The following is a 57,671-nucleotide window of genomic DNA, read 5'->3' on the forward strand; positions in this document are numbered from 1 at the left end:
AACGCGGCTTTCGCTCAGCGTTGCGAGGTGGCGTATATTACGCTTTCCTCTTTCAGAGTCAACCCTTAATTTCAGGATTCTTTTCTCTTCAACCGAACCGGCCATCTGGTGTGAAGTGATTCACATCCGCCGTGTCGATGGAGGCGCATTATAGGGAGCCCGCCGGGAATGACAAGCGGAAAAATACAATTTTATTTCAACCGCTCATCTTTTATACGCAACGCTTATTTTTGCTGCTTTTTGATGGCTGCCGGCAGGTCTGCCAGGCTATTAAGCACCCAGTCAGCGGCATTTTCCGCATCCGCCGTGACCGGCTTGCCGGTACGCACCAGCACTTTCGTGCCAATATCCGCCGCCAGAGCTGCCTGCATATCTTCAACTTTGTCGCCTACCATATAAGAAGCGGCCATATCTATATTAAGGTAGTCACGCGCGGAGATGAGCATCCCCGGATGCGGCTTACGGCAATCACAGGTCTGACGGTATTCTTCAACGGTGCCCTGCGGGTGATGCGGACAATAGTAGATACCGTCCAGATCGACGCCGCGGTCGGCCAGCGACCAGTCCATCCATTCGGTCAGCGTTTCAAACTGCGCTTCGCTAAACTTACCGCGAGCGATACCGGACTGGTTGGTGACCACCACCAGCGCGAAGCCCATCTCCTTTAATTGACGCATCGCGTCAATTACGCCATCGATAAACTCAAAATTATCGATTTCGTGGACATAGCCGTGATCGACATTAATAGTGCCATCACGGTCGAGAAAAATTGCGGGTACTGACTTTGCCACCGGTTTACTCCTGATAAAGGCTAGTCTGATTAGTATCGCATGTTTCCTGATGCAAGAAAGTGCTCATTATACAGAGTCAGATTGATTTAGACGTCTGGATGCCTTAACATCCATTTCATTGACAGGCATCGCCTGGACACGGCAGAAGAAAATGCCACGGCAAACGGCTAAACGATAATAAATAACTGATGATTAAACTTTCGAATATCACCAAAGTGTTCCAGCAGGGGAACCACACCATACAGGCGCTGAACGACGTCAGCCTGCATGTTCCTGCCGGGCAGATTTATGGCGTTATCGGCGCATCCGGCGCCGGTAAGAGTACGCTGATTCGTTGCGTAAACCTGCTTGAGCGCCCCTCTCAGGGCAGCGTACAGGTTGGAGGGCAGGAGCTTACCGCACTTTCTGAAAAGGAACTGACCCGCGCGCGCCGCCAGATTGGCATGATTTTCCAGCACTTTAACCTGCTGTCTTCGCGTACCGTTTTCGGCAACGTGGCGCTCCCTCTCGAGCTCGACAATACCCCGCAGGCGGAAATTAAACGCCGCGTGACCGAGCTGCTGGATCTTGTCGGCCTGGCCGATAAGCATGATAGCTACCCGGCTAACCTCTCGGGCGGACAGAAGCAGCGCGTGGCGATTGCCCGCGCTCTGGCCAGTAACCCGAAGGTTCTGCTGTGTGACGAAGCCACCAGCGCCCTTGATCCGGCGACCACCCGCTCCATTCTGGAGCTGCTGAAGGATATCAACCGCCGCCTCGGCCTGACGATTCTGCTGATCACTCACGAAATGGACGTCGTCAAACGCATCTGTGATTGCGTCGCGGTCATCAGCAACGGGCAGCTAATCGAGCAGGATACGGTGAGCGAAGTCTTCTCTCATCCGAAAACCCCACTGGCACAGCAGTTTATTCAATCAACGCTGCATCTGGATATTCCGGATGACTATCAGGCGCGCCTCAAGCCAACCGCACTCCCGGATAGCGTACCAATGCTACGCATGGAGTTTACCGGCCACTCCGTCGATGCTCCGCTGCTCTCTGAAACCGCCCGTCGCTTTAATGTGAATAACAACATTATCAGCGCGCAGATGGATTACGCCGGCGGCGTGAAGTTCGGCATTATGCTGACCGAGATGCACGGCACGCAGGAAGATACCCAGGCGGCAATCGCCTGGCTGCAGGAAAACCATGTAAAAATAGAGGTACTGGGATATGTCTGAGGCAATGATCTGGCTGCTGTTGCGCGGCGTGTGGGAAACGCTGGCAATGACCTTTGTCTCCGGCTTTTTCGGTTTTGTCCTCGGTCTGCCGGTGGGCGTGCTGCTGTACGTCACCCGCCCAGGACAGATTGCCGCGAACGCGAAGCTCTACCGGACCCTGTCGGCGCTGGTTAATATCTTCCGCTCGATACCTTTTATTATCCTGCTGGTGTGGATGATTCCATTTACCCGCGTGATTGTCGGTACGTCCATCGGCCTGCAGGCAGCCATTGTGCCGCTGACGGTTGGCGCCGCTCCGTTTATCGCCCGCATGGTGGAGAACGCGCTGCTTGAGATCCCAACGGGTCTGATTGAAGCGTCCCGCGCGATGGGGGCCACGCCGATGCAGATCGTACGTAAGGTCCTGCTGCCTGAAGCGCTGCCGGGTCTGGTAAACGCCGCGACGATTACGCTCATTACCCTGGTCGGCTATTCCGCCATGGGCGGCGCGGTCGGCGCCGGTGGTCTGGGGCAGATTGGCTATCAGTACGGCTACATCGGCTACAACGCCACGGTAATGAATACCGTGCTGGTATTACTGGTTATTCTGGTTTATTTAATTCAATTCTCTGGCGACCGTATCGTCCGGGCTGTGACTCACAAATAACATTATCGACACAACATCGTTCAGGGCGCTTCAGCGCAGCCTGAACGACGCGTGTACACACAGACTCTTACAGGAAGGAAATAGCATGGCCTTTAATTTTAAAACCTTTGCGGCAGTAGGTGCGTTGATCGGCTCTCTGGCTCTGGTGGGCTGCGGCCAGGATGAAAAAGATCCGAACCATATTAAAGTCGGCGTCATTGTGGGTGCTGAACAGCAGGTTGCTGAAGTCGCGCAGAAAGTCGCTAAAGAGAAATATGGTCTCGACGTTGAGCTGGTGACTTTCAACGATTACGTTCTGCCGAACGAAGCGCTGAGCAAAGGCGATATCGACGTTAACGCCTTCCAGCACAAACCTTACCTCGATCAGCAAATTAAGGACCGTGGCTACAAGCTGGTTGCCGTCGGTAACTCCTTTGTTTATCCGATTGCCGGCTACTCCAAGAAAATTAAAACCCTCGACGAACTGCAGCCGGGTTCCCAGATTGCCATTCCTAACGACCCGACTAACCTCGGTCGCTCCCTGCTGCTGCTGCAGCAAGCGGGCCTGATCAAGCTGAAAGAAGGCGTTGGCCTGCTGCCGACCGCTCTGGATATTATTGATAACCCGAAAAACCTGAAGATTGTTGAGCTGGAAGCACCGCAGCTGCCGCGCTCCCTCGACGATGCGCAGATTGCCCTGGCGGTTATCAATACCACCTATGCGAGCCAGATTGGCCTGACCCCGGCAAAAGACGGTATTTTTGTCGAAGATAAAGATTCTCCGTACGTAAACCTGATTGTTGCTCGCGAAGACAACAAAGACGCGGAAAATGTTAAGAAATTTGTTCAGGCTTACCAGAGCGATGAAGTTTACGAAGCCGCGAATAAAATCTTTAACGGCGGTGCAGTGAAAGGCTGGTAATCTTTTTTCACCGTAATATCATTCAGGACGGGCTTTATGCCCGTCTTGTCATTTATGCAGGCACCTGATTCAATAGCGCCCTGTTTTATTATTCATTGAGGAAATACTATGCGTGCTTTACCGGTCTGTTTGTTAGCACTCATGTTAAGCGGTTGCTCTATGCTAAGCAGATCTCCCGTCGAACCTGTACAAAGCACGGCAACGGCACCTGTCAAATCGGAACCGGCAAAACCCAAAGCCGTGCGCCCGGCACCGGTAAGAATCTATACCGATGCGTCAGCGCTGGTCGGCAAGCCTTTCCGCGATCTGGGTGAAGTCACCGGTGAGTCATGCCAGGCCTCAAATCAGGATTCGCCGCCGAACATCCCTACCGCGCGTAAGCGTCTGCAAATTAATGCCGCGAAAATGAAAGCTAACGCGGTCCTGCTGCACAGCTGCGAAGTCACCAGCGGCACGCCAGGATGCTATCGCCAGGCCGTTTGCCTTGGCTCTGCGCTTAACGTTTCGGCGCAATGAGTTCTTTTCAGTTTGCGCAGATAGGTGTTATTCGCTCGCCGTATAAAGAAAAATTTGCCGTACCTCGCCAGCCGGGTCTGGTCAAAAACGGCGGCGGCGAACTGCATCTGCTGCCCCCCTATAACCAGGCCGACGCCGTGCGCGGCCTGGAAAACTTCAGCCATCTGTGGGTATTGTTTGTTTTTCATCAAACCATGGCCGGCGGCTGGCGGCCTACCGTGCGCCCTCCCCGCCTTGGCGGCAATGCGCGAATGGGCGTTTTCGCCACGCGCTCAACCTTCCGGCCAAACCCAATCGGCATGTCGCTGGTCGAGCTCAAGGGCGTTAGCTGCCAGAAAGATCGGGTGATACTCCAGCTCGGCAGCCTCGACCTGGTGGACGGTACGCCGGTCGTTGATATCAAACCCTATCTCCCGTTTGCCGAAGCGCTCCCGGATGCCAGCGCCAGCTACGCCCAGCAGGCACCGCTGGCTGAAATGACGGTTAGCTTTACGCCTGAGATAGACGCGCAGCTTGCGCTGCTGGAAAAACGCTATCCGCAGCTTAAAGCGTTTATTCGCGAAGTTCTGGCGCAGGACCCGCGCCCGGCCTATCGTAAAGAGGAAGAAGCAGGAAAAACTTATGCCGTCTGGCTGCTCGATTTTAATGTGCGCTGGCGCGTGATTGCGTCTGGTTTTGAAGTCTTTTCTCTGGAACCACGCTAATTTTATTTTCCTCTCTTTTGGCATCTTTGCCACACTGGTAAACTAAACCACTTTTTTTGTTTCAGGCTGGCCCTCCAGCCTGTTCCGATCGTCCAAATGGAACCGTAACAACATGCGTACTAGCCAATATCTGCTCTCCACACAAAAGGAGACACCTGCCGACGCCGAAGTCATCAGCCATCAGCTGATGCTGCGCGCCGGGATGATCCGCAAGCTGGCCTCCGGATTATACATCTGGCTGCCAACCGGCCTGCGCGTTCTGAAAAAAGTCGAAAACATCGTGCGTGAAGAGATGAACAACGCCGGTGCTATCGAGGTGTCTATGCCGGTCGTTCAGCCGGCAGACCTGTGGCAGGAGAGCGGACGCTGGGAGCAATACGGTCCGGAGCTGCTGCGCTTCGTCGATCGCGGCGATCGTCCGTTCGTCCTCGGCCCAACGCATGAAGAGGTGATCACCGACCTGATCCGCAACGAGCTGAACTCTTATAAACAGCTGCCGCTTAACTTCTTCCAGATTCAGACCAAATTCCGCGATGAAGTTCGCCCGCGCTTCGGCGTGATGCGTTCGCGCGAGTTCCTGATGAAAGACGCCTACTCTTTCCATACGACTCAGGAATCGCTGCAGGAAACCTACGATGCGATGTATGCCGCCTACAGCAAAATCTTCTCCCGCATGGGTCTCGATTTCCGCGCGGTACAGGCTGACACCGGCTCAATCGGCGGTAGCGCATCGCACGAGTTCCAGGTTCTGGCGCAGAGCGGCGAAGATGACGTGATCTTCTCCGACAGCTCTGACTTTGCCGCCAATATCGAATTTGCCGAAGCCATTGCGCCGAAAGAGCCGCGCGCTGCCGCCGCTCAGGAAATGACGCTGGTCGATACGCCAAACGCAAAAACCATCGCCGAGCTGGTTGAACAGTTCAATCTGCCGGTTGAGAAGACCGTGAAAACGCTGTTGGTTAAAGCGGCGGAAGGCAGCGCTTATCCGCTGGTTGCCCTGCTGGTTCGCGGCGACCACGAGCTGAACGAAGTCAAAGCTGAGAAACTGCCGCAGGTTGCCAGCCCGCTGACTTTCGCCAGCGAAGAAGAGATCCGCGCGATCGTCAAAGCGGGCCCCGGCTCCCTGGGTCCGGTCAACATGCCGGTTCCGGTCGTTATCGACCGTACCGTTGCGGTCATGAGCGATTTCGCCGCTGGCGCTAACGTTGACGGCAAACACTACTTCGGCATCAACTGGGATCGCGATGTCGCCACCCCGGAAGTTGCCGACATCCGTAACGTTGTCGCCGGTGACCCGAGCCCGGATGGTCAGGGTACGCTGCTGATCAAACGCGGCATTGAAGTCGGCCACATCTTCCAGCTGGGCACCAAGTACTCGCAGGCGCTGAACGCGTCGGTGCAGGGTGAAGATGGCCGCAACCAGGTGCTGACGATGGGCTGTTACGGCATCGGGGTAACCCGCGTGGTTGCCGCGGCTATCGAGCAGAACTTTGACGATCGCGGCATCATCTGGCCGGAAGCTATCGCGCCTTTCCAGGTGGCGATTCTGCCGATGAACATGCACAAATCCTACCGCGTGCAGGAGCTGGCTGAGAAGCTGTATAGCGAACTGCGCGCCCAGGGTATTGAAGTCCTGATGGACGACCGTAAAGAGCGTCCGGGCGTGATGTTTGCCGATATGGAGCTGATCGGTATTCCGCACACCATCGTGCTGGGCGACCGCAACCTCGATAACGACGATATCGAATATAAGCATCGTCGCGTCGGTGAAAAACAGCTGATTAAAACTGGCGATATCGTCAATTACCTGGTTAACGCCATTAAAGGTTAATTCCGCGCCTGAATGCAAAAAGGCCTCGCATCTGCGAGGCCTTTTTTTATCGGAGCGATTCTTTTACTGGCTGCAATCTTTGCCGGGAATAAATTTCACGTCCTTATCCGCCATCAGCGTTTTCACCATTTCACCGCTGTCAGGATTAGGCTCGAGGGTAAAGTGCCCTTCCACCACCAGCAGCACCGGACGCGTATCCGTTCCGCGCGCGGCGGCATAATCACGCTCAAGCTGGGCGTTATTGGCAACCGCAATGCGTTTGCCGGTGGCGCAATCGGTAAAGGTCGCCGCATCCGCCATATAGAAATACATCCCGCGCATCGCCATCGGCGTGGTCGGCAGGCTGGCTTTCACCGACTCGAGGGTATAGTTCAGCGTTGACTCAATCGGATTGCCTTCGCGATCGAGCATCTCCAGCTTGTCCCCTTTCGCCCGATAGTAGGATTTCTCCCCTTTGCTATCGGTCAATACCAGCTTATCTGCGGTTCGGGCCCAGGTACCGTACGACGCGAACGATGACGGCTCGCGGGTCACGCCCTGATAGCGTTCATTCATCACCCAGCTGCCGTCTTTTTCGAGAAACAGCGAGGTTTCGATACCTTCGCAATCGGCACACGGCAATATCCCGCGCCAGCTCTGCTGCATCGGCTTCAGCTCCGTCATCGCCGCCGGCTGCAGCGTCTCAACTTCTGCCCGATGATTGCAGCCAAACAGCGCAAAGAGCGAACAGGCCGCCGCCACTGAGAATATGATTTTCTTCACTGTAAATTCCTTATAATCCATGCCACCCGTTCGTCGCATCGCCTACTGACGAACTTTCCCACGCAGCGCTTTGACCGATGACTTTTGCGACTTAGAAGCAAGCCGACGCTCTTTTGATGCTCGGGTCGGTCGCGTTTCCCGGCGACTTTTTTGCGCTACGGTTAATTCTTTTATAAGCGCAATCAGGCGAGCAATCGCGGCTTCGCGATTCATCTCCTGGCTACGGTATTCCTGAGCCTTAATGATAACCACACCGTCGGCAGAAATTAAGTGGTGGCTGGCACTGAGCAAACGCTCCTTGTAGTACTCAGGCAGGCTTGAAGCCTTAATATCAAAACGCAGGTGGATCGCGGTTGACGCTTTATTCACGTGCTGACCGCCCGCGCCCTGCGCGCGGATCCCCGTGAGGGAGATTTCATCATCCGCAATAGAGACGCTGCGGCTAAGGGTAATCATGCCGACGGCTGCCAGGCCGTTAAATGAATTTCCAGATTATTCTTAGCGTCGGATAACCAGATGCTGCCGTCCTGAATTGTCGCCTGCAATATCATCGTGCGATCGGCAAATGCGCTAAGCTGCGCGAGCTGCGCATCGTCCAGATACCAGACCGTCAGTTTGCTGAACTGCGCCATTTTACTCTTATTCTGCTGCCACCAAACCTCGGCCGCCCGGCTATTGTAGGCAAATAACGCCACTTCCTGCGAACGCGAGCAGGCTTTTTTAATCCGCTTGTCGTCCGGTAATCCGAGCTCAATCCACAGATCGACGCCCAGATGATCGTTGAGCAGCCACAGCTCTGCCTCGTCATCCGAGGAGAGACCGCGGGTAAACTGCAGCCGCTCATCGGCATATTTAATCCATGCCAGCAGGCGCAGCATCATGCGCTCCTGGGTTTCAGACGGATGCTGCGCCAGCGTCAGGCTGGCATCAATAAACCGGTTGCGATCCAAATCGGCTACATTTACCGTCGCTTTATAAATCGTCGCTTTCAGCGCCATGAAAAAACTCCTGAAAAAAATGGCGTACATTGTAGCGAAACTGGCGACAAAAGGCTGTCGACAATCGAGGGGTCCCTTTTCATCCTGCTGATATTGCTTAAATGACTATGGTATAGTCACCTTGCTAAACAGAGTTTATCTTCGTAGGCTTAAACTTGCATCCCACGGTTGAGTCAGAATACTGACAGGAGGGCATGTGGACCAATATTGTGAGTTAATACGCAAGCGGTATGCGGAAATAGCCAGCGGAGACCTGGGGTATATCCCGAATGCGCTGGGTTGCGTGTTGAAAGTATTGAATGAAATTGCGGCGGATGAGGCCCTTTCGGAGTCAGTCAGGGAAAAGGCCGCCTATGCGGCAGCAAACTTACTGGTGAGCGATTATGTCAATGAATGATACTTATCAACCCATCAACTGCGATGATTATGACAATCTCGAACTTGCCTGCCAGCATCATCTGGTGCTGGCGCTGGCGCTCAAAGATGGTGAGCAGCTGCAGGCGAAGGCAAACGATCTTATCTCGCGCAAAAATATCGAGTATCTGGTGGTGGAACTTGGCGAAAATAGTCGCGAGCTACGCCTGGATACCATCGCCAGCTTCAGCCATCCGGAAATTGGTACCGTGGTGGTGAGCGAGTCCTGAATAAAAACGGGTGGCTTAGCCGCCCGTTTTCCTCCATGCCAGCCGTACGCCCTCGCTATCCTGCGCTTCTCCATCACGGGTTATAAACAGCAAATCCGCGGCGGCAATTAGCTTTTCGCCGTAAAACAGCAGCGGCGTGGTATCCCGGCGCCAGGGCGCAACCCCCAGCTCTTGCCAGATTTTCTTCAGCTTGCGCCCGCCGTGGCGCCCGACGATATGCAGATTCCCGCTGGCGCGAAAGCGCACCGTCACCGCTTCGCCGGCGAGGGGAGCGCGCAGCGGCCCTCCGGCAAGCAGCGCCAGCTCCCCCATCCCCTCCGGCAGCCGCAGCGGCTGCCGGCTATCGGGCCATGACAGCACCGCCTCCGCCTGGCCGGGAAGATATTTCACCCACCACAGCCGCTGCCGGTAGCGCCGCACGGTAAAATCGCCGAGACGCAGGCAGGGAAACGCATCCTCCCGCGCCTGAGCAACCTCACGCCAGATCCGTTCCGGCATCTCGCGCGATGGCATCGGCGCGTTGTGCCAAGCCAGCCAGCGGCGCAGCAGAGCGGCGCGGCGCCCGGCGCTCACTTCAGCCAGGGGGTCAATCGCTAAGGTACCCTCATCCGCCATCAGCGACGCCAGCTCTTCTGCCAGCATCTCATCCAGCAGGCTCTCCTGCTCAGCGCAGAGGTCCGCGCTGCGGGCTACCGCCTCGGCGAAGTGGGGCCAGCGGGCGCTAAGTCGAGGAATAATCTGCAAGCGCAAAAAGTTGCGATCGTAGGCATCGTCCTGGTTGCTCTCATCTTCAATCCAGCTGAGCTGATGACGAAGCGCCCACTGGCGTAACGCTTCCCGGCGGGTATTGAGCAGCGGGCGCAGCAGCAGGGTATCAGCAAAGGCGGAACAGGCGGCCATCGCCGACAGCCCGGTCGGGCCGCTGCCGCGCTTGAGCGCCAGCAGGAAGGTTTCACACTGATCGTCGAGATGCTGGGCCGTCACCAGCACCTCCCCCGGCTCAAGCGCCGTTCGGAAGGCCTGGTAGCGCGCCTGCCTGGCGTGCGCTTCGACCCCCAGGCCGGCATCCGCCAGCACCACGCGCTCGACCACCAGCGGAACCTGCCACTGCTGGCACAGCTGCTGGCAGTGCGCCACCCAATCGTCGGCATTCGCGCTCAGGCCATGATGAATATGGATAGCACGCAGCCTTAACGTCGGCTCCCGCTCGCGCCAGCAGACCAGCTGGTGTAGCAGAACCGTTGAATCGAGGCCACCGCTGAAGGCCACTAAAAACTGGCGGTGCGGCTGAAGGTTTTGCGCAATATCTGGGGTCATCTTCATGATAATGCTGGCTGAGGAGAGATAGCCCGGCACGTTACCGGCCAGGGCCATCTCTGGCAAGGGTTACTGCTGATAAATTTCCAGCGGCAGGCCGTCCGGGTCGTTAAAGAAGGTAAAACGCTTATCGGTGAAGGGATCGATACGTATCGCTTCACACTTCACGCCGTGGGCCTCAAGGTGGGCCACCGACGCGTCAATATCATCCACGCTGAAGGCCAGGTGACGAAGGCCGCAGGCCTCGGGCCGCGACGGGCGGGACGGAGGAAAAGGGAAGGAGAACAGTTCAATGACGTACTCCCCGTTCAGCGCCAGATCGCCCTTCCACGAGTCGCGCTCTTCGCGGTAGAACTCGCTCTGCAGCGTAAACCCGAGAATATCGCAGTAGAAGGCTTTGCTCTGCGCGTAGCTGCTCGCAATAATCGCAATATGGTGAACCCGTTTTAGACCCAGCATAGTAAACATCCTCGTATTGATATCAGCCAGGTTACCCGCACCGCCCGCCGCAGCGCAAGCACCTAATCATTTTTTAAGACCCGTACCCGATATACGCCATCCTCGTCACGTTTCGCTCCGTGAATGTCGGTTTCAAAGCCCGGATAATGGCGCCCGATGGAGCACAGCATCAGCAGGAAATCGAGCACCGCGCGGCTCTCCTCGGTAATCATCTCCCCGGGCATCAGCAGCGGCACGCCCGGCGGATACGGCAGGATCATGTTAGCGGATATGCGTCCGACCAGATTTTCCAGCTCAATGGTTTCCACCTCACCTTTGATTTGCCGCTGCCAGGCCTGGTGCGGCGTCATCTTCATTTCCGGCAGGACATCGAAGGCGCTCAGCATCAGCTGCGAAAGCTGGTGCTGACGAATCAGGCGATGGATCCCCTGAGCCAGATCCTGAATCCGCATATTGCGGTAGAAATCCGGGTCTTCGGCATAGAGATCCGGGAGCATGTTTTTCACCCGCAGATTAAGATCGTAGGCGCGCTTGAACTCCGTCAGGCCGCGCAGCAGGCCCATCGCCCGGGTCTTGTCGATGCCGATGCTGAAAAGAAACAGCAGGTTGTAGGGCCCGGTTTTTTCCACCACCACGCCGCGCTCATCGAGGAATTTCGCCACCAGCGCGGCCGGGATGCCTTCGTCATCCATATTGCCCTGCTCATCCATACCCGGCGTCAGGATCGTCACCTTAACCGGATCGAGGAACATATGGTCGTCATCGGCATCCTGAAAACCGTGCCAATCCTCGCCGGCGGCGACCGGCCAGCATCGGGTCTCGGCGATATCTTCCGGCTGCCAGATATCAAAGAACCAGCCGTCCGCCTCTTCGCGCAGGCGCTGTACCTCTTTGCGGAAATCCAGCGCCCGCTCTACCGATCGCTGGATCAGACGCTTGCCTGAGTTCCCGCGCAGCATTGCCGCGGCGGTTTCAATCGAGGCGACGATGGGATAGCTCGGCGAGGTAGAGGTATGCATCATAAAGGCTTCATTAAAGGTCTCTTCGTCATAGCTGCCTTTAATATGAATCAGCGAAGCCTGCGACAGCGCCGCCAGCATCTTGTGCGTTGACTGGGTCTCAAAGATAACCTTGCCCGGGACGCGATCGCCGCTCATTCCGCTCTTCCCCTGATAGATCGGGTGGAAATGGGTATAGGGCACCCACGCGGAGTCAAAGTGGATAGAGGGCACGTCGAGCGTCTCTTTTATCCAGGTGGTGTTGTACAGCAGCCCGTCGTAGGTGGAGTTGGTGATCACCGCATGTACCGGCCACTGCGCCCCGCCCGTCGTGCTCACCTTCTGCTGAATGCTGTCGCGGGTAAATTCACGCTTCGGGATGCCGCCGAGGATCCCCAGCGCATTACGCGTCGGCTTCAGCCACAGAGGGACGACGTCGCTCATCATCAGCAGATGCGCCAGCGACTTATGGCAGTTGCGATCGATAAGCAGCGTGCTCCCCGCCGGGGCGGAGTACATGCCGACAATTTTGTTCGACGTTGAGGTGCCGTTAGTCACCATGTAGCTCTGTTCCGCCCCAAAGGCGCGGGCGATATACTCTTCGGCCTCCAGGTGCGGGCCGGAGTGATCGAGCAGCGAGCCCAGCTCCGTCACGGAAATGGAGACGTCGGCCTTGAGCGTATTGCCGCCAAAGAAATCATAAAACAGGCAGCCGACCGGGCTTTTCTGGTATGCGCTCCCGCCCATATGCCCCGGCGTGCAGAAGGTATATTTTCCCTCCTGCACATAGTTGAACAGCGCTTTGGTAAACGGCGGCGTGATGTTGTCCAGATACTCGCGGGTGTACTGGCCGATGCGGGTGGCAATCTCCTGCGCCAGGCCGAGAGCATACTCGAAGAACCACAGCGTCATGCGCAGATCCTGGCTGCTGACGTCCATCGTCGAATGCGCGTTGATAAATGCGTACAGCGGCAGATATTCGTTGAGCTGATTAATATCGCTACACAGATCGACGTTATACTCATCCCAGTCAAAAATGACGCCGCAGATGCGCGGGTTGTGTTCGATAAACTGCAGCAGGTCGGCGCTATTTTGCGGCCAGATGGTCTGAAAGCCTTGCTGTTGCAGAGCGACTTCCAGTTCTTTGATCGGTTCGTCTTTGTGATAGACGCCGTGGGGACCCATGATGGCAATGATATTCACGCTTTCCTCCTGGAATTAACCTAAGGCAGGCATCATAGCAATCGCGCCAGCGTATCGCACATAAAAAAGGGCCGGAAAATCCGGCCCTTTTTACGGCATAACGTAAGGAATAATCAGGCGTAGCCGTAGTTCATCAGACGCTGATAACGACGGTTCAACAGCTCTTCTTTGCTCAGGATATCGAGGTCCGCCAGATCGGCCAGCAGCTGCGCTTTCAGGCTTGCGGCGATGGCTTCCGGATTGCGATGCGCGCCGCCCAGCGGCTCCGGAATAATGGAGTCGATAAGCTTCAGCTCTTTCAGGCGCGGGGCAACGATCCCCATAGCTTCAGCCGCCAGCGGGGCTTTGTCCGCGCTTTTCCACAGAATGGACGCGCAGCCTTCCGGCGAAATAACGGAATAGGTGCTGTACTGCAGCATATTCACTTTGTCGCCGACGCCAATCGCCAGCGCGCCGCCGGAACCGCCTTCGCCGATAACGGTACAGATGACCGGAACGCTCAGACGCGACATTTCACGCAGGTTACGGGCAATCGCTTCCGACTGGCCGCGCTCTTCCGCGCCCACGCCCGGGTAGGCACCAGGGGTGTCGATAAAGGTGATGATCGGCATTTTAAAGCGCTCGGCCATCTCCATCAGACGCAGCGCCTTACGGTAGCCTTCCGGTGCCGGCATGCCAAAGTTGCGACGAATTTTTTCTTTCGTCTCGCGCCCTTTCTGGTGGCCGATAATCATCACCGGACGCCCGTCCAGACGCGCAATACCGCCGACGATAGCTTTATCATCAGCGTAAGCGCGGTCGCCGGCCAGTTCGTCAAACTCGTCGAACGCCAGGCGGACATAATCCAGGGTGTATGGGCGACGTGGATGGCGTGCCAGCTGAGCAACCTGCCATGCGCCGAGATCGGCGAAGATTTTACGCGTCAGCTCTACGCTTTTTTCACGCAGACGATGCACTTCTTCATCGATGTTAATATCGAGTTTCTCATCCTGACGGCTTACTGCAGTCAGGGAATCGATTTTCGCTTCCAGCTCTGCAATCGGCTGTTCAAAATCAAGGAAATTCAGACTCATAGTATTCCTGTATTAGTCAAACTCCAGTTCCACCTGCTCCGAGCCGATAAGGCCACGCAGATCGTTGAGTAAACGATCGCTCGGAGAGACGCGCCATGTTGCGCCGAAGCGCAGCCGCGCGCGCGCATCCGCCCTCTGATAATAGAGGTGCACTGGAATAGTTCCCGAACGGTGGGGTTCCAGAGACTGACGGAGTCGGTTTAAAAGCTGGTCATCAATTTGCCTGTCCGTCAGCGAGATAGCAAGCCCGCGAGCATATTTTTCCCGGGCTTCGTCAATGTCCATCACTTCGCGGGCGGTCATTTTAAGCCCCCCGCTGAAGTCATCAAAGCTGACCTGTCCGCTGACGATAAGTATGCGGTCTTTTTCCAGCAATTGCTGATATTTATCCAGGGCGTCGGTGAATAACATCACCTCCAGACGCCCGGAACGGTCATCCAGAGTACAGATGCCGATACGATTGCCGCGCTTGGTGACCATTACCCGCGCAGCAATAACGAGCCCCGCCGCCGTGGTCACTTTACCACGATCGGTCGGATGCATGTCTTTGAGCCTTACGCCGCCTACGTAGCGCTCGATCTCTTTCAAATACTGGTTGATCGGGTGACCGGTCAGATACAGCCCCAGGGTCTCCCTTTCGCCATCAAGCACCACCTGCTCCGGCCACGGCTGGCAGTTAGCATAGGATTGCTCAATTTGCTCCGGCTCTTCCGCCAGCACGCCGAACATGTCAGCCTGGCCAATGGCCTCGGCTTTGGCGTGCTGATCGGCGGCCTTCAGCGCATCGCCCAGCGAATTCATCAGCGCCGCGCGATGCGGCCCGAGGCGGTCAAACGCCCCGGACATAATCAGTTTTTCCAGCACCCGGCGATTAAGCTTTTTGGTATCGGTACGGGCACAAAGGTCGAAGAGCTCGCGGAAATAGCCGCCTTCGTTACGCGCTTCGATAATCGCTTCGATCGGGCCTTCGCCGACGCCTTTTATTGCCCCGATGCCGTAGACGATTTCGCCATCGTCATTAACGTGGAAATGGTACAGGCCGGAGTTAATGTCCGGCGGCAGGATTTTCAGCCCCATCCGCCAGCACTCATCCACCAGCCCGACAACCTTCTCGGTGTTGTCCATATCCGCCGTCATCACCGCGGCCATAAACTCTGCCGGGTAGTGCGCCTTCAGCCACAGCGTCTGGTAGGAAACCAGCGCATAGGCCGCGGAGTGCGATTTGTTAAATCCGTAACCGGCGAATTTCTCCACCAGGTCGAAGATTTTCATCGCCAGCTCGCCATCAACGCCGTTTTTCTTTGCCCCTTCCTCGAAGGTGCCGCGCTGCTTGGCCATCTCCTCCGGCTTTTTCTTACCCATCGCACGACGCAGCATGTCCGCGCCGCCGAGCGTATAGCCAGAAAGCTCCTGCGCGATCTGCATGACCTGTTCCTGGTACAGGATGATGCCGTAGGTCGGCTCAAGTACCGGTTTCAGACACTCATGCTGCCACTGCACGTCCGGATAGGAAATCTCCTCCCGGCCGTGCTTACGGTCGATAAAGTTATCAACCATCCCCGATTGCAGCGGGCCCGGACGGAACAGCGCCACGAGAGCGATCATATCTTCGAAGCAGTCCGGCTGCAGACGTTTGATCAGGTCTTTCATGCCGCGCGATTCAAGCTGGAAAACCGCGGTGGTTTCCGAGCGCTGCAGCATATCAAAGCTTTTCTTATCTTCCAGCGGAATGGCGGCGATATCCAGCGGCTCTTCGCCGTTCTTCTCGCGCCGCTTGTTGATCATCTCCAGCGCCCAGTTGATGATCGTCAGCGTACGCAGGCCGAGGAAGTCAAACTTCACCAGACCCGCGTATTCCACGTCGTTCTTATCAAACTGGGTCACCGGATGCTGCCCGGCCTCATCGCAGTATAGCGGGGCAAAATCGGTGATTTTGGTCGGGGCGATAACCACCCCGCCCGCGTGCTTGCCGGCGTTACGCGTGACGCCTTCCAGCTTGCGCGCCATATCGATCAGCGCCTTGACCTCTTCGTCAGCTTCGTAGATCTCCGGCAGCTGCGGTTCGGCTTCAAACGCTTTCGCCAGGGTCATACCCGGATCCGGCGGGACCAGCTTTGAGATGCGATCGACAAAGCCATACGGATGGCCCAGCACGCGGCCGACGTCGCGGATAACCGCTTTCGCCGCCATCGTACCGAAGGTAATAATCTGCGATACCGCATCGCGACCGTACATGTCCGCGACGTGTTCGATAACCTGATCGCGCTTCTCCATACAGAAGTCGACGTCAAAGTCGGGCATCGACACGCGCTCCGGGTTCAGGAAGCGTTCGAACAGCAGATCGAACTCCAGCGGATCGAGATCGGTAATTTTCAGCGCATACGCAACCAGCGAGCCGGCGCCGGAGCCGCGGCCTGGGCCGACCGGCACGCCGTTATCCTTCGACCACTGGATAAATTCCATTACGATCAGGAAGTAGCCAGGGAAGCCCATCTGGTTGATAACCTGCAGCTCGATATCCAGACGTTCATCATATTCCGGGCGCTTCTCTTTGCGCTCGGCTTCGTCCGGGAACAGGAACGCCAGGCGCTCTTCCAGACCTTCTTTCGATTTCAATACCAGGAAATCTTCAGTCGTCATTTCACCGGTCGGGAACTGCGGCAGGAAGTATTCACCAAGACGCACGGTGACGTTACAGCGTTTGGCTATTTCTACGCTATTTTCCAGCGCCTCGGGGAGATCGGAGAACAGCTCGCACATCTCATCTTCGCTGCGCATATACTGCTGCGGCGAATAGTTACGCGGGCGCTTCGGATCGTCGAGGGTAAAACCGTCATGGATCGCCACGCGGATTTCATGCGCGTCGAAGTCGCCGGTTTCCAGGAAGCGCACGTCGTTCGTCGCCACCACCGGCAGCCCGCGCTCTTCCGCCAGCTGTACGGCGGCGTGCAGATAGGTCTCTTCATCCGCCCGACCGGTGCGGATCAGTTCAAGATAGTAGCGATTGGCGAAATGCTCTTCGTAGAAGGCGACGCACTGTTCAACCAGCGCCGCATTCCCGCGCGTCATGCAGACGCCGACGTCGCCTTTGCGCGCGCCGGAGAGCAGAATCAGCCCTTCCTGATGCTCAACCAGCCAGTCTCTATCGATCCACGGCCCGAGAGCGCCGTAGCCGCGCTGATAGGCGCGGGAAATCAGCAGGGTGAGGTTCTGATAGCCGGCGTTATCGGCCGCCAGTACGGTTAGTTCTGTCAGCTCATCGCCTAGCAGATCGCTCTGGACATGAAAATCGGCGCCGACGATCGGTTTGATCCCGGCCCCGTGTCCCGCTCCGTAGAACTTCACCAGCCCGCACAGGTTGGTAAAATCGGTGATCGCCAGCGCCGGCATGCCTAACGCGGCCGCCTTTTTCACCAGCGGCCCGGTTTTCGCCAGCCCATCGATCATGGAATAGTCGCTATGCACCCTGAGGTGTACGAAACGTGGTTCAGCCATCTTCAGATTCCGCGTTACTTGATTGCGTATTGATTCAGGACGCGAGGCCCAGCGCGCGTTTTACCGGGCCGAAACTGCGCCGATGATGCTCTGTTGCGCCATGCTCTATCAGCTTTTCCAGATGGAAAGCGGTGGGATAGCCTTTATGCTGCGCAAAGCCGTATTGAGGAAATTCCAGATCCAGCGTAACCATCTCGGCATCGCGCGTGACTTTAGCCAGAATAGACGCTGCGCTGATTTCCGCCACCCGGCTATCGCCTTTAACAACCGCCAGCGAGGGAACCGGCAGCGACGGACAGCGGTTACCGTCAATCAGCACGAACTCCGGCGCAATGTGTAAACCGGCGACCGCACGCTGCATTGCCAGCATCGTTGCGTGCAGGATATTCAGCTCGTCAATCTCGTGCGGTTCCGCGCGGCCAAGGCTCCAGGACAGGGCCTTCTCTTTGATTTCAGCGAACAGCGCCAGGCGACGCTTTTCGCTTAATTTTTTGGAATCATTCAGGCCAGTAATCGGCTTTGCCGGATCGAGGATCACCGCCGCGGTGACGACCGCGCCAACCAGCGGCCCGCGTCCAACTTCATCAACGCCGGCAACGAGGTGGGTATGCGGATAGACAAACTCAATCATTTTACTAACTCCAGTACCGCGTCCGCCGCCTGCTCATCAGCATTACAGCGAATTTGTTGATGCAGCGCGCGGAAGGTGTCGTGCATTTCATGGCTGGTTTTCCCGTCAGCCAGCAGCGGTCGCAGCGCATCGGCAAGCAGCTGCGGCTGACACTCATCCTGCAACAGCTCTTTAACCAGCTCGCGCCCGGCCAGCAGGTTAGGTAGCGAGACGTAATCGGTTTTCACCAGCCGCTTCGCCAGCCAGAAGGTAAACGGCTTCATGCGGTAGCCAACGACCATCGGGCACTTGGCCAGCATGCACTCCAGCGCCGCCGTCCCGGAGGCGAGCAGCGCGGCATCGCTGGCAATCATCGCATCACGCGCCTGACCATCCAGCAGATGAACCGGGAGATCCGGCGCCGTTTCGGCTTTAATGCGTTCAAACTGTTCGCGCCTTTTGGCGTTCACCAGCGGGACTAATACTTCCAGGCCGGGATAGTGGCCACGCAAAATCTGCGCGGTTTTGAGGAAGTCTGCGCTGAGCATTTCAACCTCTGCCCCGCGGCTCCCCGGCAGCAGCGCCAGGCAGTGCGCGTCCCGGGCGATGCCCAGACGATCGCGCGCGGCGCCTTTATCCGGATCCAGCGGCATCGCATCCGCCATAGTGTGGCCGATAAAACGGCAGGGAACGTTAAATTTATCGTAAAACGCTTTTTCGAAAGGCAGAAATGCCAGCACCAGATCGGTCGATCTGCCAATTTTGAAAACACGTTTTTGTCGCCACGCCCAAACGGATGGGCTGACGTAATGAATCGTCCTGATGCCCTGCTTCTTGAGATTGCCTTCAAGGGTGATATTGAAGTCCGGCGCGTCGATGCCGACAAAAACATCGGGACGCAGCTCGCCGAAGCGGCGGGTGAGATCGGCGCGAATATGCAGCAGGCGGCGCAAACGGCCGAGCACCTCAACAATGCCCATCACCGCCAGCTCTTCCATTTCATACCAGGCTTCGCAGCCCTCTGCCTGCATTAGCGGCCCCGCCACGCCAACAAAGCGCGCATCGGGAATACGAGCCTTAAGCGCGCGGATCAGACCTGCACCAAGAATATCGCCGGAGGTTTCTCCGGCGACCAGGGCAATCGTCAGGGGACGCTGTGCAGCCATTAACGAATCAGGCCGCGGGTTGAGCGGGCAAAGAAGTCGGAAAACGGCTGAACTTCAGGATACTGAACCGCCAGCTCGGCGATTTCCGGCTTGGCTTCGTCCAGCGTTTTGCCGCTGCGGTACAGCAGCTTATAGGCGTTACGAATTGCGGTGATCGCTTCGCGGCTGAAGCCGCGGCGTTTCAGCCCTTCGATATTGACGCCGTACGGCGTCGCGTGGTTGCCCTGGGCAATAACGAACGGCGGTACGTCCTGCGCAACGCCGGAGCAGCCGCCAACCATTACGTGGGCACCGATGATGCAGAACTGATGCACTGCGGTCATACCGCCGATGATAACGTAATCATCCAGCGAGACGTGCCCGGCAAGGGTCGCGTTATTGGCCAGAATACAGCGGTCACCGACCGTACAATCATGCGCCACGTGGGCGTTGATCATCAGCAGGTTATCGCTGCCCACCTTCGTTAATCCACCGCCCTGTACTGTACCGCGATGAATGGTGACGCTTTCGCGGATGCGGTTGCGATCGCCAATTTCCACGCGAGTCGGTTCACCAGCATATTTCAGATCCTGGTTAACTTCGCCGATGGAAGCGAACTGATAGATCTCATTATCGCGGCCAATCGTAGTATGACCGTTAACCACAACATGAGATTTCAGTACGGTACCTTCGCCAATCTCGACGTTAGCACCAACAATACAAAACGGACCAATGTGGGCGTTAGCACCGATCACGGCGCCATCTTCCACAATGGCTGAAGGATGAATAAAGGCGGTTTTATCAATCACGTATCAGGCCTCCCGGCTACGCGCACACATCATCGTTGCTTCGCAAACCACTTTTCCGTCCACCAGCGCGACGCCTTTAAAACGGGTCAGGCCGCGGCGGGTTTTCTCAAAAGTGACTTCCATAATCATCTGATCGCCTGGCACTACCGGACGTTTGAAACGCGCTTCATCAATCCCGGCAAAATAGTACAGTTCGCCCGGCTCGAGCTTGCCCACGCTTTTGAATGCCAGAATGCCGGTGGCCTGCGCCATGGCTTCCAGAATCAATACGCCGGGTAAAATCGGTTTACCAGGGAAATGCCCCTGGAAAAACGGCTCGTTAACAGAAACATTTTTTACTGCGCGCAGAAAACGACCTTCTTCAAAATCCAGCACGCGGTCTACCAGCAGGAACGGGTAACGGTGAGGCAGAAGTTCCAGAATCTCTTCAATGTGCAGAGTATGAGTGTCAGTAGTCAAAATACTCTTCCTGTCTAAATATACTAAAAGGCAATAATAACACGGCCTGCGGCAATCTTATGAATGCAACAGGCCGAAAATTTTAACGCGCTATCCGCCAGGCGGCCGCTTTATCAGCTACGTGGCATGATTTCGCGTCTGGCTGGGTGCGCTAATCTTGCTGATTAACCTTGCGCTCAACTGCTTTGAGGCGCTTGCTTATATCATCAATATTCATCACCAGCGCGGCTGTTTTACGCCAAACCTTATTCGGTTGCAGCGGGATACCTGAAGAGTACACGCCAGGTTCTGTAATAGGACGCATAACCATCCCCATCCCCGTGACGGTAACTTTGTCGCAGATTTCCATATGACCGTTGATAACGCTGGCGCCGCCAATCATACAGTAGCGGCCGATTTTCAGGCTACCCGCCATGATCACACCGCCAGCAACGGCGGTATTGTCGCCAATCACGACGTTGTGCGCAATCTGGCACTGGTTGTCGATAATGACGCCATTGCCAATCGAGGTGTCATCCAGCGCACCGCGGTCGATAGTGGTACAGGCGCCGATCTCCACGCGATCGCCGATAATGACGCGACCTAGCTGCGGGATCTTCACCCAGTTACCGCGATCGTTGGCGTAACCGAAACCGTCTGCACCAATCACGGTGCCGGACTGGATCAGGCAATTTTCGCCGATCTCAATCTCGTGATAAACGGTGACGTTGGCCCATAAACGCGAGCCTGCGCCAATTTTGGTCTTTTTACCAACGAAGCATCCGGCGCCGATAACCACGTTATCGCCGAGCTCTACGTCGGATTCGATAACGGCGTTAGGGCCGATCGCTACGTTATTACCCAGCTTCGCCGTGGCATCGATGACCGCGCTGGGCGCGACATTCTGCGCCGGCTGCGGCGTGGTATCAAGTATTTGAGCCATGCGCGCGTAGGTCAGGTAGGGATTACGCACTACCAGCGCGGCGCCGTGGGCAAAAGGTAAATCATCCTGCGTCATGACAACGGCAGAAGCCTGGCAAGCGGCCAGGTGATCACGGTATTTAGGATTTACCATGAACGTAATATGGCCCGCTTTTGCAGTCTGCATGGATGCAACGCCGGTGATGACGATATCGCCATCACCGTGTAATTCTGCATCCAACTGCTGCGCAAGATCAGCCAGTCGAATTGAAGGCATTACTTAGTTAACCTGTTTCAGCACATCAGCGGTGATGTCTTTTACATCGCTGCTGTTGTATGCAACGGCATTAGAATCTACGACCAGATCGATGCTCTGGCTGTTCGCTACGCTTTTCACAGCGGTCTGGATACGGGTAACCAGCTTGCCACGTTCTTCGTTAGAACGACGTGCACGATCCTGCTCAAAAGACTGCGCCTTCTGAGAGAAAGTCTGGCGCTGAGCCATTACGTCTTTTTCCAGCTTGGTACGGTCGGCGCCCGGCTTCATGGACTGCAGACGCTGCATTTTAGACTGCAGGTCACCTTCCATACGCTGCAGCTCGCTCGCGCGGCCTTTGAACTCGTTTTCCAGCGTATTAGAAACGCCTGTTTTCTGGGCAACCTGTTGGAACAGGCTGTTCATGTTTACCATTGCAATTTTATCTGCCGCCTGTGCGGAAGTTACCATTGCTAAACCCAGACCTGCAGCTAATAACCACTTTTTCACAATTAACTCCTTACCATCCCATGAGTACCCAGGGGTACCGTTATTTGCGTGGCCAGGCGACAACCGAGGTTATCGCCTAAAGTCAGCGCGATACTGCACTTACATTCCTTTGTCGCCCTACAGTTACCAGGTTTTACCAATGTTAAACTGGAACTGCTCGGCCTTGTCTCCCTCGTACTTTTTAAACGGTTGGGCGTAGGAGAATACCAACGGCCCCAACGGCGACATCCACTGTACCGCAATACCTGCGGACATACGGATGTTGCTCGGATCGCCATAATCCGGATAGCCACCGTACGCGCTCGAATCCCAGTGCGTATCCCACACGGTACCCATATCCCAGAAGAAGGAGGTACGGACCGAGTTAGCATACTTATCGCTGATAAACGGCGTCGGCGTAATCATCTCCAGGCTGGCGACCGCCATGGCGTTACCGCCCACTGCATCATCAGATTCGCATGGCGCGGATGCGGTGCTCTTACAGTCGTTAGTGTAGCCGCTGTCATCATCATGACGGCTGCTGGCCGGGAAATAGACCGCTTTCGGACCAATGGTGTTCGACTGGAACCCGCGCACGGTGCTTGAACCACCGGCGTAGAAGTTCTCGTAGAACGGCATCTCTTTGCCGCCCAGACCATCGCCGTAGCCAAAGCGGGTACGTCCCAGAACCACCCACTTGTGATCGTCATCGATCGGCACGTAGGTCGCCGTATCCAGCGTGGCTTTGTAATATTCGTTATCTGAGCCCGGAATGGTCACTTTACCATTCAGGTTAACGCGCGAGCCTTCCGTCGGGAAGAAACCGCGGTCCAGCTTGTTGTACGTCCAACCGTAGTTGAAAGTGAAGTCGTTAGCGCTAAAGCCGTTGCTATCGTTCGTCGTACTTGGGTACTGCCCCAGAGAGTTCAGATAACGCCACATCGCTACCTGCGGCTTCATGCTGGACAAGGAGTTATGTACATACCCCAGCCCCGCTCGCAACGTGTTGTATTCATTAACCGGGAAGCCCAGCGTCACGTCCGAACCATAGCTTTTATTGGTATAGTCGGACAGATCCGCATCGCTTGCATCGAAGTCGTTATAGAAGAGACGACCACCGAGGCTGACGCCATCAACGGTGAAATACGGGTTAGTGACCGACAGTTCAGTATAGGTCTGGTAATCGTTTTTGGTGCCGCTAATTCCGACGGAATAGCCGGTACCCAACCAGTTGTCCTGCTGAACGCCCGCCTGGAAGCTCACGCCGCTTTCAGTACCGTAGCCGATACCAAAGTTGAAGCTGCCGGTGTTACGCTCTTTGACCTTATAGACCACGTCTACCTGGTCCGGGCTGCCCGGAACGCGCTGCGTATCGGTATCAACGGTTTCGAAATAGCCTAAACGGTTCAGACGATCTTTACCCTGGTCAACCAGGTCGCTGCCCAGCCACGCCCCTTCCATCTGGCGCATTTCGCGACGCAGAACGGAATCTTTAGAGGTGTCGTTGCCTTCAAAGCGAATTTTACGGACGTAGTAACGGTTCCCCGCATCGACGTTGACGTGCAGCTTCACGGTCTTGTCGGAATCGTTGATTTCCGGCTGCGACTGAACGCGCGGATAGGCGTAACCGTAGCGACCGAGGAGTTTCTTAATGTCATTCTCCATTTTGGTCACTTTGGCGCCGTTATACAGCTCGCCCGGCTCGACTTTGGTCAGCGCTTCGATTTCCGCCGAGTGCCCCGCCAGATCGCCCGTCACCTGCACACCCGATAGCTTGTACTGATCGCCTTCGGTAATGTTCACGGTGATATAGATGCCTTTTTTATCCGGCGTCAGGCTCACCTGGGTGGAGTCGATGTTGAAACGCGCGTAGCCGCGATCCAGGTAGTAGCTGCGCAGAGTTTCGAGATCCCCTGCCAGTTTCTGCTTCTGGTATTTGCGATCGCCGACCACGTTCCACCACGGCACTTCGTCGCGCAGCTGGAAGGTTGAAATCAGTTCATCGGTGCTGAATGCATGGTTACCGACAATGTTGATCTGCTGGATTTTCGCCGAGACGCCTTCCTGGAACACCAGCTTCAGGTCGACGCGGTTACGCGGCAGCGGCGTGACGACAGCTTTTACGCTGGCGCTGTACTTACCGACGCTATAGTAGAAATCTTCCAGCCCTTTTTCGATATCAGCGAGCGTCGTGCGGTCAAGGGACTCCCCAACGCGTACGCCGGATGCCTCAAGGTTTTGCTTGAGCATGTCATCCTTCACCGACTTGTTACCGGAGAAAGTGATGCTGGCAATCGTTGGGCGCTCTTTCACCTGCACCAGCAGGGTATCACCATCGCGCAGGACGCGAACGTCCTCAAAGTTGCCGGTGGCAAACAGAGCACGAATGGTGTTACTGATATCATCATCGGTCACCGTATCGCCAGGACGCACTGGCATACTGAGGAGGGCCGCACCAACAGCGACACGCTGCAAGCCTTCGAAATGAATGTCCTTCACCACGAACCCTTCAGCACCGTATACGGTTGCGCTGCTAAACAGCAGCGACGCTATGAGCAACTTTTTCATCGCCATCGTTATTATGCGTTCTTCCTAACAAACTCTCTTACAACCGAGAGAAATCATTGAAAAGTGCAAGCCCCATTAACAACACCAGCAGTATTGAGCCAATGCGATAACTAAAGTCTTGAACTCGCTCGGATACCGGCCCGCCTTTTAGCTTTTCAATCGCTAAAAACAGCAGGTGCCCCCCGTCCAGGACGGGAAGCGGGAACAGGTTGATTATCCCGAGGTTCACGCTTATCAGCGCAAGGAACATCAGATAGTAAATCAACCCAAACTCCGCTGACATTCCAGCCCCCTGGGCGATAGAGATCGGCCCGCTGAGGTTGTTCAGTTTGACATCACCGGTTATCAATTTACCCAGCATCCTGACCGTTAACGACATCAGTTGCCAGGTTTTATCCGTGGCTTCAGCGATGGCGGCAAACGGCCCGTACTGACGAACTGTCTTATATTCATCGGGCAGCGGGATGACCTTAGGCACAACCCCTGCAAATCCCTCAGCCTGACCTTTACTACCGGACTTCGAATCTGGTGTCAGCGTCACGGACAGAGGACTCCCCTGTCGTTCGATGTCCAGAACCAGCGCCTTACCGGGATTATCACGCACCAGATTAACAAACGTCATCCACTGCGTTAACGGTTGACCATCGACTTTAACGATCCTGTCGCCCGCTTGCAAACCCGCCTTCCGCGCTGCCGAATTCGATTGTACTTCTGCCAGAGCGGTATCAACCTGCGCGCTCCGGGGCTGAATGCCCAGCGATGTCACCGGATCCTGCTTGTCCGGCTCGAACGCCCAGTGGCGTAAATCGAGGATTTTATCCTGGCGTTGGCTTGTCCCGAAAGGGGCGACCGAAACTATTGTTTGCTGGTCTCCAATCTTCGTTACCAGCGCCATACGCACAGCATCCCAATCAGGCGTTTCGATGCCATCTATCGCTTTAAGTTCCGTTCCTTTTGCAATTTGTGCGTGTGCGGCAATCGAATCGGGTACTATTTCGCCAACAACCGGACGAACGCCAGGGACGCCGATGATAAACACCAGCCAGTAGGCAAAAATGGCAAAAATAAAGTTCGCGATCGGTCCCGCGGCGATTATCGCGGCACGCTGACCGACGGTTTTGTTATTGAAAGCGCAGTGGCGAATCTCAGGCGCCACCGGCTCGACGCGTTCATCGAGCATCTTGACGTAACCGCCGAGTGGGATAAGGGCGATAACAAATTCCGTCCCCTGCTTGTCAAAGCGCCGCCATAGCGCTTTGCCAAAGCCGATGGAGAAGCGTTCAACGCGAACGCCGCAGCGACGAGCCACCCAGAAATGGCCAAATTCATGCACGGTGATCAATACGCCCAGCGCAATGATAAAGGCGGCCAAATTCCAGAGAACGCTTAGCATAAAACCTTCCGTCAAATCGTCCTGAAGACCAACAATAGCAGACACGCGAATACCGGTACCGCCGCCGTCAGGCTATCGATACGATCCAGAATTCCACCGTGTCCGGGAATCAGATGCCCGCTATCCTTGATGCCGGCCTCTCGCTTAAACATACTTTCCGTCAGGTCGCCGAGCACCGAAGCCAGCGCCGCAACGATAGAGCAAATGAGCAGTACCGCCGGCGTAACATCGAGATTCGCCCACAGGCCGTATGCCCAGGAAATAACCGCTGCGGTGACCAGTCCGCCAAAAAAGCCCTGCCAGGTTTTGCCCGGTGAAACCTTCGGCGCCAGCTTATGCTTACCGAACATTTTGCCAAACATATAGGCACCGGAGTCCGCGCCCCAAACCAGAATCATCACGTACAGTAACCACAGCGCGCCGCTGTAATGGTTATCCGCGTAGTGCCAGGCGCGCAGCGTCAGCATGCCCCAGAAGAACGGAATAATGGTCAGAATGCCAAAAACCAGGCGCAGCGTTTTAGAGTTCCGCCAGAAGGCAGCAGAAGCCGGGTAGGAAAGCACCAGCAGCAGAGCCGCAATCCACCAGCCCAGCGATGCCCATAGCGACCCCTCAACCACCGGCTGATGGACGTCGTAGTGATACTCAGGCATCAGGAAAAGCATCAACGCCAGCAGCAGGCCGCAGAGCAGCGCCAGCCAGACGCGTTGGGTCGTTGAAGTGAAGCCGCTTAGCTGCCCCCACTCCCACGCGGCGAGCATACAAACGACCAGCGTGACGATGGCAAAACCCGCAGGCGGCAACAGGAAAAGCGCCGCAATCACCACGGGGATTAAAACAAAAGCCGATATCAGGCGATACTTCAGCAAAAGCAACCCCCATCAGGCATTGCTGCCACCCGGCTCAGTGCCGCCGAAACGACGCTCTCGATTAACAAAGGCATGGAGTGCACCTTCAAAGTCCTGTTCAGCAAAATCGGGCCAAAGAACATCGGTAAAGTAAAGTTCGGCATAGGCAATTTGCCAAATCAAAAAATTACTGATTCGATGCTCTCCCCCGGTCCTAATAACTAAATCTACAGGTGCCAGTTCATGCATACAGACCTGCTGACTTAGCATGTCTTCCGTGATCTGTTCGGGCTGAAGTAACCCGTTTTTTACCTGTTCGGCCAGATTGCGGACGCCCTGAACGATATCCCAGCGTCCACCGTAGTTAGCCGCAATATTCAGCGTTAAGCCCGTGTTGTTCTCAGTGAGCGCTTCCGCTTTGCGGATCCGCTCCTGCAGGCGAGCATTAAAACGCGTGGTTTCGCCGATGATACGCAGGCGAACGTTATGCCGGTGCAGGCTTTTGACTTCGCTATCCAGCGCCCAGACGAACAGCTCCATCAGCGCGCTGACTTCCTGCGCCGGACGGTTCCAGTTCTCGCTGCTGAATGCGTATAACGTCAACGCTTCAATACCATTGTTCGCCGCGAAGGAAACTGCGCGACGGACTGACTTCGCTCCGGCTTTATGGCCGAATGCGCGAATTTTCCCTTGCTGTTTCGCCCAGCGTCCGTTGCCATCCATAATGATGGCGACATGACGGCAGCCATGTACAGGTGATATTTCGCTGACAGTTTGATTAGCAGACAACATAACGCGTTTTAAGTCCATAATAAGGATTAGCCACGCCACTAAACGCAAGCAACCGGTCAGCGCTATATACGCATTTTTATCCAGTGCCGAAGCTGCGGCTAATCGCAGAGAACAACCAAAAGCTTTACGCAAAAAAGCCGTGTCATGCCACGGCCACCGCAATCTTAGACAACGATCGGGTGGCGCAGACTATATCACTGAAGCCCAGCGCCCACAAATATCACAACGTATTGCGTCGGTCAGCCCCGCGCCGCCAGATGTTTCAGCTGCTGATGAGCAGCAACTCTCGCCTGAGCATCGATAATCAGAACTTCTTCAATGCTTTGCGGCTCATCCAGCGCCAGTTGCTCCAGCACACCCAGGTTAACCGCCGCAATATCGGTGAAGCGGATCTCCTCGGCGAGGAACGCGGCTACCGAAATTTCATTGGCGGCATTCAGCGCCGTCGTCGCCGCCTGACCGACATCAAATGCCTCCATCGCCAGCTTCAGGCACGGATAGCGTCCGTAATCCGGAGCGGCAAAGCTCAGATTGCTCAGGCGGCAGAAATCCAGCGCTTCAGCCCCGGAGTTCAGACGCTGCGGCCATCCCATGGTGTGGGCGATCGGCGTACGCATATCCGGCTCACCGAGCTGTGCGAGAACGCTGCCATCGCGATAGCGCACCATTGAATGGATAACGGATTGTGGGTGGATCAGCACTTCCATCTGTTGGGCCGAGGCGTTGAACAGCCAGCGGGCTTCGATATACTCCAGTCCCTTATTCATCATAGTGGCGGAATCGACAGAAATTTTGCGTCCCATTGACCAGTTAGGATGGCGGCAGGCCTGATCCGGCGTCATCGCCGCCAGCTCAGAGATTGCTGTTTCCCGGAAAGGACCACCGGAACCGGTCAGCAGAATCGACGAGACGCCGTTCTGCGTTAAGTCAGCGTATCCCAGATTGTGTTGAATTGTTTCCGGCATACTCTGAAAAATAGCGTTATGTTCACTATCAACGGGTAACAAGCGCGCGCCAGACTGCTGCACGGCGTCCATAAACAGACGACCGCAGGTCACCAGCGCCTCTTTGTTGGCCAGCAGCACCGTTTTGCCGGCGCGAATGGCCGCGAGCGTAGGAACCAGACCTGCGGCACCGACAATCGCCGCCATAACCTGGTCAACGTCATCCAGCGCGGCAACTTCCGCCGCGGCTTGCTGGCCGCTCAGGACTTCGGTACGGCTCGCGCTTTCGCGCAGCGCGATACGCAGAGATTCGGCGCTTTTCGCATCATCCATGACCGCGTAGCGGGGGGTGAATTCCAGACATTGTTCAACCATACGGTCGACATTTTTCCCCGCGACCAGCGCGGCGACGGAAAAGCGATCGGGGTTATGGCGCACGACATCCAACGTGCTGCAGCCAATTGAACCGGTCGAACCGAGAACGGTTAAGTGCTTCATGAGGCGTCCAGAAGAAATAAGACAGGATAAAAAGAAAAACGCCGCCAGCAAGCCCTCGCACATCAACAATCAGGAGGCGGGTAGGCGGTATATAGCCTTCAACAAGAGTGCCAAAGGCTACAGAGCCGACCTTTCCAACGCAATCCCTGGAGCTGAGCGTTCGGTCTTCTGTACGGCGTTTCAGACTGTACGCCCGTCCCGTTCATCAAACGGCAATTGAGGACGGACATAACGGCAGGAAATCAGAACTGCATCAGTTCCGCTTCTTTATCTGCCAGCGCCGCATCCACTTTCTTGATGGCGGCGTCAGTCATTTTCTGCACGTCGTCCTGAGAGCGGCGATCGTCATCTTCGCTGATCTCTTTGTCTTTCAGCAGCGCTTTTACTTTGTCGTTAGCATCGCGACGAACGTTACGTACCGACACGCGAGCCTGTTCGGCTTCTGCGCGCACGATCTTGGTCAGATCTTTACGACGTTCTTCGGTCAGCGGAGGCAGCGGAACGCGGATATCGCTACCCGCAGAGCTTGGGTTCAGACCGAGGTCGGAAGCCATGATCGCTTTTTCAACGGCCGGGCTCAGGGAGCGGTCGAACACGTTGATTTTCAGAGTACGGGAGTCTTCTACCGTTACGCTTGCCAGCTGACGCAGCGGCGTAGGCGTGCCGTAATATTGCACGACGATGCCATCCAGCAGGCTGGGGGAAGCACGACCCGTGCGTATTTTGCTGATTTGGTTTTTGAACGCTTCAACGCATTTTTCCATGCGTACTTCAGCATCTTTTCTGATGTCGTTAATCACGTTACTAATCCTTGGAAACTTGTCTCAGGCAGACTAAACGCCGCACAGCTGCTATCAGGTGAGCTAAGTATAGTCCCGTTTAATTCATGACGACGCCCTGGGCGCGTCTGAGTAAAAAACCGCTACTAAGGTAGAGCGGAATCTTACCTGCATTTCTACACAAAATCATTCAAGTTGTATCAAGGCGACAGCTGGGCAAATTCCCCGGCGGCTTACTGAAGTCAGCGGCTGGGGTGAGCAAAGGCAGCCAACGCAGAGACAGCCTGAAAAATGAAGCGTATTACGGAAATTACTCCGTAATTAACGTCCCTTCTTTTTCGCCCATCACCACGCGGCGCAGCGCGCCGGGTTTGTTCATGTTGAATACGCGAATCGGCAATTTATGGTCACGCGCCAGGGTAAAGGCTGCCAGATCCATAACTTTCAGCTCTTTATCGAGCACTTCGCTGTAGCTCAGCTGATCGTACATGGTTGCAGACGGATCTTTAGCCGGGTCGGCGGTAAATACGCCGTCGACTTTGGTCGCTTTCAGCACCACGTCAGCTTCAATTTCAATACCGCGCAGGCAGGCTGCGGAGTCGGTCGTGAAGAACGGGTTGCCGGTGCCGGCAGCCAGAATAACGACGCGATTATTACGCAGCAGGCTGATCGCCTCTGCCCAGCTGTAGTTATCACAAACGCCGTTCAGCGGAATCGCTGACATCAAGCGAGCGTTCACATAGGCGCGATGGAGGGAGTCACGCATTGCAAGGCCGTTCATAACCGTTGCCAGCATGCCCATGTGGTCGCCCACGACGCGGTTCATACCCGCTTTCGCCAGACCAGCACCACGGAACAGGTTACCGCCACCAATCACTACGCCAACCTGAATACCCAGTTCAACCAGTTCTTTGATTTCCTGAGCCATACGGTCAAGTATGCTTGCATCAATACCGAAGCCTTCCGAACCCTGCAGAGCTTCGCCACTTAACTTAAGCAGAATACGTTTGTAGACGGGTTTTGCATTGGTAGCCATGTTTCTTTCCTGAGACTGTCAACGAGTGAGATGAGTTAATTCTGGCGACATTGTATGTCGCTTTTCAGCGCAGCCACTATAAGTGGTTGGCTGAATTTACAAAATGGGCACAAAAAGAAGCCGCCCTCAGGCGGCTCCTTTTAAAAAATTAAGACTGCTTGGACATCGCAGCAACTTCTGCTGCAAAGTCAGTCTCAACTTTTTCGATGCCTTCGCCCACTTCAAAGCGGATGAAGCCAGTCACATCTGCGTTGTGCTCTTTCAGCAGCTGAGCAACAGATTTGCTTGGGTCCATAACGAAAGGCTGGCCAGTCAGAGAAACTTCGCCGGTGAATTTCTTCATGCGGCCTTCAACCATTTTCTCTGCGATTTCTTTCGGCTTACCGGACTGCATCGCGATGTCCAGCTGAACCTGGTACTCTTTCTCTACCACTTCAGCAGAAACGTCTTCCGGCTTAACGAATTCTGGCTTGCTTGCAGCGATGTGCATAGCCAGCTGTTTAACCAGCTCCTGGTCTGCGCCTTTAGCGGCAACCAGAACGCCGATACGTGCGCCGTGCTGGTATGAACCCAGAACTTCGCCTTCCAGGGCAGCAACGCGACGGATGTTGATGTTTTCACCGATTTTAGCAACCAGCGCAACGCGCTCTTCTTCGAACTGTGCTTTCAGCACTTCAACATCAGTGATTTTGCCAGCAACCGCTGCGTCCAGTACTTTGTTAGCAAAAGCCTGGAAACCGCCATCTTTCGCTACGAAGTCAGTCTGGCAGTTAACTTCCAGAATGATGCCGTAGGTACCGTCGATCTTGGTGATGATCACGCCGTCAGCAGCAACGTTACCTGCTTTTTTCGCCGCTTTGATCGCGCCGGATTTACGCATGTTTTCGATTGCCAGCTCGATGTCGCCGTTAGCTTCAGTCAGTGCTTTTTTGCAATCCATCATGCCTGCGCCAGTACGTTCGCGCAGCTCTTTTACCAGGGATGCGGTAATTTCAGCCATTCTTTAATCCTCGGGAGAGATATGACCTGCCTGGTTCCAGGAACCAAACAGGTTTAAAAGTGAAAAAGGGGCCAAATATAGGCCCCTATTTATACACGGTACTAAATAAGGGCTAGACCTTATTATTCAGCTTCTACGAAGCTTTCTTCCGCTTGAGAAGCCAGATCCTGAGAACGACCTTCACGCACGGTTGCAGCTACTGCACCCAGGTACAGGCTAACAGCGCGGATTGCATCGTCGTTACCCGGGATAACGAAATCTACGCCGTCCGGATCGGAGTTAGTATCAACGATAGCAAATACCGGGATACCCAGGTTGTTTGCTTCTTTGATAGCGATGTGTTCGTGGTCTGCATCGATAACAAACAGTGCGTCCGGCAGGCCGCCCATGTCTTTGATACCGCCCAGGCTGTTTTCCAGCTTGGCCAGTTCACGAGTACGCATCAGCGCTTCTTTCTTGGTCAGCTTCTCGAAAGTACCGTCCTGGGACTGAGTTTCCAGGTCTTTCAGACGTTTGATGGACTGACGAACGGTTTTCCAGTTAGTCAGCATGCCGCCCAACCAGCGATGGTTCACGAAGAACTGATCGCAGCTGTTAGCAGCGTCTTTTACCGCTTCGCTTGCAGCGCGTTTAGTACCAACGATCAGGATCTTGCCTTTACGAGCAGAGATCTTGTTCAGTTCAGCCAGAGCTTCGTTGAACATCGGTACAGTTTTCTCAAGGTTGATGATGTGAACTTTGTTACGCGCGCCGAAGATGAAAGGCTTCATTTTCGGGTTCCAGTAACGGGTCTGGTGACCAAAGTGAACACCAGCCTTGAGCATGTCGCGCATGGAAACAGTTGCCATGTTTAAAAACCTCTATAGATAAAGTTGGGGTTATGCCTCCACGTATCCCATATTACCGACCCCAAAGGGCACCCCGGAATATGTGTCGATACGTGTGTGTTATATACACAAAGTGAGATTTGTCGCTTCAGTCCATCCTGTGTAGTACGAAATGGAACGGAAGTCCGGCGCGCTTTATACCACAAAACAGGACTGGACACCAACTCTTGTTGACGCTGAGTGCTGTTAATGATTCTCAATTTGGCACCAGGTCGCCCGGACTGTTAACATTGGCGGGACTTACTCTATTATTGTCGAAAAAACCGACACAGCTGGACACAATCCATGGCTATTTCTATCAAGACATCTGAAGACATCGAAAAAATGCGCGTCGCGGGCCGCCTGGCCGCCGAAGTGCTCGAAATGATTGAACCCTATGTAAAACCGGGCGTCAGCACCGGCGAGCTGGACCGCATCTGCAACGATTACATCGTCAATGAACAGAAAGCGATCTCCGCCTGCCTCGGCTACCACGGCTTCCCTAAATCGGTGTGTATCTCGATTAACGAAGTGGTGTGCCACGGTATCCCGGACGATGAAAAACTGCTGAAAGACGGCGATATCGTCAACGTTGACGTCACGGTCATTAAGGATGAGTTCCACGGCGACACCTCCAAAATGTTTATCGTCGGCAAACCGACGATCCTCGGCGAGCGTCTGTGCCGCGTTACTCAGGAAAGCCTCTATCTGGCGCTGAAGATGGTCAAACCCGGCATCAACCTGCGGGCAATCGGTGCGGCCATCCAGAAATTTGTCGAAGCGGAAGGTTTTTCCGTGGTGCGTGAATACTGCGGCCACGGCATTGGCCGCGGCTTCCATGAAGAGCCGCAGGTGCTGCACTACGACTCGGCGGAGACCAACGTGGTGCTCAAGCCGGGCATGACCTTTACCATCGAGCCGATGGTCAACGCCGGTAAGAAAGAGATCCGCAGCATGAAAGACGGCTGGACGGTGAAAACTAAAGACCGGAGCTTGTCTGCCCAGTACGAGCATACTATTGTAGTGACGGATAACGGCTGCGAAATTCTGACGTTACGCAAGGATGACACCATCCCGGCGATAATCTCGCACAGCGAATAACGAAAAGCCGGCGCCCGCCGGCTTTTTTATGACGGGCATCCTGCGGGCCGCCGCGGGCGACGTTAAAAATCGCTCCCGGCGATTTTTTATGGGCGATAGTCTTTTCTTATGGTGACGCGATGAGCAACTCTTTACCTGACACTGTCCCCCCTGCCCTCTCGGGCCAACCTGAGAATCCGGGCGCCTGGCCGCAGGATGATTTGAACTGCGCGGCGATTAAGACCCATCTCGAGCTTTTCCAGCGCTGGCTGGGTGAGGCTTTCGATGCCGGCACTGCCGCTGAGCGGCTGATTGAAGCCCGTACCGAGTTTATCGACCAGCTGCTGCAGCGCCTGTGGGTGGACTACGGCTTCGGGTCGGTTTGCGACATGGCTCTGGTGGCGGTAGGCGGATACGGTCGCGGTGAACTGCACCCGCTCTCCGACGTCGACCTGCTGATCCTAAGCCGAAAAAAACTCTCCGATGAACAGGCGCAGAAGGTAGGCGAGCTGCTGACGCTGCTGTGGGACGTCAAGCTGGAGGTCGGGCACAGCGTTCGCACCCTCGAAGAGTGCCTGCTGGAAGGATTGTCCGATCTTACCGTCGCCACCAACCTGATCGAATCGCGCCTGCTGATTGGCGACGTTGCGCTGTTTCTTGAGCTGCAAAAACACATTTTTAGCGACGGCTTCTGGCCGTCGGAGAAATTCTTTGCCGCCAAGGTAGAGGAACAGAACGAACGCCATCAGCGCTATCACGGCACCAGCTATAACCTTGAGCCGGATGTCAAAAGCAGCCCCGGCGGCCTGCGGGATATTCATACCCTGCAGTGGGTCGCGCGTCGCCACTTCGGCGCCACCTCGATGGATGAAATGGTTGGTTTCGGTTTCCTGACGGAGGCGGAACGCAACGAACTCAACGAATGCCTGCATCAGCTGTGGCGAATTCGGTTCGCGCTGCACCTGGAGCTAACCCGCTACGATAACCGATTACTCTTCGACCGCCAGCTCAGCGTCGCCCGTCGCTTAGGCTATGAAGGCGAAAGAAATCAGCCCATCGAGCACATGATGAAGGATTTCTTCCGCGTCACCCGCCGGGTAAGCGAGCTGAACCACATGCTGCTGCAGCTGTTTGATGAAGCCATCCTTGCGCTGACCGAAGATGAAAAGCCGCGGCCGATTGACGATGATTTTCAGCTGCGCGGCACGCTGATCGATCTGCGCGACGATACGCTGTTCATCCGCGAGCCGCAGGCTATTCTGCGCATGTTCTATATTATGGTGCGCAACAGCAGCATCACCGGCATCTACTCCACGACGCTGCGCCACCTGCGCCACGCGCGCCGCCATCTGACGCAGCCGCTGTGCTATATCCCGGAAGCGCGAACCATTTTTCTCAGCATGCTGCGCCACCAGGGTGCGGTAAGCCGCGGGCTGCTGCCGATGCATCGCCACAGCGTGCTGTGGGCATACATGCCGCAGTGGTCGCATATCGTCGGCCAGATGCAGTTCGATCTGTTCCACGCCTACACGGTGGACGAGCACACAATCCGCGTGCTGCTGAAGCTGGAGAGTTTTGCCAAAGAGGAAACCCGCAGCCGCCACCCGCTGTGCGTTGAGCTGTGGCCGCGCCTGACCCATCCTGAGCTGATTCTGATTGCCGCCCTGTTCCACGACATTGCTAAAGGCCGCGGCGGCGATCACTCGGTGCTGGGTGCCCAGGACGTCCTGAAGTTTGCCGAACTGCACGGCCTGAACTCACGAGAAACTCAGATGGTCGCCTGGCTGGTTCGCCATCATCTGTTAATGTCCGTCACCGCCCAGCGCCGTGATATTCAGGATCCCGAGGTCATCAAGCAGTTCGCGGAAGAAGTGCAGACGGAAAACCGCCTGCGCTATCTGGTCTGCCTGACCGTAGCCGACATCTGCGCCACCAACGAAACCTTGTGGAACAGCTGGAAGCAGAGCCTGCTGCGTGAGCTCTATTTTGCGACCGAAAAACAGCTGCGTCGTGGAATGCAAAGCACGCCGGATATGCGCGAACGGGTTCGCCATCATCAGCTGCAGGCGCTGGCGCTGCTGCGGATGGAAAACATTAATGAAGAGGCCCTGCATCAAATCTGGAACCGCTGCCGGGCCAACTACTTCGTGCGCCACACGCCAAATCAGCTCGCCTGGCATGCGCGTAATTTGCTCCGGCACGATCTCAATAAACCGATGATCCTGCTCAGCTCGCAGGCCACGCGCGGCGGCACCGAAATCTTTATCTGGAGCCCGGATCGACCGTATCTGTTCGCCGCCGTCTGCGGTGAACTTGACCGCCGAAATCTGAGCGTTCACGACGCCCAGGTCTTTACCACCCGCGACGGGATGGCGATGGACACCTTTATTGTGCTCGAACCGGACGGCAGCCCGCTGTCCGCCGATCGCCATGAGATGATCCGTCTTGGGCTGGAGCAGACCATTACTCAGCGCAGCTGGCAGCCGCCGGCCCCGCGTCGGCAGGCGGCAAAATTACGCCATTTTTCCGTCGCCACCGAGGTCAATTTCCTGCCCACGCATACCGACCGAAAATCGTTTCTTGAGCTAATTGCGCTCGATCAGCCTGGCCTGCTGGCCCGGGTCGGCCAGGTCTTCGCCGACCTCAATATTTCCCTTCACGGGGCCAGAATTACGACAATTGGTGAGCGAGTAGAAGATTTATTTATAATCGCCACGGCAGACCGGCGTGCGCTTAATAATGCGCTGCAACAAGAAGTACAACAACGGTTGACAGAGGCCCTCAATCCAAACGATAAAGGGTAACGAACTTTTATGGGTAATAGAGAAAGAGTAAACAATGCAGCAATTACAGAATGTTATTGAGTCCGCCTTTGAGCGTCGCGCCGACATCACGCCGGCAAATGTGGATACCGTAACCCGCGAAGCGGTTAACCAGGTCATTTCCCTGCTTGATTCCGGCGCTCTGCGTGTCGCTGAAAAGATCGATGGCCAGTGGGTCACCCACCAGTGGCTGAAGAAAGCGGTTCTGCTCTCTTTCCGTATTAACGATAACCAGGTTATCGACGGTGCGGAAAGCCGCTACTTCGATAAAGTACCGATGAAATTCGCCGACTACGATGAAGCGCGTTTCCAGAAAGAGGGCTTCCGCGTGGTTCCGCCGGCAGCCGTTCGCCAGGGCGCGTTCATTGCCCGCAACACCGTGCTGATGCCGTCCTACGTCAACATCGGCGCCTACGTTGACGAAGGCAGCATGGTTGATACCTGGGCTACCGTCGGCTCCTGCGCGCAGATCGGTAAAAACGTTCACCTCTCCGGCGGCGTGGGTATCGGCGGCGTGCTGGAACCGCTGCAGGCTAACCCAACCATCATCGAAGATAACTGCTTTATCGGCGCGCGTTCTGAAGTTGTCGAAGGCGTTATCGTCGAAGAGGGCTCCGTTATCTCCATGGGCGTGTACCTGGGCCAGAGCACCAAAATCTACGACCGCGAAACCGGCGAAGTGTTCTATGGCCGCGTACCGGCTGGCTCGGTGGTGGTTTCAGGCAACCTGCCGTCGAAAGATGGCAAGTACAGCCTGTACTGCGCGGTGATCGTGAAGAAGGTTGATGCGAAAACTCGCGGCAAGGTCGGCATTAACGAACTGCTGCGTACCATCGACTAAGCAGTATAAAAAGCGGGAGATATCCCGCTTTTTTTATATTTGACGCTGGCGAAGATTGGTTTTTTCGTTAATTATTCAAAGGTTATGATGATATCAAAGGTACCGTTATGTACGATAATCTGAAAAGTCTTGGCATTACCAATCCTGATGAGATCGATCGCTATAGCCTGCGCCAGGAAGCTAACAACGACATTCTGAAAATCTATTTTCAGAAGGACAAAGGCGAGTTCTTCGCCAAAAGCGTTAAGTTTAAGTATCCGCGTCAGCGTAAGACCGTTGTCGCCGATGGCGTAGGCCAGGGCTATAAGGAAGTGCAGGAGATCAGTCCAAACCTGCGCTACGTTATCGATGAACTCGATCAGATCTGCCAGCGCGATCGCACTGAAGTCGATCTGAAGCGTAAGATCCTTGACGATCTGCGTCATCTGGAAAGCGTCGTCACCCATAAGATCAGCGAAATTGAAGCCGATCTGGAAAAACTGACCCGCAACAAGTAAGTCTGCCCCCTTCCCTGGCCGGCGATGCCCGTCGGGGCTATGTGTACAGCCGCCCGGATAAGGCGCTCGCGCCACGATCCGGGATTATTCCCTATCTCTGTTCATCCAGCTGCAGCGCAATATACAGCAGCAGCCGATCGTCAAAACTGCCCAGATCCAGCCCCGTCAGCTCTGAAATACGATTCAGCCGATACTCCAGCGTATTACGATGAATAAACAGCGCCTTCGAGGTCGCCAGCGGCTGAACGTTATGGCGAAACCAGGCCTGCAGCGTGCGCCGCAGCAGGCCGTTATTGTCCATCGCCTTCAGGCGAACCAGCGGACGGGCCAGCTCGTTGGCCTGCCAGCCGCCGCGCAGGCTATCGAGCAGCACCGGCAGCATCAAATCCTGATAAAAATAGCTCCGGCTCTCCGGCATGCGCTCCTTGCCGACCATCATGGTGGTGCGAGCGGTACGGTACGAGCGCGCAATGCTGCCGGGCCCGGTAAAGAAGTTGCCTAACGCCACGCGGAACCGCAGCTGGCCGTTTTCCTTCATTCTGGCGATAAGCTGGTCGACCCGTTTGCAGTGGTCTTCCGCATCCCAGCGGCCAAAGGCGTTCAGCGCGGGCTTAAGAACCACCATCTCAGTTAATGAGACAATCGCCACCAGGTTATTACGGTCGGGGGTGGTCAGAGCCGCCTGCAGCTGCTGCAGTTCCGCCATAGCGCTATCCACGCCCAGCTGGCCGCTGTCGACTTCAATCATGGCCACCACCCGCGGCTGATTCAGGTCGATTCCCAGGCGCTGCGCCCATTCGGTTAGCGCCGGGGTGTTCTCTTCCGCCTGAATCAAATTCATCACCAGCTCTTCACGCAGGCGGCTATCCTGAGCCAGCAGGTGCATCAGCCGGGACTGTTCCAGCATCATTTCTGCGGTCATGCACACCAGCTCGCCATACTTGCGCAGCGTTTCTGGCTCTCCGGTCAAGCCGATGACGCCGACGATTTCCCCTTCCAGGCGCAGGGGCAGGTTGATCCCCTGACGTACGCCGTGCAGGTGACGGGCTACCGCATCATCGATATCGACAATACGTCCCTGCGAGAGAACCAGCAGCGCGCCTTCGTGCAATTCACCAATACGCTCGCGATCGCCGCTGCCGATAATGCGCCCACGGGCATCCATTACGTTGATATTGGTATCAATGATGCGCATGGTACGCGCCACAATATCCTGCGCCATTTTGGTATCAAGATGCCAGCCAGCCATGTAACCCTCCCCTGAGCAGGGCATCAGCATAAAAGAGTTAGGTTAGTCGCGCATTGTGCGTATGCACAAAGCACGGGAGAGAAGTATGGAGTTGTGGAAGGAATCACAGAATGAAAGATCGGGCCCGGTGCAGGGTAAAAAAAAGCCCCTTCCCTCAGGCGAGGAGAAGGGGCCGGTTTAGCCGACAGAGATTACTGCATCAACAGGTAGATAGTGCTATCACCGCGCTGAATATTCAGCGCCAGCACCGATGGTTTAGCGTCAAAGATTTTGCGCAGGTCGGCAATATTTTTCACCGGCTGCTGGTTAGCGCCGACGATAATATCGCCTTTCTTCAGGCCAATCTGCGCCGCAGGAGTCCCGGCCTTGACGTTATTGACCGTCACGCCTTTATCCTGGCCCTTGTTGCTCATTTCAGCCCCTTCGATACCGTTGAAGATGGTGCTGGAATCAACCTGAGTCTGGTTGCTCTGCTGCAGTTCGACGGTCGCGGTTACCGGTTTGCCATCGCGCACCAGGCCAAGCTCGACCTTGCTGCCGATAGGCATCGTTCCGACCTGCGCGCGCAGTGCGGCAAAGCTGCTGATCGGTTTACCGTTCAGCGAGGTGATCACGTCCCCGGCTTTGATTCCGGCCTTCGCCGCGGCAGAACCCGGCATCACCTGGCTAACGAAGGCGCCGCGCTGGGCATCGACCTTCATCGCTTTTGCCAGCTCGGAGTTCAGTTCGGTCCCCATGATCCCCAGCTCACCGCGTTTCACCTGGCCATATTTGACCATCTGCTCGGTCAGGTTTTTCACCATATTGCTCGGGATGGCAAAGCCGATGCCGATGTTGCCGCCGTCCGGCGCCAAGATCGCGGTATTGATACCAATCAGCTCGCCGTTCAGGTTCACCAGCGCGCCGCCGGAGTTACCGCGGTTAATCGCCGCATCCGTCTGGATAAAGTTTTCGTAGTTTTCCACGTTCAGGCCGCTGCGGCCGAGAGCGGAAACAATACCGGAAGTCACGGTTTCACCCAGGCCAAACGGGTTGCCAATCGCCACGGTGTAGTCGCCTACGCGCAGGGCATCAGAATCAGCCAGCTTGATTGCCGACAGGTTTTTCGGATCCTGAATCTGAATCAGCGCAATATCGGAACGCGGGTCTTTACCCACCACTTTGGCGTCAAACTTGCGGCCGTCGCTGAGCTGAACTTTGATGGTCGTCGCATTGTCCACTACGTGGTTGTTGGTGACGACATAGCCTTTCACCGCATCAATAATCACCCCGGAGCCCAGCGCCATGAATTTCTGCTGCTGGCCGCCGTCAGCCGGCGCGCCGCCGCCCTGCCCGCCGCCTTGACAGAACGGAGAGCTCTGGAACGGAGAACCGTCCTGGCAGAACGGCGAATTGTCGCCGAAGAACTGCTGGAAGTTGCGCGGCATCCGCGGAGTATTCACGGTCGTGCTGCCTTCAACGTTAATGCTGACGACCGACGGCATGACTTTTTCCAGCATCGGGGCCAGACTTGGCATCTGCTGCGCATTGGTCGCCGAAGAAGCTGTTTCTGCCGCGCTCGCAGAGAGCGGGGATAACGCCAGACCTAAACTCAGAGCCAGTGCACTCATTGCTAACGTGGTTTTTTTCATATGTCTCAATCTCGATTTTAGATAACGCAGAATTGCTATGTAAGTGACTATCAGAGTCATTTTATCGCGCTAAGTTCCGGAATTAAGCACTGCCAAAAAGTAAAAAATTATTGTCCGTCTTTACAAAACCTGTACCTATTCTACCGCCATCAGCCGCCGATATTCATCCCATGCATACAGGTCCGTCATCCCGCTAATATAGTCCTGGATCAGGCGGCAGCGATAATAGTATTCCATCAGCGGAAACTCTGCGGAATCTCCCGGAATTTTGTTTACCGCCTCAACGTAGGCCAGCCGATGTCGTGTTGAAAGTTTCTGAAATAGTCGCGAAGCGATAGGCAAACTTCTCACTCTCTCTTTTTCTACTAATAAGCTGAATTCCTCCAGCGACAATTTCAGCAGCGGCTGATAGATATCTAACAGGCCGCTGATAACGCGATAGCCCTGCAATTCCAGCTGCTCAACATCCGGATGGCTAAACACATGTTTTATCGCCACGTTTTTATATAGCTCCAGCAGCTGACTGCAGTCGCTATCATCCTCAAGCAGCGCGTGATTAAAATCACCGCTAAAAATCTTCGCGATGTTATCTATAAAACGCCGGGCCGCATATGGCACCAGTTTATTCAGCGTATTCACCCGCAAATACATAAAGAACTGATCTTCCGTGCTCCGGCTTAGAGAATTAGAACGCGATTTTTCCCACGCATTTTCTACGACCTGAGAAAATAGCGAACCTTTTTCATGCTGCCCCCACGCATCGTAAAGGTGCTGATATAGTTGCTCCACGCTGAAAATTCTCTTTTCTACCGCATCTTCCAGATCGGCAACACAATATGAGATATCGTCCGCCGCTTCCATAATCCATGTTAAAGGGAAGCGATTGTAAGGAGCCAGATCAAGTTCTTTACGTAACCTCGCAATATAGCCTTCTTCGGCTAAATAATAACCAGGTTTCTTCATTAAATAGCTGTGGCTGGCGGGCGTTTCACCGCGCCACCAGGCCGGGCGGGTATATTTAAGAATACAGCCAACCTGCGCCCAGGTAAGATTCATTCGCATTAACGTATGTACTAAACGAATACCCTGGGCGTTTCCCTCAAACCAGCACAGATCCTGGCGGATCTTGCTGCGCAGCGCGTTCAGCGACTCCTCGCCCGGCCGCAGGCGCAGCACCTCCACCGTGCAGGCATCGTTGAACAGCGGTTCGTTAGCCGCATCGTCGGGCGCCAGGCGCTGGCTGAACCAGTCATTAATTGCCGCTTCGCCAAAATGGCCGAACGGCGGGTTGCCGATGTCGTGCATCAGGCACGCCATCTCGACGATGCTCTCAAACGGTCCGCCGAGTTCATCCAGGCCGTAGGCCGTCAGCAGTTTCTGCTCTTTCAGCCGGCTGAGGACCTCTTTTGCTATGTAGCGCCCGACCTGCTGCACTTCGAGGGAATGGGTTAGCCGGGTACGCACCGCCGCGTTGCGTTCCAGCGGAAAGACCTGGGTTTTCTGCTGTAAACGGCGAATGGCCGGGGAGTTAATAATGCGCCCGCGGTCGCTTTCGAAAATACGCAGGATTTCACGTTCCGTTTCGACGCCCTGCGGCGAGCGATAGCGTCGGTGCCAGTTAATCTTGTTGCGAAAATCAATCTTTGCCATAGCCTCTCCCGCTCGCGAGCAATAACGTTTCCCTTTGAGTGCATGATAGACTATGCAACTAAACCTGACACATCGCGAGTAAATCTATGAAAATCGGCATTATTGGCGCTATGGAAGAAGAAGTTACCCTTCTGCGCGACAAAATCGAAAACCGCCAGACTATCACCCTCGGCGGCAGCGAAATCTACACCGGCCAGCTTCACGGTACCGACATCGCCCTGTTGAAATCGGGGATCGGCAAAGTTGCCGCGGCAATGGGCGCGGCGCTGCTGCTGGAAATCTGCAAGCCGGACGTGATTATCAACACCGGTTCCGCGGGCGGTCTCGAGCCAACGCTAAAAGTCGGCGATATCGTGATCTCCGACGAAACGCGCTACCACGACGCCGATGTGACCGCATTCGGCTACGAATACGGCCAGCTGCCGGGCTGCCCGGCAGGCTTCAAAGCCGACGACAAGCTGATTGCCGCCGCGCAAACCAGCATCGAAGCGCTGAATCTTAACGCGGTACGCGGTCTGATCGTCAGCGGCGACGCTTTCATCAACGGCTCCGTCGGGCTGGCGAAAATCCGCCATAACTTCCCGCAGGCCGTGGCGGTCGAAATGGAAGCCACCGCCATTGCGCACGTTTGCCATAACTTTGGCGTTCCGTTCGTGGTGGTTCGCGCCATCTCCGACGTTGCCGATCAGCAGTCCCATCTGAGCTTCGACGAGTTCCTCGCCGTCGCCGCCAGGCAGTCCACTCTGATGGTGGAAAATCTGGTGCAGAACCTGACGCGTGGCTAAATCGCTAAAACAGGCGCTTGCCGCCCTGCTGCTGCTGGCCCCGGCGTGGCTGTTTGCCGCGCCGCGGGTGATTACGCTATCCCCGGCCAATACCGAGCTGGCGTTTGCGGCCGGCATCACGCCGGTGGGCGTCAGCAGCTATTCCGACTACCCGCCGGAAGCCGCCGGCATCGAGCAGGTTTCCAGCTGGCAGGGGATGAATCTGGAACGCATTGTCGCCCTCAAGCCCGACCTGGTCCTGGCGTGGCGCGGAGGCAACGCCGAGCGCCAGGTTAATCAGCTGAGCGCCCTCGGTATCAAGGTCATCTGGGTCGATACCGCCACCATCGAAGAGATTATCACCACCCTGCGGCAGCTGGCGCAGTGGAGCCCTCAGCCGGAAAAGGCCCGTCAGGCGGCGCAGCAGATGCTGGACGACTATAGTGCGCTGAAAGCCCGCTACGCTCACCTCCCGAAGAAGCGCGTCTTTCTCCAGTTTGGCAGCAACCCTCTTTTTACCAGCAGTCAGGGATCGATTCAGGATCAGGTGCTGACGCTGTGCGGCGGTGAGAATATTTTCGCTGCCAGTAAAGCGCCCTGGCCCCAGGTCAGCCGCGAGCAGGTTCTCGCCAGGCAGCCGCAGGCCATTGTCATTACCGGCGATGCCCGCAAAATTCCCGAAGTCGAACGCTACTGGCATAATCAGTTAAAAATTTCACTGATTGCGTTGCATAGCGACTGGTTTGAACGCGCGAGCCCACGTATTATCCTCGCCGCAAAACAACTCTGTACTGCGCTCGAGCAGGTAAAATAATCGCCTGTTAAGCAGGCGCTAAGCGGGAACTGACGATGCTAGTCTATTGGCTGGATATTATTGGCACAGCCGTATTTGCGATCTCCGGCGTGTTGCTGGCCGGCAAACTGCGTATGGACCCTTTCGGCGTGCTGGTGCTGGGGGTCGTTACCGCCGTGGGCGGCGGGACGATCCGCGATATGGCGCTCGCCAACGGCCCGGTGTTCTGGGTTAAAGACCCAACGGACCTGGTGGTGGCAATGGTGACCAGCATGCTGACGATCCTGCTGGTACGCCAACCGCGCCGGCTGCCTAAATGGATACTGCCGGTGCTCGACGCCGTCGGCCTGGCGGTATTTGTCGGCATCGGCGTCAATAAGGCCTTTATCGCCCACAGCGGTCCGCTGGTTGCGGTCTGCATGGGGGTAGTTACCGGCGTCGGCGGCGGCATTATTCGCGACGTGCTGGCGCGTGAAATCCCGATGATTTTACGTACCGAAATCTATGCGACGGCCTGCATTGTCGGCGGTATCGTGCACGCAACGGCCTACGATACTTTTCACGTGTCGCTGCAAAATTCGGCGATGATGGGCATGGCCGTGACGCTGCTCATTCGGCTGGCGGCAATCCGCTGGCACCTGAAGCTGCCGACGTTTGCGCTGGATGATAACGGGCGTTAGAAAGCGGCTTCATGGCGTAAACCGGCGTCCTGCAGGCCGCAGTCGGGCAAGTTGCGCCGGCTGCGCGGCCCGTCCCTGGGCCTTACTTCGGCGGGATAAATCAGACGCTGAATGAAGATCCGCAGCCGCAGGTGCTTTTCGCATTCGGGTTGGTCACGATAAAACGTGAGCCTTCGAGGCCTTCAGTATAATCGACGGCGCCGCCGACCAGATACTGCAGGCTCATTGGATCAACCACCAGGCCTACGCCCTGTTTCTCGATGGTCATATCCCCTTCGTTAACCTGATCGTCGAAGGTGAAGCCGTACTGGAAACCGCTGCAGCCGCCGCCGGTGATATAAACGCGCAGCTTCAGGTTCGGATTGTCTTCATCAGCAATCAGGAATTTTACTTTTTTGGCTGCGGCTTCGGTAAACTCCAGCGGCAACACGACATCATCACTCATTTTATGCTCCCATTGATACTGCCGATCCGGTTAAAGAATAACCGGACCTTTTGAGCCATTATCTAATACCCTGGTAAATCGTTCAAGTATTCTCCCCGGCAACCGCACGCGCTTTTGCCGCCTGTTCAGCGGCCTGTTTCGCCAGAGTTCGTTCAAGGATAGTTGAATACAAGGGCTTACCCCCCAGAAATTGAGCCAGTAGTGTTGCGCCGAGGCAGGTAATAATCATTGGCAAAATGAGCTGATAGTTATCGGTCATCTCCAGCACCAGCACAATTCCGGTCAGCGGCGCGCGCACCGACGCGGCAAGGAGAGCCCCCATTCCGGCGATGGCAAAGGTGCCGGGATCCAGATGATAGGCCGGAAACAGCGGCGTCGCCGCCATACCGAATGCCGTTCCCAGCAAGGTTCCCAGCGCCAGCATGGGCGCAAAAATCCCGCCAGGCGCGCCGGAAGAGAAGCACAGCAGCGTGGTTATCACCCTGGCGATAAAAATAAACAGCAGCAGGCCAACGGAGAAGTTACCCGCCGCGGCAATCGGAATGAGGTTAAACCCGCCTCCCGCCGCCGCGGGCTGGAGCAGCCCGAGAATACCGCAGCCGCCGCCGATTAGGCCGCCAATCAGCACCCATTTTTTGAGATCGCCGCCGTGGAGACGCTGGAACATATCCTGCGTACGCAGCACCAGGGTGTTAAACAGCGGGCCAATCGCGCCGAAAATCATCCCCAGAATCAGATACAGCCACAGGGTATTGACCGGCGCATTGCTCAGCTTACCGACCTCGATAATCGCCCCTTCACCGTTAAAAATGCGAAATACGATGCTCGACATAATCACGCCGGTAAAAACGGCTTTAATGGAGATCAGGTTGTAGCGAAACTGCGGGCGCATCTCTTCAATAATAAACAGGATCCCCGCCAGCGGCGCGTTGAACGCGGCGGAGAGGCCCGCGGCGGCGCCGGTTGCCAGCAGCGTATGGCGCGCTTCGGGGCTGCGCATGCGGAAAACATCCACCACCATGCGCCCAAGATTCCCGCCGAGCTGCACCATCGGCCCTTCCCGGCCCAGCACCATGCCGGCCCCCAGCGTCCCCATCCCGCCGATAAACTTCACCGGCAGCACCCGCCACCAGCGAACCGGGCGCAGCTCTTCCAGCGCCCCTTCTATTTCCGGGATCCCTGAGCCGCCCGCTTCCGGCGCAAACCGACGCACCAGAAAGTAGCCGACCATCGCCAGCAGCGCGGAGGTGATAAAGGCCAGCGGCCAGACCAGCAGCTCGTGGTCCGCCACCTGCGCCAGGGTTTCGATGCGCAGGTTCTGCACCCAATTGACGCTCTTTTCAAAAGCGACCCCCACCAGCCCGGCCAGGGTTCCGACGACGGCGGCCATTAGCAGCACTGCCAGCGGCGTTTTGTCTCGCTGAACTAAGCGGCGAACCACGTCGCCGCGACGCAAGCGCACGATTTGTTTTGCTTCAAAAGAGGAGGCTTCTGCTTTCATACTCTCGTCGGTTAATAGTCATACAAATAGCACCAAGGGCATTTTAACTGCCAGCCAGCCCCCCGTCGCGGAAAATATTCACCGTTCGCGCTTTGTTTCAATTGGGCAAAACTTTCATAACTATCCTGGAATAACTTAGAATAACCAGCAAAACATTTTTCACGAACCAGGAACCAGGCAATGAGCAAATCTGAAACTCTCTTTAGCGCCGCGCGTGAACTTATCCCCGGCGGCGTTAACTCGCCGGTACGAGCCTTCAGCGGCGTTGGCGGCACGCCGCTGTTTATCGAACGTGCGGACGGCGCCTATCTGTACGACGTCGACGGTAAAGCCTATATCGATTATGTCGGTTCCTGGGGCCCAATGGTACTCGGTCATAACCACCCGGCCATTCGCAATGCGGTGATTGAAGCGGCGCAGCGCGGCCTGAGCTTTGGCGCGCCGACGGAAATGGAAGTGAAAATGGCGGCGCTGGTGACGGAGCTGGTACCGACGATGGATATGGTGCGGATGGTTAACTCCGGCACCGAGGCCACCATGAGCGCCATTCGCCTGGCGCGCGGTTTTACCGGCCGTGACAAAATCATCAAATTTGAAGGCTGCTACCACGGCCACGCCGACTGTCTGCTGGTCAAAGCGGGCTCCGGCGCCCTGACCCTCGGCCAGCCGAATTCTCCGGGCGTGCCGGCCGATTTCGCCAAACACACGCTGACCTGCACCTATAATGACCTGGCTTCGGTCCGCGCCGCGTTCGAGCTGTATCCGCACGACGTTGCCTGCATTATCGTTGAACCGGTGGCCGGAAATATGAACTGCATCCCGCCGCAGCCGGAGTTCCTGCCGGGCCTGCGCGCGCTGTGCGACGAATTTGGCGCCCTGCTGATTATTGATGAAGTGATGACCGGCTTCCGCGTTGCCCTGGCCGGAGCCCAGTCCTACTACGATGTGGTCCCTGACCTGACCTGTCTGGGCAAAATCATCGGCGGCGGCATGCCGGTGGGCGCCTTCGGCGGCCGTCGCGAAGTGATGGATGCGCTGGCGCCGACCGGCCCGGTCTATCAGGCGGGCACCCTGTCCGGCAACCCGATCGCCATGGCGGCGGGCTTCGCCTGCTTAAGCGAAGTGGCGCAGCCGGGAGTTCACGAGACGCTGACGGATTTAACCAACCAGCTGGCCCAGGGGCTGCTGGACGCCGCGCGCGACGCGGGCGTTCCGCTGGTAGTGAATAACGTTGGCGGCATGTTCGGCATCTTCTTTACCGACGCCGAAACCGTCACCTGCTATCAGGACGTGGTGAAGTGCGACGTTGAGCGCTTTAAGCGCTTCTTCCACCTGATGCTGGAAGAGGGCGTTTATCTGGCGCCTTCAGCGTTTGAAGCCGGATTTATGTCCGTTGCCCACAGCGAAGAAGATATCAACCATACCATCGCCGCCGCGCGCAGCGCGTTCGCCAAACTGTAGTCCACGCGCTCCCGGGCGAGCATCACGCCTCGCCCGGAATAACGGCCCATCGCCGCGATAGCCTAGCGGCTCTGCTTCCTCAGCAAATAGATAAAGTACGGTGCGCCGATAAAGGTCGACAGCAGGCCCGCCGGGATCTGATACGGGAACATAATCATTCGCCCGCACCAGTCGGCAAAGACCAGCAGCAGGCCGCCAATCAGCCCGGACATCACCATATGCGGTATCGTACGGCGGAAGCCCATCATGCGCGCAATATGCGGCGCCATCAGACCGACAAAGCTTAACGGGCCGATGGTCAACGTTGCCGTGGCCGTCAGGCAGGCGGCCAGCAGCAGCAGGCCGATGCGCGACGGCGTCAGCGCAACGCCTACCGCACGAGCAGCCTCGCCGCCGAGCGGCAGGATCGTCAGCCAGCGGCGGCACAGCGGCGCCAGGGCCAACAGCACCAGCATCACGCTGCCGCTATACGCCACCATCTCCGGCGTCGCGCCGTAGGTCGACCCGGAGATCCACGTCAGAATCTGCGCCATCCGCGGATCGCCGCTGGCCTGCAGCATCATCAGCAGCATGGTAAACGCGGTGCTCAAGGCCATGCCCGCCAGCAGCATCCGGTGCGGCGAAAAGCCGCCGCGTCCGGCAGCAACCAGAATCACCAGCAGCGTCGCCGCCGCGCCCAGGCTGCCGGCTGGCAGCAGCCAGCCAAAGGCGTTGCCGGGGACGAAGAACAGCATCACAACCACGCCAAACGCCGCGCCGGAGCTGATCCCCAGCACTTCCGGGCTGGCCATCGGGTTGCCGGTCAGGCGCTGAATAATACAGCCCGCCACCGCCAGCATCACCCCGGCGAACAGCGCCGCCAGAATCCGCGGCCAGCGCCACGGCATCAGCTGATCCAGCAGCGTACCGCTGGCCCAGTGCCAGCTCTGGGCGTCGCGGCCAAAGGCCAGCGCCGCCGTCAGCGCCAGCAGCAGAATCAGTAAACCGCCGAGCGCAAACCACTGCACGTTGTGTCGCTCAGCCGGCACCTTATCGCCCGCGTTCATCACCGGAGCGCTAATACTGCGCAGGCGCGGCAGCAGCCACAGCAGCAGCGGCGCGCCGACCAGCGCCGTCACCGATCCGGTTGACACCTCCATCCAGACGCGGGCAAGCCACAGAATGATTTGATCGGAGAGCCAGAGGATCAGCGCGCCAATCAGCGCCGCCAGCAGCAGGCGCGAGAGCAGGCGGCGGGCGCCGAGCATTTTTGCCAGCAGCGGGGCAAACAGGCCGATAAAGCCGATAATCCCCACCGCATTCACCAGCATCGCGCTGAGAACAATAGCCAGCGTCAGCGCCCCAAGACGCGCCAGGGAGAGCGCCAGGCCGAGGTTGCGCGCAACGCCGTCGTCCAGCCCCATCAGGGTGAGAGGTCGCAGCAGCAGCAGCGTCAGCATCGCCCCGCCGAGCAGCTGCGGCCACAGCCGCTGCGCCACGCTCCAGTCGGTTTGCGTCAGGGTGCCGGTACTCCACAGGAACATGCTCTGCAGCTGGTCGTGATGGAAAATGACCATCAGCTGATTAAGCGCCCCGCAGTAAAGGCTGACCACCAGGCCGGCGAGAATCAAGGTCACCGGCGAGAGTCGTTTACCCCAGGAGACGCCAAACACCAGCGCGCCCACCAGGCACGCGCCCGCCAGGGCGGCAAACTGCGATGCCAGCACGCCGGGGATCGCCCACAGCACGGTGACCGTCATCCCCAGCTGGGCGCCGGTCGCGACGCCAAGGGTCGTCGGTTCCGCCAGCGGGTTGCGCAGCACCTGCTGAAACAGAACGCCGACCAGCCCCAGGCCAGCGCCCACCAGCAGCGACACCGCCAGCCTCGGCAGCAGGCTGTAGTGAAACAGCATCTGGGCGATATTATCGATATCCGGCTGCCACAGCGCCTGACGCCACTCGTTCTGCGGCAGCGCGATCCGGAGATTGAAAAGGCTGAGCGCGAAGGCGGCAATCAGCAGTATGGCCAGCAGCAGAGCCGCCAGAGGGGAAATTCGCGATCTCACGCCGGACCTCCCTGAGCGTCGGCCAGCACGCGGGCAAAGTGCATCGCCGATAGCGTAGCACCGTAAAACCACACCGCCGGAACGCGCTGGAAGCGCCCTTCGCGGACAAACGGCATTGCCCGCCACAGCGGGGTGTTCATCAGCTGCGCCATTTCGCTATCGTTGCCGTGGTCAAAGCAGATCACGTCCACATCCCTGTAGGCCGCCAGCCGGTCAATACCGACGGTCACGCTGCCCCAGAAGGTGCTCTCACCGCGCCAGGCATTTTTGATATCAAAGCGTTCGAGGATTTCCTGAAACAGGCAGTTATTACCAAAAACCAGGACGTGACGCGGGTCAAGCAGGCTAATCATCAGCAGCGGCCGATCGTCTCGGCGGGCGAAACGCGGGCGCAGTTCGTCCATCAGCGCATCGAACTCCGCCAGATGGCGCTTCGCGGCCTGCTGCTTGCCGATAAGCTCGGCCATCTCATTCAGCGATTGTTGCGCCATCATCAGCGGCCGCTTGCCGTCGCTGAAGGTAAATCCGCGTCCCGGAGCAATACGCGCCAGCTTCTCTGACGACGGGCCGTAGCCTGCCGACCAGACGATATATGAAGGGTTCATCTGCGTCAGCAGTTCAAGATTGGGTTCCGTGCGCAGCCCGACGTCAATGACCGAGTCCGGCAGCGCCGGTTCATTCACCCACAGGCGATAGTTCGGGATATCAGCGACGCCATACGGCACGACGCCCAGCGCCAGCAGAAGCTCTACCGGCAGCCACTCCAGCGCCACGATGCGCTGCGGATCGACGGCCGCCGCCCGCGCGCCGCGCATCTGCCACAGCAGCGGCGATAGCGCCATCGCCGTCAGTAAACGCCGACGGGTGATCACGTTGTTTTTATCCATTAATAGACGAAGCTTACCGGCGCACTGCCCGCCGGATGCGGCAGAATTCCCATCGGGATACCGTAAATTTGTTCCAGCGTTTCGCTACGCATCAGCTCAGCCGACGTGCCCTGAGCAATCATCTCGCCGCCGCGAAGGGCCACCAGATAGTCGCAGTAGCGGGCCGCCATATTGATATCATGCAGCACGGCAATCACCGTCAGGCCGCGCTGCTGGCTCAGGCGATGCACCAGCGCCAGCACGTCAACCTGGTGGGCGATATCCAGCGCCGAGGTTGGCTCATCCAGCAGCAGACAGCGGCTGTCCTGGGCCACCAGCATGGCAATCCACGCGCGCTGGCGCTCGCCGCCGGAGAGGCTATCGACCAGCCGATGCGCCAAGGGTTTAAGTCCGACCAGCGCAATGGCCTCCTCGACCTTCTGTCGATCCGTTGCGCCAAAGCGCCCCAGCGCCCCGTGCCACGGATAGCGTCCAATCGCCACCAGCTCACGCACCGTCATCCCCTCTGCCGCGGGCAGCTGCTGCGGCAGATAGGCCACTTTGCGGGCAAACGCCTTGCTGCTCCAGCTATCGAGAGGCTGACCGTCGAGCAGCACCTCGCCGTCTGACGGCGGCTGATGGCGACCGAGCATTTTCAGCAGCGTCGATTTACCGGAACCGTTATGACCAATCAGGCCTGTCACTTTTCCAGCCGGGAAGGTTAACGAAAGCGGATGCAGCAGCGTACGGCCAGGCACGCGAAAGGTAACGCGATTCAACGAAAACGTGGTATCGGATTGCGGAGTGTTTTCCTGCATAGCGGCCAACTTGTTTAACGGCGCGGCGAACCGCGCCCATTGAGTGATTAGAAACGGAAGGTTCCGGTCGCAATGACCTGACGCCCTGCGCCCCAGTAGCACGCATATTCGCTATAGCAGCTGGAAACGTACTCGCGATCGAACAGATTATTGACGTTGATACCCACCGACGAGCCCGGTAAACCAAAGCGCGCCAGATCGTATTTCACCGTCGCATCCATCAACGCGTAGCCCGCTACGCCGAAGGAATCATTTTGCTTCGCATCGGCGGTATCGTTTTTGTAGTAGCTAACCGTAGAGCCAACGTAGCGCGCACCGGCGCCTACCGTCAGGCCGCTCAGCGCGGTTTCGTGCAAGGTGTAATCTGCCCACAGCGACGCCATATTACGCGGAACTTCCGCCGGACGTTTGCCGTTAAATATGGTGTCGTGCTGGTACTCAGCATCGGTGTAGGTATAGGCTGCGGTAAGGTTGATATTGGCGTTCACCGCCGCTTTCGCTTCCAGCTCCACGCCGCGAGCGCGGATCTCGCCGGTTTGAATGCTAAACGTCGTATTACGCGGATCTGCCGTCAGGTTTTTATCCTTGGTCAGCTGGTACACCGCCGCCGTGACCACCACCGGCATATCTTTCGGTACGTATTTCACGCCCGCTTCATACTGCTCGCCGCGCGACGGATCGAACGGTTTGCCGTCCAGGCCCGATCCTGAAACCGGCTCAAACGATTGGCTGTAGCTGAAGTATGGAGAAATACCGTTGTCGAACAGGTAGTTAATACCACCGCGCCAGGTAAACTGCTGGTCGTGATTTTCGGCCAGGGTGTTAGTGGAGCGCGTCAGCGTAGAGGTCGTGGCGTAGTCATAGCGTCCGCCCAGCGTCATCACCCACTTATCCCATTCCATCTGATCCTGGGCATAGAGGCCGGTCTGCTCCATCCGGTTAAGCACCGCGTACGGGAAGTACACCGAGACGTTTGGATTACCGTACTGCGGATTGGACATCCCGATCGGGTCTGCAGAACCATAGTCGGCATTGACGTCGTTACGCATACGCGAATAGTCCACGCCGGTCAGCAGCTTATGGTCGACCGCGCCGGTGGCAAAGTCGGACTGCAGCTGGGTATCAACGGTGAACGTGTTGAGATGTTCATCAGAGCGCACGTAGGCGCGGTTGATTTGTCCCGGCGCCGTGTAACCGTTGCCGTAAACGGAGCGATACAGCGTATTGACGTCGGCGTAGCGCAGGTTCTGGCGAACGGTGAAGGTATCGTCAAACTGGTGTGAGAAGCTGTAGCCCACCATCTGCTGACGGCGCGACATCTTATTGTCCGGCTCACCTTCGTTGAAATCGGTCGGCAGCTTATGTGCCTTGCCGTTGGCGTCATAGTACGGCACCACGGTCCCTTCACGCGGGAGCCAGCCGTAGTAACCCGCATAAGGATCGCTCTGGAAGTTGCTCAGGAAGGTGAAATCGGTTTTATCATCCGGGCGCCAGCTAAAGGACGGCGCCACCGCGTAGCGGGTCGATTTCGCCATCTGCTGCTGCGCGTCCTGGCTGCGGCCCAGGCCGGTCAGGCGATAGGACCATACGCCGCTATCATCAATTGCATCGCTAAAATCAAAACCAGTCTGCCACAGGTTATCGGTACCCATTTTGAACTGAATTTCTCTCAGCGGCTCGGTCGTCGGGCGCTTGCTGACCATGCTGACGATGCCGCCGGGGTTGCTGTTGCCATACAGCACGGAGGTTGGCCCGCGCATCACTTCCACACGCTCCAGGAAGTAAGGGTCCATCGACACTTCAGAGTAGTTATTCCCCTGCAGCTTCATGCCATCCAGATACTGGTTGGTATTGACCGTTGTCGACGTCGTAAAGCCGCGAATCGTCACCACGTCATAGGTCGTCGAGCTGCCGCGAGTGGAGAAAACGCCCGGCGTATAGGCCAGCGCTTCTTTCACCGTTGTCGGCTGCTTCATCTCCATTTCCTGGCGGGTAACCACGGAAATCGACTGCGGCGTTTTTTCAATAGGGGTATCGGTTTTGGTGGCAGTTGCGGAGCGCTTTGCCGCGATAGTCGGGGCCGGTCCCCAGGCATTTTCCTGGCTGACGGGAGCCGCAGTCACGGTAATGGTTTCTTCTTTTTTCGGTTCAACTGCCGCCTGTGCATAGACAGACATGCCGCTAACCGCCGTGGCTACTACGACTGCAATTTTACGCAGTGAGTGATTTGGCTGAGCAGTTTTTAGACGCGCCATTGGTAGATCTCTGATAAAGGTGAATGATAACGTAAACGAGAATTATTATTATGACGGCTGACATAATAGGCGAAACGCGAAATGCAAGGCAAGCGATATGCCATCGCGAAGATATCAAAGGCTGAATAAATAACCAGACGGTAATTGTGGGGTTAAGTGGCTGTTAAGTAATCTACATAAATGAAAAAGCCCCCTGATACTGAAGTATCAGAGGGCCAGTGTTGCAACAACCTGTTCGCACCACCATGCAAGCTGCAGCGAGGCGGCTTGAAGAATCAAGCGGATAGTTAATTGCTGCCGAACATATCCTTAATCCAGCCCGCTACGCCGTCACTTTTTTCCTGCTTCGGCGGCTGCTGCTGAGTCGCTGGCTGCTGCTGCTGAGGCTGCTGGCCGGACTGATTAAACGGATTGTTCTGCTGCTGTTGCTCCAGCTGCTGCTGCTGCATCTGTTCACCCTGGCGACAGAGCGCATCCGGCGCGGTGGTCCATACCGGTAGCGTGCGCATCCCTCCGCTACAGACGAAGTTGCCGCTGCTGTCTACGCCCATGTCCACCACATCTTCCGGCGCCGTCAGCACCAGCGGCGTTGGCGTCTGGTTGGCCAGATAGCGCTGATAAATAGACATCGCGCCGCTGGCACCGTACAGCTTCGTCGGCTGGTTGTTATCGCGACCAACCCAGGTAATCGTCACCTGGCTTCCGTCAATACCGGCGAACCATGTATCAACGTTGTTGTTGGTGGTCCCGGTTTTACCCGCCAGATGCAGGCCAGGATATTTCGCCCCAAGCTGACGACCGGTCCCGCGCTGCACAACCTGCTGCATGGTCCACAGCGTCATGTATGCGGCCTGCGCAGGAACCGCCCGCTCCGCCTGCGGATAGCTCTGATACAGAACGGTGCCATCTTCGGCGATCACCGAACGCAGCGCCGACAGCGTGGCGCGGTTACCGCCGCTGGCGATGGTCTGGAACGCCTGCGCCACTTCAATCGGCGTCAGGTTCAACGCCCCGAGGATCATCGCCGGTACCGGACTGAGCTGGTCTTTCGGCGCCCCCAGTTTGACCCAGGTATCGATGACCGCCGGCAGGCCCAGCGCCATCCCGAGGTTGACGGTCGGCACGTTCATCGAACGCGTCAGCGCGTCAACCAGCATCACCTGGCCGCTAAAGCGACGATCGTCGTTCTGCGGGGACCAGGTCTGGCCGTTGGAGAGGCGAATCGTCACCGGCGCATCGGCAATGGCGGTATTCAGGCGGTACTGGTTCGGCTGGCTTAACGCAGTCAGATAGGTCGCCGGCTTGGCCAGAGAACCAATCGAACGGCGGGCCTGCATCGCGCGGTTATAGCCCGCAAACTGCGGCTCCGCGCCGCCGACCATGGCCCGCACCTCGCCGGTATAGCGGTCAACCACCACCATCGCGGTTTCCAGATCCGCCAGCTTACGCTGCTTCTTCAGCGCCGGGATCCCTTCGGTGGCCGCCTTTTCCGCCGCGTCCTGCGCCACGGAATCGAAGGTCGTAAAGATCTTCACGCCGGAGAGATCTTTCACCTTATCGCCCAGCTTCGCCTGCAGCTCCTGACGCACCATCTGCATAAACGCCGGCTGCGGAGAAATGACGCCGCCGCGCGGCTGCACGCCCAGAGGACGGGCGCTCAGCATGTCGTACAGTTCCTGGTCGATAACGTTCTGCTGCTGCAGCAGGCGCAGAACCAGGTTACGACGCTCCAGCGACAGCTTCGGATTACGCCACGGGTTGTAAATCGATGCGCCTTTTACCATCCCCACCAGCAGAGCCTGCTGGTCAAGGCTCAGCTCTTCCACCGGACGGCCAAAGTAGTAAAGGCTGGCCAGCGGGAAGCCGCGAATTTCGTTATCGCCGCTCTGGCCGAGGTACACCTCGTTCATATACAGCTCGAGGATCCGATCCTTGCTGTAACGGGCGTCAACGATCAGCGCCATATAGGCTTCGTTGGCCTTACGCCAGTACGAGCGCTCGCTGGAGAGGAACAGGTTTTTCACCAGCTGCTGGGTCAGGGTACTGGCGCCCTGCACCGTGCGCCCCGCCGTCAGGTTTGCCAGCACCGCACGACCAATCGAGTACAGGCTGATACCGTCATGCTCGTAGAAGTGGCGGTCTTCGGTCGCCAGCAGGGTATCAACCAGCAGATCCGGGAAGCCGCTGCGCTTAACAAACAGGCGCTGCTCGCCGTTTGCCGACTGCAGCATGGTGATCAGCCGCGGATCGAGGCGGAAGAAGCCAAACTGGCGGTTATTCTCCATGTTCTCGATCGTTTCCAGGCGATCGCCATCAAAGGTCAGACGCGCGCGCACCTGCCCTTCTTTACTATCCGGGAAATCAAACGGACGGCGGATCATCTCAATGCTGTTGGCCTGCACGGTATATTCGCCCGGGCGCGTCATCGCGCTCACCTGACGATACTGCGTGGCGTTCAGCAGGCGCACCATTTCGTTTTTGCTGACCTGCATATCGGGTTCGAGGTTGACCATCCGGCCATATACCGCCGCCGGAAGCTCCCAAACCTTGCCGTCAATGCGGCTGCGGATCTTCTGATCGAGGTAGACGCCGTAAGCGGCAACCAGCACCGCGACAACAATCCCCAGCTTGACTAACAGCCACAGCCAGGTACGTTTACGCCGGGGCTTCTTACCTTTGCCATTCGCTTTCTTCGGCATCGGCTCTTCGTCCTCATAATCGTCGTCGTAATCATCGTCGTAGTCCTCGTCCCGAACCCGACGACGAGTCACTTTTTGTTTAGCCGGACGCGAGGGTTTACCCTTACGTCCGATAGGCTCGCGGTCATCTCCCGCCATGCTCTTTCTCCGCAACTTTCAGGCGTAAAAGCCTGATTCTCAATGCTTCCCCCTGCCAGAGGAAGAAGATATCTCTCAAATTCACGCCCGTGGGGTCTTATCCTGCAGGCGACCATCTATTGTCTGTACTTCGCGCGCTCAGCGTCTCAGGGCGCAGTTATGATCGATTTGCTCATGAGTTTAGTTAAAAAAATCATAAAACAAATCATAATCTTACATACTTCACCTGCAGAGAATTTTGGGACATAGCACTAATAGTCCAGGGAACACAGGATAGCACTAAACCAGGATATGCTTAACCAGCATTTTACTCCCTCGAGGCGTAACAAAAGGGAAAATATTATGTTTTTTAATAACATAAAAAATGTTCACCGCGTCTCCGTGCGCTTCAGAATTTTCGCCCCCCGCGCCGACGATAAAAACTAAAACTTCCCGGCACATGAAATATTATATTCGGACTGTGACAATAAATATTTTTCCGGAAGT

General features: G+C 56.6%; 50 protein-coding genes. 16 read left to right on the forward strand and 34 right to left on the reverse strand.

What is annotated here, in order from left to right; all coding sequences use genetic code 11:
* Positions 1–224: 224 nt before the first annotated feature.
* Positions 225–791 (reverse strand): D-glycero-beta-D-manno-heptose 1,7-bisphosphate 7-phosphatase, encoded by a 567-nt coding sequence (gene gmhB, locus GO007_RS21695; RefSeq protein WP_095103611.1) that lies wholly within the window; start codon positions 789–791, stop codon positions 225–227.
* A 188-nt stretch (positions 792–979) separates the two neighbouring features.
* Between gmhB and metN the strand changes: the two genes are divergently transcribed.
* The 6 genes from metN (at position 980) to proS (ending at position 6,609) form a co-directional block, all read left to right on the forward strand.
* Entirely contained in the window at positions 980–2,011 is a 1,032-nt protein-coding gene (gene metN, locus GO007_RS21700; RefSeq protein ID WP_095103612.1) for a methionine ABC transporter ATP-binding protein MetN, read from the forward strand.
* The gene (locus tag GO007_RS21705) at positions 2,004–2,657 is read left to right on the forward strand and encodes a methionine ABC transporter permease MetI (protein ID WP_041144154.1); all 654 of its coding nucleotides are present in this window, start codon (positions 2,004–2,006) and stop codon (positions 2,655–2,657) included. Before metN ends, GO007_RS21705 begins: the two co-directional genes overlap by 8 nt.
* Before the next feature lie 85 nt (positions 2,658–2,742).
* Positions 2,743–3,558 (forward strand): MetQ/NlpA family lipoprotein, encoded by an 816-nt coding sequence (locus GO007_RS21710; protein ID WP_095103613.1) that lies wholly within the window; start codon positions 2,743–2,745, stop codon positions 3,556–3,558.
* A gap of 108 nt (positions 3,559–3,666) precedes the next feature.
* On the forward strand, positions 3,667–4,074 hold the full coding sequence (gene rcsF / locus GO007_RS21715; protein WP_095103614.1) for an Rcs stress response system protein RcsF: 408 nt from the start codon (positions 3,667–3,669) through the stop codon (positions 4,072–4,074).
* A complete protein-coding gene (tsaA, locus tag GO007_RS21720) occupies positions 4,071–4,778 on the forward strand; it encodes a tRNA (N6-threonylcarbamoyladenosine(37)-N6)-methyltransferase TrmO (protein ID WP_095103616.1) in 708 nt (235 codons plus the stop codon). Before rcsF ends, tsaA begins: the two co-directional genes overlap by 4 nt.
* Before the next feature lie 112 nt (positions 4,779–4,890).
* Positions 4,891–6,609 carry a proline--tRNA ligase gene (gene proS / locus GO007_RS21725; protein ID WP_095103617.1) on the forward strand — a complete coding sequence of 573 codons (1,719 nt, stop codon included), beginning with the start codon at positions 4,891–4,893 and terminating at the stop codon, positions 6,607–6,609.
* Positions 6,610–6,672: 63 nt separating this feature from the next.
* Here proS and nlpE read toward each other — a convergent pair whose 3' ends face one another.
* Genes nlpE through GO007_RS21740 form a run of 3 tightly spaced genes read right to left on the reverse strand, consistent with a single transcriptional unit; the run spans position 6,673 to position 8,369 of the window.
* On the reverse strand, positions 6,673–7,371 hold the full coding sequence (gene nlpE, locus GO007_RS21730) for an envelope stress response activation lipoprotein NlpE (RefSeq protein WP_095103618.1): 699 nt from the start codon (positions 7,369–7,371) through the stop codon (positions 6,673–6,675).
* Positions 7,372–7,413: 42 nt separating this feature from the next.
* Positions 7,414–7,827, reverse strand: coding sequence for an alternative ribosome rescue aminoacyl-tRNA hydrolase ArfB (gene arfB, locus GO007_RS21735; protein ID WP_095103620.1), 414 nt, complete (start codon positions 7,825–7,827; stop codon positions 7,414–7,416).
* Positions 7,824–8,369 (reverse strand): YaeQ family protein, encoded by a 546-nt coding sequence (locus GO007_RS21740; protein WP_095103621.1) that lies wholly within the window; start codon positions 8,367–8,369, stop codon positions 7,824–7,826. Before GO007_RS21740 ends, arfB begins: the two co-directional genes overlap by 4 nt.
* Positions 8,370–8,565: 196 nt before the next feature.
* Here GO007_RS21740 and GO007_RS21745 point away from each other — a divergent pair, with 196 nt between their 5' ends.
* Complete coding sequence (locus GO007_RS21745) at positions 8,566–8,766, forward strand: YaeP family protein (RefSeq protein WP_041144146.1); 201 nt, start codon at positions 8,566–8,568, stop codon at positions 8,764–8,766.
* Positions 8,753–9,013: a Rho-binding antiterminator gene (gene rof, locus GO007_RS21750; RefSeq protein WP_095103622.1), complete on the forward strand. Its 261-nt coding sequence runs from the start codon at positions 8,753–8,755 to the stop codon at positions 9,011–9,013. Before GO007_RS21745 ends, rof begins: the two co-directional genes overlap by 14 nt.
* Before the next feature lie 15 nt (positions 9,014–9,028).
* On the opposite strand, the gene tilS is transcribed toward rof, so the two are convergent.
* From tilS to rpsB, 20 genes are all read right to left on the reverse strand, one after another.
* Positions 9,029–10,336 (reverse strand): tRNA lysidine(34) synthetase TilS, encoded by a 1,308-nt coding sequence (gene tilS, locus GO007_RS21755; protein WP_095104093.1) that lies wholly within the window; start codon positions 10,334–10,336, stop codon positions 9,029–9,031.
* A 63-nt stretch (positions 10,337–10,399) separates the two neighbouring features.
* Complete coding sequence (locus tag GO007_RS21760; protein WP_095103624.1) at positions 10,400–10,789, reverse strand: VOC family protein; 390 nt, start codon at positions 10,787–10,789, stop codon at positions 10,400–10,402.
* A 62-nt stretch (positions 10,790–10,851) separates the two neighbouring features.
* Positions 10,852–12,990: a lysine decarboxylase LdcC gene (locus GO007_RS21765; RefSeq protein ID WP_095103625.1), complete on the reverse strand. Its 2,139-nt coding sequence runs from the start codon at positions 12,988–12,990 to the stop codon at positions 10,852–10,854.
* A 113-nt stretch (positions 12,991–13,103) separates the two neighbouring features.
* Positions 13,104–14,063 (reverse strand): acetyl-CoA carboxylase carboxyl transferase subunit alpha, encoded by a 960-nt coding sequence (accA, locus tag GO007_RS21770; protein ID WP_095103626.1) that lies wholly within the window; start codon positions 14,061–14,063, stop codon positions 13,104–13,106.
* Between the two features lie 12 nt (positions 14,064–14,075).
* Complete coding sequence (gene dnaE, locus GO007_RS21775) at positions 14,076–17,558, reverse strand: DNA polymerase III subunit alpha (protein ID WP_095103627.1); 3,483 nt, start codon at positions 17,556–17,558, stop codon at positions 14,076–14,078.
* A 34-nt stretch (positions 17,559–17,592) separates the two neighbouring features.
* The gene (gene rnhB, locus GO007_RS21780) at positions 17,593–18,189 is read right to left on the reverse strand and encodes a ribonuclease HII (protein WP_095103629.1); all 597 of its coding nucleotides are present in this window, start codon (positions 18,187–18,189) and stop codon (positions 17,593–17,595) included.
* Positions 18,186–19,334 (reverse strand): lipid-A-disaccharide synthase, encoded by a 1,149-nt coding sequence (gene lpxB / locus GO007_RS21785; protein WP_095103630.1) that lies wholly within the window; start codon positions 19,332–19,334, stop codon positions 18,186–18,188. Before lpxB ends, rnhB begins: the two co-directional genes overlap by 4 nt.
* Entirely contained in the window at positions 19,334–20,122 is a 789-nt protein-coding gene (gene lpxA, locus GO007_RS21790; RefSeq protein ID WP_095103632.1) for an acyl-ACP--UDP-N-acetylglucosamine O-acyltransferase, read from the reverse strand. The genes lpxB and lpxA overlap by 1 nt, the downstream gene beginning before the upstream one ends.
* 3 nt (positions 20,123–20,125) lie before the next feature.
* The gene (gene fabZ / locus GO007_RS21795) at positions 20,126–20,581 is read right to left on the reverse strand and encodes a 3-hydroxyacyl-ACP dehydratase FabZ (protein ID WP_004145858.1); all 456 of its coding nucleotides are present in this window, start codon (positions 20,579–20,581) and stop codon (positions 20,126–20,128) included.
* A 151-nt stretch (positions 20,582–20,732) separates the two neighbouring features.
* Positions 20,733–21,758 (reverse strand): UDP-3-O-(3-hydroxymyristoyl)glucosamine N-acyltransferase, encoded by a 1,026-nt coding sequence (gene lpxD, locus GO007_RS21800; RefSeq protein WP_095103633.1) that lies wholly within the window; start codon positions 21,756–21,758, stop codon positions 20,733–20,735.
* 3 nt (positions 21,759–21,761) lie between these two features.
* The gene (gene skp / locus GO007_RS21805) at positions 21,762–22,247 is read right to left on the reverse strand and encodes a molecular chaperone Skp (protein ID WP_095103634.1); all 486 of its coding nucleotides are present in this window, start codon (positions 22,245–22,247) and stop codon (positions 21,762–21,764) included.
* Between the two features lie 123 nt (positions 22,248–22,370).
* Entirely contained in the window at positions 22,371–24,800 is a 2,430-nt protein-coding gene (gene bamA / locus GO007_RS21810) for an outer membrane protein assembly factor BamA (RefSeq protein ID WP_095103640.1), read from the reverse strand.
* A 31-nt stretch (positions 24,801–24,831) separates the two neighbouring features.
* Entirely contained in the window at positions 24,832–26,187 is a 1,356-nt protein-coding gene (gene rseP / locus GO007_RS21815) for a sigma E protease regulator RseP (RefSeq protein ID WP_095103644.1), read from the reverse strand.
* 11 nt (positions 26,188–26,198) lie between these two features.
* Positions 26,199–27,056 carry a phosphatidate cytidylyltransferase gene (cdsA, locus tag GO007_RS21820; RefSeq protein ID WP_095103645.1) on the reverse strand — a complete coding sequence of 286 codons (858 nt, stop codon included), beginning with the start codon at positions 27,054–27,056 and terminating at the stop codon, positions 26,199–26,201.
* A gap of 12 nt (positions 27,057–27,068) precedes the next feature.
* On the reverse strand, positions 27,069–27,827 hold the full coding sequence (gene ispU / locus GO007_RS21825; RefSeq protein WP_095104095.1) for a (2E,6E)-farnesyl-diphosphate-specific ditrans,polycis-undecaprenyl-diphosphate synthase: 759 nt from the start codon (positions 27,825–27,827) through the stop codon (positions 27,069–27,071).
* A gap of 239 nt (positions 27,828–28,066) precedes the next feature.
* A complete protein-coding gene (ispC, locus tag GO007_RS21830; protein WP_095103649.1) occupies positions 28,067–29,269 on the reverse strand; it encodes a 1-deoxy-D-xylulose-5-phosphate reductoisomerase in 1,203 nt (400 codons plus the stop codon).
* A gap of 242 nt (positions 29,270–29,511) precedes the next feature.
* On the reverse strand, positions 29,512–30,069 hold the full coding sequence (frr, locus tag GO007_RS21835; RefSeq protein WP_041144131.1) for a ribosome recycling factor: 558 nt from the start codon (positions 30,067–30,069) through the stop codon (positions 29,512–29,514).
* A gap of 289 nt (positions 30,070–30,358) precedes the next feature.
* On the reverse strand, positions 30,359–31,084 hold the full coding sequence (gene pyrH, locus GO007_RS21840; protein WP_041144130.1) for a UMP kinase: 726 nt from the start codon (positions 31,082–31,084) through the stop codon (positions 30,359–30,361).
* 148 nt (positions 31,085–31,232) lie between these two features.
* Positions 31,233–32,084, reverse strand: a complete 852-nt coding sequence (tsf, locus tag GO007_RS21845) for a translation elongation factor Ts (RefSeq protein WP_095103655.1) — start codon at positions 32,082–32,084, stop codon at positions 31,233–31,235.
* A gap of 122 nt (positions 32,085–32,206) precedes the next feature.
* On the reverse strand, positions 32,207–32,932 hold the full coding sequence (gene rpsB, locus GO007_RS21850; RefSeq protein ID WP_041144128.1) for a 30S ribosomal protein S2: 726 nt from the start codon (positions 32,930–32,932) through the stop codon (positions 32,207–32,209).
* 324 nt (positions 32,933–33,256) lie between these two features.
* Between rpsB and map the strand changes: the two genes are divergently transcribed.
* The 4 genes from map (at position 33,257) to GO007_RS21870 (ending at position 38,190) form a co-directional block, all read left to right on the forward strand.
* Entirely contained in the window at positions 33,257–34,051 is a 795-nt protein-coding gene (gene map / locus GO007_RS21855; RefSeq protein ID WP_095103659.1) for a type I methionyl aminopeptidase, read from the forward strand.
* 119 nt (positions 34,052–34,170) lie between these two features.
* Positions 34,171–36,834, forward strand: a complete 2,664-nt coding sequence (gene glnD / locus GO007_RS21860; RefSeq protein ID WP_095103661.1) for a bifunctional uridylyltransferase/uridylyl-removing protein GlnD — start codon at positions 34,171–34,173, stop codon at positions 36,832–36,834.
* 34 nt (positions 36,835–36,868) lie between these two features.
* A complete protein-coding gene (dapD, locus tag GO007_RS21865; protein ID WP_004872026.1) occupies positions 36,869–37,693 on the forward strand; it encodes a 2,3,4,5-tetrahydropyridine-2,6-dicarboxylate N-succinyltransferase in 825 nt (274 codons plus the stop codon).
* Positions 37,694–37,800: 107 nt separating this feature from the next.
* Positions 37,801–38,190: a DUF3461 family protein gene (locus GO007_RS21870; protein ID WP_004858100.1), complete on the forward strand. Its 390-nt coding sequence runs from the start codon at positions 37,801–37,803 to the stop codon at positions 38,188–38,190.
* Between the two features lie 91 nt (positions 38,191–38,281).
* Here the strand turns inward: GO007_RS21870 and GO007_RS21875 are convergent, their stop codons facing one another.
* The 3 genes from GO007_RS21875 to dgt all read right to left on the reverse strand — a co-directional run bounded on the left by GO007_RS21875 (position 38,282) and on the right by dgt (position 42,720).
* A complete protein-coding gene (locus tag GO007_RS21875; protein ID WP_095103662.1) occupies positions 38,282–39,439 on the reverse strand; it encodes a CdaR family transcriptional regulator in 1,158 nt (385 codons plus the stop codon).
* A gap of 191 nt (positions 39,440–39,630) precedes the next feature.
* A complete protein-coding gene (gene degP, locus GO007_RS21880) occupies positions 39,631–41,070 on the reverse strand; it encodes a serine endoprotease DegP (protein ID WP_095103664.1) in 1,440 nt (479 codons plus the stop codon).
* Positions 41,071–41,205: 135 nt separating this feature from the next.
* Positions 41,206–42,720: a dGTPase gene (gene dgt, locus GO007_RS21885; protein ID WP_095103665.1), complete on the reverse strand. Its 1,515-nt coding sequence runs from the start codon at positions 42,718–42,720 to the stop codon at positions 41,206–41,208.
* Between the two features lie 86 nt (positions 42,721–42,806).
* On the opposite strand from dgt, the gene mtnN reads away from it, so the two are divergent.
* Genes mtnN through GO007_RS21900 form a run of 3 tightly spaced genes read left to right on the forward strand, consistent with a single transcriptional unit; the run spans position 42,807 to position 44,957 of the window.
* The gene (gene mtnN, locus GO007_RS21890) at positions 42,807–43,505 is read left to right on the forward strand and encodes a 5'-methylthioadenosine/S-adenosylhomocysteine nucleosidase (protein WP_095103666.1); all 699 of its coding nucleotides are present in this window, start codon (positions 42,807–42,809) and stop codon (positions 43,503–43,505) included.
* Complete coding sequence (btuF, locus tag GO007_RS21895) at positions 43,498–44,298, forward strand: vitamin B12 ABC transporter substrate-binding protein BtuF (protein ID WP_095103668.1); 801 nt, start codon at positions 43,498–43,500, stop codon at positions 44,296–44,298. The genes mtnN and btuF overlap by 8 nt, the downstream gene beginning before the upstream one ends.
* Positions 44,299–44,333: 35 nt before the next feature.
* The gene (locus GO007_RS21900; RefSeq protein WP_095103669.1) at positions 44,334–44,957 is read left to right on the forward strand and encodes a TRIC cation channel family protein; all 624 of its coding nucleotides are present in this window, start codon (positions 44,334–44,336) and stop codon (positions 44,955–44,957) included.
* Between the two features lie 100 nt (positions 44,958–45,057).
* Here GO007_RS21900 and erpA read toward each other — a convergent pair whose 3' ends face one another.
* Entirely contained in the window at positions 45,058–45,402 is a 345-nt protein-coding gene (erpA, locus tag GO007_RS21905; protein ID WP_095103670.1) for an iron-sulfur cluster insertion protein ErpA, read from the reverse strand.
* An 82-nt stretch (positions 45,403–45,484) separates the two neighbouring features.
* Positions 45,485–46,903 (reverse strand): H(+)/Cl(-) exchange transporter ClcA, encoded by a 1,419-nt coding sequence (gene clcA / locus GO007_RS21910; RefSeq protein ID WP_095103672.1) that lies wholly within the window; start codon positions 46,901–46,903, stop codon positions 45,485–45,487.
* Between the two features lie 180 nt (positions 46,904–47,083).
* On the opposite strand from clcA, the gene hemL reads away from it, so the two are divergent.
* Positions 47,084–48,364: a glutamate-1-semialdehyde 2,1-aminomutase gene (gene hemL / locus GO007_RS21915; protein WP_095103673.1), complete on the forward strand. Its 1,281-nt coding sequence runs from the start codon at positions 47,084–47,086 to the stop codon at positions 48,362–48,364.
* A gap of 62 nt (positions 48,365–48,426) precedes the next feature.
* Here the strand turns inward: hemL and fhuB are convergent, their stop codons facing one another.
* The 5 genes from fhuB to mrcB all read right to left on the reverse strand — a co-directional run bounded on the left by fhuB (position 48,427) and on the right by mrcB (position 57,185).
* Complete coding sequence (fhuB, locus tag GO007_RS21920) at positions 48,427–50,409, reverse strand: Fe(3+)-hydroxamate ABC transporter permease FhuB (protein WP_095103674.1); 1,983 nt, start codon at positions 50,407–50,409, stop codon at positions 48,427–48,429.
* Positions 50,406–51,296: a Fe(3+)-hydroxamate ABC transporter substrate-binding protein FhuD gene (gene fhuD, locus GO007_RS21925; protein WP_095103676.1), complete on the reverse strand. Its 891-nt coding sequence runs from the start codon at positions 51,294–51,296 to the stop codon at positions 50,406–50,408. The genes fhuB and fhuD overlap by 4 nt, the downstream gene beginning before the upstream one ends.
* A complete protein-coding gene (gene fhuC, locus GO007_RS21930) occupies positions 51,296–52,093 on the reverse strand; it encodes a Fe3+-hydroxamate ABC transporter ATP-binding protein FhuC (RefSeq protein WP_095103677.1) in 798 nt (265 codons plus the stop codon). The genes fhuD and fhuC overlap by 1 nt, the downstream gene beginning before the upstream one ends.
* A 47-nt stretch (positions 52,094–52,140) precedes the next feature.
* A complete protein-coding gene (gene fhuA / locus GO007_RS21935) occupies positions 52,141–54,348 on the reverse strand; it encodes a ferrichrome porin FhuA (protein ID WP_095103678.1) in 2,208 nt (735 codons plus the stop codon).
* A gap of 287 nt (positions 54,349–54,635) precedes the next feature.
* A complete protein-coding gene (gene mrcB, locus GO007_RS21940; RefSeq protein WP_095103680.1) occupies positions 54,636–57,185 on the reverse strand; it encodes a bifunctional glycosyl transferase/transpeptidase in 2,550 nt (849 codons plus the stop codon).
* Between the last annotated feature and the right edge of the window lie 486 nt (positions 57,186–57,671).

Origin of the sequence: Klebsiella sp. 10-1 (genome assembly GCF_009758445.1) — a bacterium.
Lineage (GTDB): Bacteria > Pseudomonadota > Gammaproteobacteria > Enterobacterales > Enterobacteriaceae > Klebsiella > Klebsiella scottii.

What these genes read in the sequence shown, in the direction of transcription:
- lpxD (WP_095103633.1), bottom strand. Translation starts at nt 21,758, where the DNA reads ATGCCTTCAATTCGACTGGCTGATCTTGCGCAGCAGTTGGATGCAGAA.
- map (WP_095103659.1), top strand. Translation starts at nt 33,257, where the DNA reads ATGGCTATTTCTATCAAGACATCTGAAGACATCGAAAAAATGCGCGTC.
- pyrH (WP_041144130.1), bottom strand. Translation starts at nt 31,084, where the DNA reads ATGGCTACCAATGCAAAACCCGTCTACAAACGTATTCTGCTTAAGTTA.
- ispU (WP_095104095.1), bottom strand. Translation starts at nt 27,827, where the DNA reads ATGTTGTCTGCTAATCAAACTGTCAGCGAAATATCACCTGTACATGGC.
- GO007_RS21870 (WP_004858100.1), top strand. Translation starts at nt 37,801, where the DNA reads ATGTACGATAATCTGAAAAGTCTTGGCATTACCAATCCTGATGAGATC.
- erpA (WP_095103670.1), bottom strand. Translation starts at nt 45,402, where the DNA reads ATGAGTGATGATGTCGTGTTGCCGCTGGAGTTTACCGAAGCCGCAGCC.
- bamA (WP_095103640.1), bottom strand. Translation starts at nt 24,800, where the DNA reads ATGGCGATGAAAAAGTTGCTCATAGCGTCGCTGCTGTTTAGCAGCGCA.
- metN (WP_095103612.1), top strand. Translation starts at nt 980, where the DNA reads ATGATTAAACTTTCGAATATCACCAAAGTGTTCCAGCAGGGGAACCAC.
- rnhB (WP_095103629.1), bottom strand. Translation starts at nt 18,189, where the DNA reads ATGATTGAGTTTGTCTATCCGCATACCCACCTCGTTGCCGGCGTTGAT.
- mrcB (WP_095103680.1), bottom strand. Translation starts at nt 57,185, where the DNA reads ATGGCGGGAGATGACCGCGAGCCTATCGGACGTAAGGGTAAACCCTCG.
- GO007_RS21710 (WP_095103613.1), top strand. Translation starts at nt 2,743, where the DNA reads ATGGCCTTTAATTTTAAAACCTTTGCGGCAGTAGGTGCGTTGATCGGC.
- fhuC (WP_095103677.1), bottom strand. Translation starts at nt 52,093, where the DNA reads ATGCAGGAAAACACTCCGCAATCCGATACCACGTTTTCGTTGAATCGC.
- tsf (WP_095103655.1), bottom strand. Translation starts at nt 32,084, where the DNA reads ATGGCTGAAATTACCGCATCCCTGGTAAAAGAGCTGCGCGAACGTACT.
- arfB (WP_095103620.1), bottom strand. Translation starts at nt 7,827, where the DNA reads ATGATTACCCTTAGCCGCAGCGTCTCTATTGCGGATGATGAAATCTCC.
- GO007_RS21875 (WP_095103662.1), bottom strand. Translation starts at nt 39,439, where the DNA reads ATGGCTGGCTGGCATCTTGATACCAAAATGGCGCAGGATATTGTGGCG.
- dapD (WP_004872026.1), top strand. Translation starts at nt 36,869, where the DNA reads ATGCAGCAATTACAGAATGTTATTGAGTCCGCCTTTGAGCGTCGCGCC.
- rpsB (WP_041144128.1), bottom strand. Translation starts at nt 32,932, where the DNA reads ATGGCAACTGTTTCCATGCGCGACATGCTCAAGGCTGGTGTTCACTTT.
- lpxB (WP_095103630.1), bottom strand. Translation starts at nt 19,334, where the DNA reads ATGGCTGCACAGCGTCCCCTGACGATTGCCCTGGTCGCCGGAGAAACC.
- GO007_RS21900 (WP_095103669.1), top strand. Translation starts at nt 44,334, where the DNA reads ATGCTAGTCTATTGGCTGGATATTATTGGCACAGCCGTATTTGCGATC.
- proS (WP_095103617.1), top strand. Translation starts at nt 4,891, where the DNA reads ATGCGTACTAGCCAATATCTGCTCTCCACACAAAAGGAGACACCTGCC.
- tilS (WP_095104093.1), bottom strand. Translation starts at nt 10,336, where the DNA reads ATGAAGATGACCCCAGATATTGCGCAAAACCTTCAGCCGCACCGCCAG.
- fhuD (WP_095103676.1), bottom strand. Translation starts at nt 51,296, where the DNA reads ATGGATAAAAACAACGTGATCACCCGTCGGCGTTTACTGACGGCGATG.
- hemL (WP_095103673.1), top strand. Translation starts at nt 47,084, where the DNA reads ATGAGCAAATCTGAAACTCTCTTTAGCGCCGCGCGTGAACTTATCCCC.
- accA (WP_095103626.1), bottom strand. Translation starts at nt 14,063, where the DNA reads ATGAGTCTGAATTTCCTTGATTTTGAACAGCCGATTGCAGAGCTGGAA.
- tsaA (WP_095103616.1), top strand. Translation starts at nt 4,071, where the DNA reads ATGAGTTCTTTTCAGTTTGCGCAGATAGGTGTTATTCGCTCGCCGTAT.
- glnD (WP_095103661.1), top strand. Translation starts at nt 34,171, where the DNA reads ATGAGCAACTCTTTACCTGACACTGTCCCCCCTGCCCTCTCGGGCCAA.
- fhuA (WP_095103678.1), bottom strand. Translation starts at nt 54,348, where the DNA reads ATGGCGCGTCTAAAAACTGCTCAGCCAAATCACTCACTGCGTAAAATT.
- mtnN (WP_095103666.1), top strand. Translation starts at nt 42,807, where the DNA reads ATGAAAATCGGCATTATTGGCGCTATGGAAGAAGAAGTTACCCTTCTG.
- GO007_RS21705 (WP_041144154.1), top strand. Translation starts at nt 2,004, where the DNA reads ATGTCTGAGGCAATGATCTGGCTGCTGTTGCGCGGCGTGTGGGAAACG.
- rof (WP_095103622.1), top strand. Translation starts at nt 8,753, where the DNA reads ATGTCAATGAATGATACTTATCAACCCATCAACTGCGATGATTATGAC.
- ispC (WP_095103649.1), bottom strand. Translation starts at nt 29,269, where the DNA reads ATGAAGCACTTAACCGTTCTCGGTTCGACCGGTTCAATTGGCTGCAGC.
- dgt (WP_095103665.1), bottom strand. Translation starts at nt 42,720, where the DNA reads ATGGCAAAGATTGATTTTCGCAACAAGATTAACTGGCACCGACGCTAT.
- clcA (WP_095103672.1), bottom strand. Translation starts at nt 46,903, where the DNA reads ATGAAAGCAGAAGCCTCCTCTTTTGAAGCAAAACAAATCGTGCGCTTG.
- rcsF (WP_095103614.1), top strand. Translation starts at nt 3,667, where the DNA reads ATGCGTGCTTTACCGGTCTGTTTGTTAGCACTCATGTTAAGCGGTTGC.
- degP (WP_095103664.1), bottom strand. Translation starts at nt 41,070, where the DNA reads ATGAAAAAAACCACGTTAGCAATGAGTGCACTGGCTCTGAGTTTAGGT.
- GO007_RS21760 (WP_095103624.1), bottom strand. Translation starts at nt 10,789, where the DNA reads ATGCTGGGTCTAAAACGGGTTCACCATATTGCGATTATTGCGAGCAGC.
- rseP (WP_095103644.1), bottom strand. Translation starts at nt 26,187, where the DNA reads ATGCTAAGCGTTCTCTGGAATTTGGCCGCCTTTATCATTGCGCTGGGC.
- GO007_RS21740 (WP_095103621.1), bottom strand. Translation starts at nt 8,369, where the DNA reads ATGGCGCTGAAAGCGACGATTTATAAAGCGACGGTAAATGTAGCCGAT.
- dnaE (WP_095103627.1), bottom strand. Translation starts at nt 17,558, where the DNA reads ATGGCTGAACCACGTTTCGTACACCTCAGGGTGCATAGCGACTATTCC.